The organism is Streptomyces sp. NBC_01571 (assembly GCF_026339875.1).
Classification (GTDB): Bacteria; Actinomycetota; Actinomycetes; order Streptomycetales; family Streptomycetaceae; genus Streptomyces.
The window spans coordinates 228,571-286,241 of record NZ_JAPEPZ010000001.1; the positions used below are offsets into that span (position 1 = coordinate 228,571).

A 57,671-nucleotide genomic window follows, 5' to 3' on the forward strand; every position below is an offset into this window, starting at 1 on the left:
TCGCCGGGACGCCGGCAGCGGCGACCGCGACGGACGCGAACGGACAGAACACCCCGACCCGGCTCGAGCCCGTGTGCGGGACGCCCGGCAAGGACCGGGCGACCTGCTACGCGATGCGCGCCGCCGACGAGACTCCCGTCATGCGGCTCGGTGCCACGGCCACCCCCGCCGGGCTCGGCCCCCAGGACATCCAGAGCGCCTACAGTCTGCCCGCGGACGGCGGCGCAGGCCAGACGATCGCGATCGTCGACGCGTACGACAACCCCCACGCCGAGGCCGATCTGGCCGTCTACCGCGCGCAGTACGGCCTCCCCGCCTGTACGACCGCCAACGGCTGCTTCAGCAAGGTCGACCAGCGCGGCGGCACCTCCTACCCGCAGCCCAGTGAATCGTGGGCGGGCGAGATCGCCCTCGACCTGGACATGGTCTCCGCATCGGCCCCGGGCGCTCACATCCTCCTCGTCGAGACGGACAACGACGGTCTGGAGAACCTCGCCGCCGGTGTCGACCGCGCCGTCGCCCTCGGCGCCAAGTACGTGTCCAACTCCTATGGCCGGCCGGGTGACTTCGCCTCCGACCTGTCCACCTACGGCGCCTCCTACGACCATCCCGGCGTCGCCGTGGTCGCGGCCACCGGCGACAACCGGTACGGAGTCTCGTTCCCCTCGACGCTGCCCTTCGTGACCGCCGTCGGCGGAACCGCGCTCACTCCCGCGCCGGACACCGCCCGCGGCTGGACGGAGACGGTCTGGGCACGTGACCCCTACGGACCCGGCTCCGGGTGCGCGCAGTACCAGGCGAAGCCCGACTACCAGAAGGACTCCGGGTGCACCGGCCGCAGCGTGTCGGATGTCTCCGCGGTCGCTGACAACGTTGCCGTCTATCTGACGTACGGTGCGGGCGGTGTCGGCTGGCAGCGGTACGGGGGCACCAGCGCCGCCACCCCGCTGATCGCCTCGGTGTACGCGCTCGCGGGCGCCCCTCGCCCCGGCACCTCCCCCGCCTCGTACCCGTACGCGGCCGGCGGCGCCGGGTTGAACGACGTCACCACCGGTACCAACGGCACCTGCACCACCGATTACCTGTGCCATGCCGGTCCCGGTTACGACGGCCCGACCGGCCTCGGCACCCCCGCAGGCCTGGCCGCGTTCCGCAGCGGGCCGCACGGCACGCTGTCGGGCACGGTCAAGGACGCGAAGTCCGGCAAGCCCGTCGCCCACGCGACCGTGGGCTCGGGTCTGGACGTCGCGACGACCGACAGCCGGGGCGCCTACCAGCTGGACCTGCCCGCGGGCACTGTCAAGGACCTCACGGTCCGCGCCTTCGGCTACACCGCCTCGGCCCCCGCCACCCTCACCGTCGCCGACGGCCAGTCCCTGACCCGCGACTTCCGCCTCGCCGCGATCCCGCGCGAGAAGGTCCACGGCACCGTCAAGGACGGCTCCGGCCACGGCTGGCCGCTCTACGCCAAGGTCACGGTGGACGGTTCTCCCGAAGCCCCGGTCTGGACCGACCCCGCCACCGGCGCCTACGCGCTCTCCCTGCCCAAGGGCGCGGACTACGGCCTCGAAGTCGCCGCCGCGCTGCCCGGATACGAGACCGCCGAACAGACCGTCTCTGTCGGCGGACACCCGGTCGGCAGGAACTTCACCCTGGCCGCGGACCCCGATTCCGCCACGGCCGTCGGCTACACCCTGCGACGCGAGGGCACCACGGAGACGTTCGACTCCAACACCTCGGCCCCGCAGGGGTGGACGGTGGCCAACGCCTCCGGGACCGACAACGGCTGGGAGTTCGACGACCCGATCCAGCGCGGCAACGCGACCGGCGGCAGCGGCTCCTTCGCGGTCGTCGAGAGTGACAACTGGCCGATCGGCCCGCACCAGGACAGCCAGTTGATCAGTCCGGTGTACGACTTCTCCGGCAGCGAGTCGGCCGAACTCGACTTCAAGACTGCCTATTTGTACAACCCGAACAACCAGCAGATGAGCGTGGACGTCACCACCGACGGCGGCACCACCTGGCAGACGGCCTGGGCCACCTCCTCCACGAGCGGGGACGGCAGGGACCACCGGACCGTGCACGTCCCACTGCGGGCGTACGCGGGTGACAAGGCGGTCCAACTGCGCTTCCACTTCGTGGCGAACTGGGGCTACTACTGGTCCGTCGACGACGTGTACGTCGGCACGCGCGACCTCGTACCGGTGTCCGGCGGCCTGACCGTCGGCACCGTCCGCGACAGCCGCACGGGCGCGGGCCTGGTCGGCGCCACCGTGGCCGACTCCCGGCAGTCGGACGCCACGACGGTCAGCGTGGCGACGCCGGACGACACGGCCGTCGGCGACGGCTTCTACACCCTGTTCGTCGCCGGCCCGGGCAGGCACACGCTGCGCGTGAGCGCTCCCGGCCACGTCACCGCGTACCGAACGACCAAGGTGCGTGCGGACCGGACGGTCCGCGCGAACCTCCGGCTGAAGGCCGCCCCGGCGACCTCCGGCTGATCCACGTCGCACACGGGTGTCCCCGGCACCACGCCGGACCACGGCCGGGGACACCTCGCCACGCCTGCCCGGACCGAAAAAGGGATTGCGGTCACGGACCGCGGTCGGCCAGATGTAGTCACCGATCCTTCGGCCCGAAGCTGAAGACATGTCAAGAAGACGTATCAAGGGGAGAGGAGGGACAAGCAGATGATCTCCGCGACCACCGCGCTCGTCTCCTCCCGGGGTACGGACAGGATCTGACCTCGGAACGGACGAGCGCCCTTCACTGGAGCATGACTCGACCGTGGACCTGAACAGCCTGACCATACGTCCGATCACCGGACGCGACGAACTGAGCCTCTTCTCCCGGGATCAACATGACCTGGGCCTGATCCGTGGCGGCGAGGCGGCCTCCCACGGGGGCGCCTCGCCCACCCGTGCAGCCGGCCCGGCGACTACGCTGGTTCCCAGGAGGCCGGGACGTCGGAGGGGGAACGCGTCCGATACTTTCTGTGGTCGGAGGAAACCCGATGGGCGACCAGGAGATTCGCGCGGCGCTGGACCGCCACTGGGCGGCGTCCGCCGCGGGGGACCAGGACACCGAGCACGAGATCTATCACGACGACGTGATCACTGATTATCCCCAGTCGGGTGAGCGCATCCACGGTCGCCGCAATCTACAGGCGCTGCGCTCGCACCATCCGGCCGAGCTCACGTTCACCATCCGCCGGATTCTCGGCAGTGGAGACCTCTGGATCACTGAATACGTGATCGATTACGACGGGAAGCCGGCGTCCACCATCAGCATCATGGAATTCCGCGACGGCAAGGTCGTCCACGAGACCCAGTACTTCGCGGATCCGTTCGCTCCACCCGACTGGCGTGCCCAGTGGGTGGAGTCGATGCCCGACTTCTGACGTCTCCCTCCGAACCTCTCGCCTGCCGTGTCCGGTCGTGGTCGTCGGTCTACGGCGTCGCGGCTGACCGCAGGGTCCACAGATGGTCCGCGGTGCCGTTGTCGGAGTACTGGACGACGTCGGCGCTGTCGCTGGTGGACATGCCGGCGACGCCGAGCAGCAGACCGCTGTTCTTGTTGACGATCTTGTACTGGCCGCCGTCGGCGTCGATCAGCCGCCACAAGTGATCGCTGGTGCCGTTGTAGTGGTACTGCTGAACCTGGGCGCTCAGGGCGGTCGATGCGCCCTGCACGGCGAGGAGCAGACCGCTGTTGACATTGACGATCTTGTACCAGCCGCTGCCGGCTTTGACGAGTTTCCACAGGTGGTCCGGGGTGCCCGTGTCCGAGTACTGCTGCACGTCGGCGCTGTCGGAGAGCGAGGCGTGCTCGACAGCGAGGAGTTTGCCGCTGTTGACATTGGCGATCTGGAAGACGGGCGCGGCCCACACCTGGAACTCCGACAGACCCCAACCGGTACCGCCGCCGGCGTTGGGTGCCACGACGCGCAGCCGGCTGGTCGTCAGGGCGGGGAAGGTGATCTCGTTCTCGGCGTTCGCGGTGGGTGCCGCCGGAGAGCGGGTCTGGCCGGGCACGGTGGCCCATGCGGTGCCGGTCCAGTACTGCAGGTCGTAGTCGGCCGGGGTACGCACCCCGCCACCGTCGTCGTAGAAGTACAGCCGCACGTCACCGGTCTTCTGGGCGCGGCCGAAGTCGACGCCGTAGTAGTCGCTGGGGTGGCCGGTGGCGTACGAGGTCCATCGGCTGTTCTCGGGAATGCCCTGCCGGTAGACGATGCCGTCGACGGCGTTCCAGACGTTGTCGTAGCTGGAGGTGTAGGAGGCGAAGGGCTGCGGACCGGACGCGAAGCGCTGCCCGTTGGCGGCTGTGTCCACGGTGGCGTCCGCGCTCGGCGGGGTGTTCGGCGCGCCCACGTCGACCGTGACCGCGCCGAGTTCCGTCCTGGCGGCGACCTGGCTGCCGTCGACGTAGACGTGCAGGCCGGCCCCCTGGCCGTAACGGCTTCCGGTGCGGTCCCACAGTACGGTCACGTTGTGTCCGTGGTACGGGGTGTTCTCCAGCGCGAAGTAGTCCCAGCCGGAGGGTGCGAGCGGTTTGACGACCAGGGTGTCGTCGCTCTGGCCCCGCAGGCCGATGAGTCCGGAGATGACGTTGTCGTTGTAGGTGGAGTGGTTGTAGTCCTCGCTGTGGTTGTTCCCGTCGTAGAGCCAGTTGGCGCTGTCCGGGTCATGGGCCTCGGCGACGTAGGGGGCACCGCCCCGGTACTGGGTGGCGGCATAGGTGTGCAGCAGTCGGACGTAGTCGCTGTTGGAGAACGCCGACTGGGCCGGGTAGTCCTCCAGCAGGTTCGCCGCCGCCGTCAGCGTCTGGGACGTCGCGAACGGCCAGGAGGGGCCGTCCCAGCGGCAGCAACTGCCGGCCTGGTACATGAACCAGGGGCTGCGCCGTTCCACCGTCGTCGGCCCGTAGGGGGCGGCGAACCCGTTGGAGTCCTTGAGTTGGGCGAACGCTCCGGCATTCGCAGCCGGTGCCATGTCGAACATCCAGGGCAGATAGCCCATCAGCTCGCGGCTGCCGGTCTTGCCCAGTGACGGGTTGTTGTCGCGGGCCACACCGTAGTAGAACTGCCGCCCCGCGTCCCACAGATGCGCCTGCACCGCGCTCCGCAGCGCGCCGGCGCGGGCTCGGAAGTCGTCCGCCGTGCCGGTGTCGCCCGCCAGCGCGGCGATGGCGGCGATCGCCCGCGCGTCGCCGTACTGGTAGGCGTTGATCGTCGGCCGGTAGCCATACCCCCCGTGATACGGATCGGCGGACTCGTACGACGAGGCGGAGTACTCCGTCGCGTCCCACACCGGTGCCTGCCAGTACAGACCCAGAGCCGGGTTGAAGTGGTTGCCCCAGCCGTCGTACTGCTTGACGAGCGACGCCAACTGGGACTGCGCGAAGCTCCGGTCCCCGGTGGCCAGCATCTGCTGCCACACCGCGTCGGCCGCCCAGAAGCTGTACTCGTGGGCCCAGTCCGAGGTGTCGGCGTTCACCTGGTCGGTCTGCGGTTTGGAGAACTGTCCCGGGCCCCCGAGCCAGTAGTCGACGACGTCCTTGGCGTACGACTGGTCGCGCAGCCACCGCCCCTCGGTGATCTGGTGGCCGGCCGCGGCCGAGATCCCCCCGTACGGAGCGCCGTAGCCGACCGGCTGGAGGAACTCGCTCGACAGCCAGCCGTACTCCGGCCCGGTGTAGACCAGATGTTCCTTGTAGGTCTGCCAGCGGTAGTAGTACACGTCCCGGATCTGCTGGTCGGGCACGTCCAGGAAGGGGATGTTGGCCTTGAACCAGGCCGGGTCCTGCACGCCCTTCAACAACGCGTCGTGGTCGAGGAACGATGTGCCCGCCGGAGCCGGGGAACCGGACGCGGCCGGAACTCCGGCCGCGGCAGGCGCTGCGCCAGTCCCACCCAGGAGACTGCTGAGCAACGCCACGGCGGCCGCCGCGCCCCACCATCTGCCCAACCTCACCATGACGTACCCCTCCGAGCCTGAACGGTGGCCTGACACGGTCTGCTCACTGACGCCGCACGATGAGCGCCCACCACGGCGGGCAGCCCCTCATCTCTCCCGAACTCCCCTTACAACGTTGTAAAGCGATGGCCTCGTGAACATGACAACATAGGGGTCCGGGGGTGTCCAGAGGCCGCGAGCAACGTGCTCGACTCCCGCGCGTGCCGACCGGCGGACGCTCCTCGGGTCGCGCGGCCGGCTGGCTCGGTCATACGGCTGAGGCGAGTTGCTGCTCGGCCCAGATGGTCTTGCCCCGGTCTTCGTAACGGGTCCCCCACCGCTGTGCGAACTCCGAGACCAGCAGCAGACCGCGGCCGCCTTCGTCGGTGGTGCGGGAGTGCCGCAGGTGGGGGGCGGCGCTGCTGCTGTCGGAGACTTCACAGGTCAGTCCCCCTGATCCCTTTCGGGTACGCCTTGCTGGCGTGAAAACATGATCGCGGTGCCTGCCCGCCGACCCCGATGCTTCGTTGGGACTGTGAGCCCGTAGGTCAGTCTGGCGCCGGGACCGCAGAGGGGCCACGCACTGTTGCCTCCGAGCACGCCGGTCAGATTCTCGCTCCCCCAGCGGTCCCACGGGCAGGCACCGTCCTGTACTGGCACGGTGTGAAGGGGAGGGGTTCATGGCTGAGGCCGAAGACATCGAGGAGATCGAGCAGGCGGTCGAGCTTGTGGAGCGGGTCGCGGCGATCGACATCGCCAAGGCGTCCGGGATGGTGTGCGTGCGCCTGCCGCACGAGGACAGGCCGGGCTTTCGGACCCAGCGCGTCTTCAACACCATCGCGACCAGCGGCGCGATCCTGGACCTGGCCGACCACCTCATCTGCCAGGGCGTCACCCGCGTGGTCATGGAAGCCACATCGACCTACTGGAAGCCGTACTTCTTCCTGTTGGAGTCGCGTGGCCTGGAGTGCTGGCTGGTCAACGCCCGTGACGTCAAGAACGTCCCGGGCCGGCCGAAGACCGACCGCCTGGACGCGGTCTGGCTGGCGAAGCTGGCCGAGCGCGGCATGCTCCGGGCCTCGTTCGTGCCCCCGAAGCCGGTCCGTGAACTGCGCGACCTCACCCGGGCGCGTGCGGTGATGACCCACGAGCGCACCCGCCACAAGCAGCGAACCGAGAAGCTCCTCGAAGACGCCCAGATCAAGCTGTCCACCGTGATCGCCGACATCTTCGGGGTCTCGGGGCGCGCGATGCTGCAGGCACTGATCGCGGGCGAGCGCAGCCCCAAGGCCCTCGCGGACCTGGCCCACGGCACGATCAAGGCCAGTCACACCACCCTCGCCGAAGCCCTGACCGGCCGGTTCGAGGAGCACCACGCATTCATGTGCCGGATACTGCTGGACACCGTCGATTACCTCACCGTGCAGATCGACAAGCTCACCGCCCGGATCACCATCCGCCTGGCCGAACTGTCCACCACCGAGGACGACGAAGGCCCGGGTCAGGGCACGCTGATGCCGATCACCGACGTGGAACGACTCGACGAGATCCCCGGCGTCGGCCCCAGCACCGCTCAGGTGATCCTCGCCGAGACAGGCCTGGACATGACCGTCTTCCCCACCGCCGGCCACCTTGTCTCCTGGGCGAAACTCTCCCCACGCACCATCCAGTCCGGCGGGAAGAACACCTCCGGGCCGACGGGCAAGGGCAATCCCTGGCTCCGGGGAGCCCTGGGCGAGGCGGCGATCTCCGCCGCGCGCACCGACACCTTCCTCGGCGCCCGCTACCGGCGCATCGTCAAACGCCGCGGCCACATGAAAGCCCTGGTCGCGGTCGCCCGCTCGATCCTGGTGTCCGTCTGGCACCTGATGGCCAACCCGACCGCCCGCTACCGCGAACTGGGCGCGGACTTCCATGCCCGCAACCTCGACCCCGCACGCAAGGCCCGCGACCTGGTCCGCCAGCTCAAGGCCCTCGGCCACGACGTCACCCTCGCCCCGGCAGCCGCCTGAACTCCTCCCGACACCCCCGAACACCCCGGAAGAGCCCCCGACAGCCACCGCCGAGGGGCTATCTCGCAGTACCCACCTGACCGTCGAGTTTTCCGGTCAGGGTGCGATCGTAGATCAGCCGTAGTCGTACGGGCGGTTCGGCGTACCGGATGGCGTTGGTGACCAGTTCGCTGACGATGAGTTCGGTGGCGAAGACCTCGTCGTCCAGGGCCCACGCGCCCAGTTGGCCCGAGGCGAGGGTGCGGGCCGTGGCCACGGCTGCGGGGACGGCGGGCAGACTCCAGGTGGCGACGTGGGAGGGGTCGAGGGCCCGGGTGCACGCCACCAGGACCGCCGCGTCCTGCGGGGGGTCGACGGGGATGAGGTTCTCGGCGAGGCTCAGACACAGGTCCTGCGGGGGCTGACGGGACGCGGCGAGCAGTCGCGTGACCTCGACGTGTCCACCATCGTCGCCGAAAGCCTGCACCAGTCCGGCCGTGTACAGCACCAGGCGGGTCTGGTCGGGCACCGTCAGCTCGAACTTGGTGAAGGACGGTCCGGGCCGGCCCAGGGGTGCCCCCACCGGAAGATCGGGGAAGGTGACCGTGCCGTCCGGACGGGCCACGGCCAACCCCGGCCGTCCGGCCGTGGCCATGACGCACTGCCGGGTGACCGGGTTGTAGACGAGGTACAGGCAGGTGGCCCCGGCGGCCTCGCTGCCGGTCGCCGGCTCACTGTTCTCCGCGTCCATCTGGTGAACGACGTCGTCGAGGCGCGCCATGACCTCGTCCGGTGCCAGATCCAGGGCCGCAAGGATGTGCACGGCCGTCCGCAGTCGGCCCATGGTGGCCGCCGTACGCATGCCGCGACCGGGGGCGCTGCCCGTCACCAGGCCCACGCGCGCCCCGGGTTGAGCGATCACGTCGGCCCAGTCGCCGCCCGCGCCGGAGTACACCACATGGTGCGCGGTGCGCACCGAGTGCGGAGCGGGAGGAGCCTGGGGCAGCATGCCACGCTGCAGGGAGAGCACGGCGTTTCGCTCGCGGACGAAGCGGCGGGCGTTGTCCAGGGCGACGGCGGTGCGGCCCGCGAGGTCCTGGGCCAGGGTGAGGTCTTCGTCGCCGAAGGCGCCGCGAGCGCTCCAGCGATAGAAGGCGACGAGACCAAGGACGCTCTCACGCGCGACCAGGGGCACCATCATCAACGTGTGGATCCGCTCCTCCAGGAGCCGCCGGCCACGGACCATGTCATCGCGTATCCAGGCGCTGTCCTCGTCGACCGTACGCACCAGGCACGCCTTGCGGTCGGCCAGGACCCGCATGGCGGCCGCGTCACCGGGATAGTTGCTCGGCTCACCGACCGCGTACACCCCTGGCGTGGCATCCGCGCGGGTGGATCGAGAGGCGGCGCGCTGGAGGGTCCATCCGGCCTCCCCCGGCCCGTGCGGCACCTCGTGTCCGGCAAGCACCGGTTCGAGCAGTTCCACGGCCACGCTGTCGGCCAGCCGGGGAACCACCACCTCAGCCAGTTCCTGCGCGGTGCGCAGCACGTCAAGGGTGGTCCCGATACGGGCGCCTGCCTCGGCCACCAGTGCGAGGCGCTGCTGTGCCCGGTGCCGGTCACTGACGTCGACCACGGTGTCGGCGACGCCCATGATGCGTCCGTCGGGGTCCTGCAGGCGGAACACGGACGCCGAATAGACGTGCTCGTGCTCGGGGTCGCCGGGCGGTCGCCCCCGCTTTTCGAAGGCGATCGCCGGCTCGCCGGTCTCCAGCACCTTGGCCATCACCTGCTCGGCCATCTCGGAACTGAAGCCGGGCCACGCCTCGGTGGGGCGTAGCCCGAGGGCCTCGGTCACCCGCGTGCCCTGCATCCCCTGCGCCGCCGCGTTGTACCGCGTCAGACGCAGCTCCGGATCCAGGACGAACAGGCCGATCGGGGAACGGGTGAACAGCGCCTCCAGCAGTGCCTGGTCGACAGCGGCGGCCGGCTCGGCCGGCGCGGGTGACAGATCGACCCGCCAGCACGCACCGAACTGCAGGTCCTGCTCGGCGCACACACGGATCCGGCAGCCGACCGCGTGCCCGTCCCGGTGTCTGAACGCGGTGTCGCTCGCCCCGAAGTGGCCGGGCGAGGCCGCGGCAAGCAGTTCCGTGACCGACCGGCCGACACCCCACCGCGCCGGGTGGCCCAGCAGTTCCTCGGCTGCCGGGCTCCACCGGACCACCACGCCTACGGCATCCACCAGGAGCGATGCCTGACCGGCCGCGTCAGGCGTACTTCCCGCGGTCCGCGTGCTACCGACTTCCGATCCGTCCATGACCTTCCGCCGTTCTGGGCCCCTCGGCTCGGCCGGTGCCTCCAGTCTCGCGCAGCCGGATCTGCTTCGCGCGGTCTGGGCCGCGAGCGCGCCGAGAAGCGCCCGTGCGGATCGGCTCGCACGGGCCCGCGGCCGATCGGACGCCCGGCGCCTCCGTCACCTGCTTGACCGGTGACGAGCAGCGATGCCATGATCTCACCTGTCTAAACGGTGACGCACCGAGGCCCCGGCCCCCGTCCGCGAAAGAGAAGGCAAAAAAATGGATCTGAAACTCGAAGTCGTCGTGCTGCCCGTCTCCGACGTCGACCGGGCCAAGGCTTTCTACGAGAAGGCCGGCTTCCGCCTGGACGTCGACTACGTCGCCGACGACAGCTACCGCGTGGTGCACCTGACGCCGCCCGGCTCACAGTGCTCGATCCTCTTCGGCACCGGGGTCACCACGGCCGCACCGGGTTCGACGCAGGGCCTGCACCTCGTCGTCACGGACGTCGTGGCGGCCCGCGCCGAGCTCGTCGGCCGAGGTGTCGAGATGAGCGAGATCTTCCACGACGCGGGCGGGGTGTTCCACCGTGGCACGGAAGAAGGCCGGGTCAGTGGCCCCGATCCGCAGCGCGCCAGCTACGGCTCGTTCACCGCCTTCAGCGACCCGGACGGCAACGGATGGGTGCTGCAGGAGGTGACGACCCGGCTGCCCGGCCGGTGACGACACCCCCTCCCCGCCGCACACGCGCCAGAACACCCACGTTCCGGCCCGCCGGTTTCCGACCGGGGCCGGAGCATCCCGACACATGACAGGAACAGTGATGGACGAGGCCTCGCGCACCTACGACGTGGTCGTCATAGGCGGCGGACCGGTCGGCGAGAACGTGGCAGACCGCGCCCGCGCCACCGGGCTCAGTACCGTGATCGTGGAACGCGAACTGCTCGGCGGCGAGTGCTCGTTCTGGGCCTGCGAGCCCAGCAAGGCCCTGCTGCGGCCGGTGGTCGCCCGCGCCGACGCGCGCCGCGTACCGGGGCTGGCCAGGCGGTGCAAGGGCCGCTGGACGTGGACGCGGTCCTCGCACACCGCGACAGGATGGCCGCGTACTGGAAGGACGAGGACCAGGCCGACTGGCTCGGATCCGTGTCCGTCGACCTCGTCCGCGGTCACGGGCGGCTCGCCGGCCCCCGACAGGTGGCGGTGCGGACTCCCGACGGGGGCACCGTGCGACTGACCGCGCGGCACGCCGTCGCGCTCTGCACGGGCACCGGCACCGACCTGCCCGACCTGCCCGGACTTCGACACCGCAGGACCGTGGACCAACCGCGAGGCGACCGCCGCCGGCCGGGTACCGGGCCGCCTGGCCGTGGTGGGCGGCGGTGTGGTCGCCGTAGAACTGGCGACCGCCTGGCAGGCGCTCGGGTCACAGGTGACCCTGCTGGTCCGCGGCGACGGACTGCTGACGAAGATGGAGCCGTTCGCGGGTGAACTGGTCGTGGAAGGCCTCCTCGAAGCCGGCGTCGACATACGGCTGGGAGTCGAGGTCACCTCCGTGGAGCGCCGAAGCGGCACGGACGGCCGAGTACGGCTCAGCCTCGCCGGCGGGGAGGAACTGGCCGCGGACGAGGTCCTGTTCGCCACCGGCCGAGCGCCGCGGACCGCGGACGTCGGCCTGGAGACCGTCGGCCTCGCACCGGGCGACTGGCTCATCGTGAACGACACCTGCCGCGTGACGGACGTCGCCGAAGGCTGGCTCTACGCCGTCGGCGACGTCAACGGGCGGTCTCTGATGACCCACCAGGGCAAGTACCAGGCCCGAACGGCCGGAGCGGCCATCGGCGCGCGCGCCGGGCGAACGCCGGTCGACGACGCCCGCTGGGGCGCACACGCCGCGACCGCCGACCACGTCGCCGTACCTCAAGTCGTGTTCACCAGCCCCGAGATAGCCTCCGTCGGCCTCACCACGCACGAAGCGGAGCGGACCGGACGCCGGGTCGAGGTGGTGGACTACGACCTCGCCGGTCTCGCGGGCGCACAGCAGTACGCCAAGGGCTACCGGGGCCGGGCCCGCATGCTGGTCGACACCGACCGCGGCACCGTGGCCGGCGTCACCTTCGCGGGTCCAGGCGTCGGAGAACTCCTGCACTCGGCCACGATCGCCGTCGCAGGTGAGGTGCCGATCGAACGGCTTTGGCACGCCGTTCCCGCCTTCCCCACCATCAGCGAGGTCTGGCTGAGGCTCCTGGAGACCTACCGGGACACCGCCGGGTAAGCCGGCTCACCCGGCAGTTCTCGTCACCTCCCGTGCGCTGTCCGGGTCTCCGGTCCCGCGCGGCGCCGGGGCTGCGGGGGGGGCGGAGCCGCGGGCGGGGACCGTTCGACGGCCTCGGCCGGACACTCGACGCGGCCGTCACCGCAGACACTTAGTTGACACATAAACTACATGCCTTACGATTGAGGCGGCGAGCAGCGGGCCGCTTCACGGCGGCCCGAGGCGCGCCCGCACCGCCGCACAACCTCGCCCCCTTGATTGACGAATCAAGCATGTATCATAGCGATATACTTGACGTGTCAATTACTTACTTCTGAGTGGTCAGCTGCTTACGGGCCGCCTGAGGAGGAGACCATGACGCCGCTGACCTTCGAAATCGGCCTCGACTCGTTCGGGGAGGTCGCCACCGACGACGGCCGGACGCTGAGCGACGCCGAGACCGTCCGCCTGCTCGTCGAGGAGGCGGCACTCGCCGAATCATCGGGGGTGGACGTCTTCAGCATCGGTGAGCACTACCGGCCCGGACACGTCGACAGTGCCACTCCTGTTCTGCTCTCCGCCATCGCCGCTGTCACGGAGCGCATCCGCCTCGGCACATCGGTGACCGTTCTGAGTACCAACGATCCCGTGCGCCTGTACCACGATTTCGCGACTCTGGACGCCGTGTCGAGCGGCCGGGCCCAGATCGTGCTCGGGCGTGCGTCGGCCACCGAGTCCTTCCCTCTCTTCGGCTACGAACTCGCCGACTACGAGGAACTGTTCGAGGAGAAACTCGAGCTCTTCATGCGTCTGCAGCGGGAGGAGACGGTGACCTGGTCGGGCGCGTTCCGCAGATCGCTCGCCGCACAGCGGCTGCGTCCCCGGATGCCCCGAGGAGGCATCCCCACCTGGATCGGAGTGGGCGGCAGCCCGCACTCCGTGCTCCGTGCCGCCCGTTACGGACTGCCCCTGATGATGGCCGTCATCGGCGGGCGTCCGCAGCGGTTCGCCGGCCACGTCGACCTCTTCCACCGGGCGCTGCGGCAATCCGGACACGATCCGCAACCGATCGGCCAGCACTCGCTGGGACTCGTCGCCGACACCGACGAGGAGGCGACCGAGACCTGGTGGCAGTACTGGAAACCGGTCGTGGCCCAGGCGGCAGAGGAGCGAGGGTTCTACAAGCCGACCCGCGAACGGTACATGGCCGAGATCGACCATGGCGCGCTCTTCGTCGGCTCCCCGGAAACCGTCGCCCACAAGATCGCCAGAACGGCCCGCGACCTCCGACTGAGCCGTTTCGACCTCAAATACGACATCATGCGCCTGCCTCGCCAGGCCCGCGCTCGCACGATCGAGTTGCTGGGCCGCGAAGTCGCCCCGCTGGTAAGGGAACTGCTCACCAAGGAGCCCATCCATGTCTGATCTCACCTTCGGCCTCGACACGTTCGGCGACGTACCCACGGACGACTCAGGTGTGCTGGTCTCCCACGCGCGGGCGATCCGGCAGGTCCTCGACGAAGCCGTCCTCGCGGACGACCTCGGCGTCGACGTCATCGCGCTCGGCGAACACCATCGGGCGGAGTACTCGATCTCGTCCCCGGAGACCGTGCTCGCCGGCATCGCCACGCGCACCACGCGCATCCGGCTCGCCTCCGGCGTGACGGTGCTGAGTTCCGACGACCCCGTCCGCGTGTTCCAGCGCTTCTCCACCGTCGACGCCCTCTCCGGCGGCCGGGCCGAGGTGATCCTCGGCCGCGGCTCCTTCACGGAATCGTTCCCCCTGTTCGGATACGACCTCGCCGACTACGACACGCTGTTCGAGGAGAAGATCGAGCTGTTCTCGAGGCTGCTGGAGGAGAAGCCCGTCACGTGGAAGGGCACCGTGCGGGCTCCCCTGGAGGACGCCGAGGTCTTTCCCCCCACCGAGTCCGGGCACCTGGCCACCTGGGTCGGTGTCGGTGGCTCACCCCAGTCGGTCATTCGCACGGCCCACTACGGGCTTCCCCTCATGCTCGCCATCATCGGCGGTTCTCCCGAGCGGTTCGCGGCCTACATCGACCTCTACCGGCGCGCGGCCGACCAGTTCGGCACCACCGCGCATCCGGTGGGAATGCACTCCCCCGGCTTCATCGCCGACACCGACGAAGAAGCCCGGGAGCTGCACTGGCCGAGCTACCGGGTCATTCGCGACCGCATCGGCGCCCTGCGAGGCTGGCCGCCGATACGCCGGGAGGAGTACGAGGCGGAGATCGAGCACGGCTCCCTGTACATCGGCTCACCGGAGACGGTGGCCCGCAAGATCGCCGGCGCCGTTCGCCAACTCGGCGTCGGCAGGTTCGACCTCATCTACACCGCGGGCGCGCAGCCGATCAGTGCCCGTCTGCGGGCGGTCGAGCTGTACGGCACGAAGGTCATTCCCATGGTCCGCGACATCCTCGCCGGCTGACTCGCGGAAAGGGCACGACATGAGTAACGAGGACGTCCGCACCATCGGCATCCTGGGCGCAGGGAAGGTGGGAACCGTACTGGCGCGGCTTGCCCTCGCCGCAGGCTTTCGCGTGCTGATCGCCGGTTCGGGCGCGACCGAGAAGATCGCGCTCACCATCGAGGTCCTCACCCCGGGTGCCGTCGCGGTCACCGCGGCCGAGGCGGCGGCCCAGGCAGACGTCGCGATTCTGGCCCTCCCCCTGGGCAAGCACCGCGGCATTCCGGTCGACGCGCTGCGGGGCAAGCTGGTCATCGACGCGATGAACTACTGGTGGGAGGTCGACGGCGTGCGCCCCGACTTCACCGACCCCCGCACCTCCACCAGCGAGATCGTCCAGGCCTTCCTGCCGGACTCCCGTGTGGTCAAGGCCTTCAACCACATGGGCTACCACGACCTCGAGGACGAGGCCCGGCCTGTGGGCACGCCCGGCCGCAAGGCGATCGCCATCGCCGGTGAGGACCCTGCCGACCGGGCCACGACCGCCCGCCTCGTGAGCGCCCTCGGCTTCGACCCCGTCGCCGTCGGCCCGCTCGCCGAGGGCGTGCGCCTGGAACCGGGGACCGAACCTTTCGGCGCCGATGTCAGCGCCGAAGAGTTGCGCGCCATGATCGACCGCTTCCCCACCTCGAAACGAGGCGAGACCGTCGGCAGGGCCCGCGCAGCTGCCACACTGCCGCCCGCCGACGTGGCATAGCGGTCGATTTCCTCCGACGTCTCGTCGCGGAAGCACCGTTCGATCCCGGCGCCTCGGGTCGCACACCGGGAGTGCGCGGCCTCGCGGGGGTGGGGCGGCCCAGGCGTGGTCCAGGACAGGGTGATTCCCCCCGGCGCCGGCGGTTCCGGCAGGCGCGGGCGGGTCTCCCGGCAGCGCGGTGTCCCCGTCGGGCCGCCGAGCGGCGTACGCTCAGCGCGTCGCGGGCAGGCCCGGGTAGAGGTTCGCGAGGTCGCCGGAGAGTGCGGAGCGGACGGTGCGGCTCTTGTCGTCGGCGACGACTTCGAGCGCGCGGTCCTGGACTCCGTCGAGTGCGAGGCCGGCCACCCACGCGGGGTCGACCTTGTCGGAACCGTCCACGTAGTCCGCCATGTCGGTGTCCATGTAGCCCACGTGCAAGGCGGTGACGTCGATTCCGGACGGTGCCAGCTCCTGCCGTGTCACGTTGGTCATGGCCAACTCGGCGGCCTTGGCGGCGCTGTAGCCGCCGTAGTTCGGGTAGTGCGCCCAGCTGAGCACGGAGAGCACGTTGAGGATGCCCCCGCCCCCGTTCGCGGCGATCACCGGAGCGAAGGCCCGGGTGACGTTGAGGGAGCCGAAGAAGTGCGTCTCCATCTCCAGGCGGATATCGCTCATGTCGCCGCCGGCGAGCCCGACGTGGGTGCTGATTCCGGCGTTGTTGATGAGAAGCGTCGCGTCCGCGGCGGCCTCCGCCGCCCGTGCCACGGAGTCCGGGTCCGTGATGTCCAGGGCGAGCGGGACGACCCCGGGCAGGTCGACCGACGACGGGTTGCGGACGCCCGCGTAGACCTTCGCGGCGCCCCGCTCGAGCAGCTGGGCGGCGAAGTGCCGGCCCAGACCGCGGTTGGCGCCGGTCACGACCGCCACTGCGTTCCTGATGTCCATGGTTCCTCATCCCTGAGATGCTGAATAGGTATTTCCAACATAGGTAGCTGGATGTGAAAACGCAACTCAGGAGTAAGCTGAGTCGCATGACGCCCGCCAAGGCCACGCGGAAAGACCGCGACCGCGAAGAGACCTGCTCGATCGCCCGCTCCCTGGAGATCGTCGGGGACCGCTGGTCCATGCTGGTCCTCCGCGAGGCGGCACTGCAGGACGTGACGCGCTTCGCCGACTTCCGCGACCGCCTCGGCATCGCCCCCGACGTCCTCACGCTGCGCCTGGGCACCCTCGTGGAAGGGGGTGTCATGGAGAAGCGGCCCTACCGCGAGCCCGGTGCGCGCACCCGCTTCAGCTACCACCTGACGCCGGCCGGCGAACAGCTGCGGCTGGTCCTGGCCGCCCTCCAGCAGTGGGGCGACGAAAACCGGCCGCCCTCCACCGGGCCCAGCACCCTGCGGCGCTCCGCGGACGGCGACCGCGCTGTGCGCGTGGCCTTCGTCGATGACACGGACGCCGTCGTCCCCGCGGGCAACGTGCGCTTCCTGACGACGGTTCCTCGCCCGGCGCGCGGGCGGGAGGAAGCGGAGCTGGCGCCCAAGCCCTGACCGTCGAGCGCCGGGCGGCCACTCTCGGGCACCGGCGCCCTGACAGCCCACGAGGGCACACCCTTACATCACCCCGAACCGGCCCAGCGCCGACGGGAGTTCGAAGCGGCCGCCGCCGGCCGAACGACTGCGGCGCGCGGTCGTCCCCAGCACGAGCCGCTCGCGAGCAGCCGCACGCGGCCTGTGCCGGAGCAGCACCCCGAGTCCCGTGCCGCGGTCAGCGCGTTCTCGGGACGCGTACCGGCGGCCGAGCGCATCGGCCAGGCGTCCCAACGACGAGGCCGGTCACGAGGTCGCGGCCTCCGCCCGACCGGGGAGTCCGCGGCGGCGAGTTCGCGGGCCTCGCGGACCAGCGCGTTGCGTACAGATCTCAGCCGGCGACCGGTCAGCGCACACCTCGTTCACGGGCCGGGCGCCCTTCACCTCCGAACCGTTGCCCAGGTCGTCGCCGACGTGCGGCCGACGGACATCGGGTCGTCACGCGCACCACCGGATGGACCGCCTGACGGCCTCCTCCCCCGGCTCCCTGCCCTACCTCGCCTTGCCCCACCCCGCCCGTCACCCATGTCGGCAGGACTTCGCGGTCCCGCCCGCCAGGCATCGCCCACCGACTGTTCGACGGCGGCGGCACCAACCCCTCAGCCGCTGATCACCACGAGACCTCCCGACAACTCGAACTGTCTTGACAATAATTTTTGTCGGTTGCATCCTGGAGCGGTGCTGGACCTTGCCGTGACCGAAGTCCGCACACCGCAGTGGCGCCCCGCAAGGAATCCTCGCCGGAAGGCCGCCACCTCGAACGTGCTCCGCGCGCTTCGAAACGGCGGCAAGCAACCGAGACACGTCCACCGACACCGAAGGAATCCAGCATGCGTACCCTGATCAGTTCCGCCTTCATCTCGCTCGACGGCGTCGTGGAGGGCCCGGGCGGCGAGCCCGGCTACCGCAACTCCGGATGGACTTTCAAGGACATCGAGTTCGTCCCCGAGGCGTTCACCATCAAAGGGCGGGAGCAGGAGGAATCCACCGCGTTCCTGATGGGACGCGCCAGCTACGAGGCGTTCAGCCCGGTGTGGCCGGACATGGCCGAGTTCGCCCACTACAAGACCCTGCCGAAGTACGTCGTGTCCACCACCCTCACCGAGGACAAGCTCGTGTCGAACTGGGGCGAGACCACCGTCCTGCGCTCCCTCGACGAGGTCGCCGCTCTCAAGGAGACCGACGGCGGCCCGATCATCGTCCACGGCAGCGTCGCCCTGAACCACGGCCTCGCGGACGCCGGCCTGATCGACCGGTACCACCTGCTCGTCTTCCCACTGCTGCTCGGCGCGGGCAAGCGGCTGTTCCCGGCGAGCGACAAGGACACGCAGAAGCTGAAGCTGGTCGAGCACGCCGTGTACGCCAACGGCCTGCAGATGAACGTCCTCGACGTCGTGCGCTGACCGGGCTCCGGCAATCCGCTCCGCTGCCCGCTCGCACCGGACGGCGCCCGTCCCTCCCGACCTCGGCCCCACAGGCCGACGGGCCCACAGCCGCGGTAGGCGGGGATGAGTCTCCGAACCTCCTCCGAACCGCCTTCGAGCCGTACACGAACCGGTGACGCGGCGGTCCGGCGATCGCGCGCCGTGGGGCTGTAAGTACCCGAGCCGCGCCCGGATATCATCCACCGATGTCGACGATCTGCATGATCGGTGTGGGTCGCATGGGCGAACCGCTGTGCGCCGGTCTCGTCCGCGCGGGATACCGGGTGAGGGCTTGCGACGTCCTGGCCGAGCGCAGGGAAGCGGCCCTGTCGCACGGGGCTCTGGCCCCGGATTCGGCGGCAGCCGCGGCAGCGGGGGCGGACGTGCTCCTCACCGTCCTTCCCGGGCCGGTCGAGGTGGCGGCAGCGGTCGACGACGCCGTTCTCGGCGCGCTGGCGCCCCAGGCCACCTGGATCGACATGAGCAGTAACACGCCGACCGGCGCCGAACCCTGCTGGAAGCGGGCCGCCGCCCACGGAGTCGGTGTACGGGAGGCGCCCATCGGAGGTTCACCCGCGGACGCCGCAGCGGCGCGGCTGCGGGTCTTCGTCGGTGGGGAGGACACCCTCCTGGAACGCCACCGCCCTTTGCTGTCCGCGGTGTCCGACCGCATCACGCACGTCGGTGGACCCGGCACCGGCTACGTCGCCAAACTGCTGGTCAACCTCCTGTGGTTCGGCCAGGCCGCCGCCACCGCCGAGGCTCTTCTCCTGGGGCGACGTGCAGGCATCGACCTGGGCGTGCTCACCGAGACCCTGGCCGCCGGTCCCGCCTCGACCGCGTTCATCCGCCACGACCTGCCCGCCCTCCTGGCGGGCGACTACCTCACCGACTTCGGCCTCGACCACATCCACGACCAACTGACGGCGGTGACCGCACTGGCTGAGCAACTCGCCACGCCCCACAGCGTCGCGGACACCGTCCGTCGCCTCCACGCGGAGGCACTCGAGCGCTATGGGCCCGCGGACGGCGAACTGCTCGCGGTGGCCCTGCTGGAAGAGAAGGCCGGGATCCTCTTGCGCCACCCGGCTACGGCCGCCGCCGACGGCGACACCGACGCGGCCGAGTGGCGGACAGAGCGCCACAAGTGACCCTGTCTCAGCTCCGTCGAAGGAGCGGGGGGACGGGCGGTACGTCGACGGCGCCGGCGATGTCGTCGACGGTCATCCTGAAACTGTCGGGATAGACGTCACGCTCGGTGCGGCAGACGGGTTCACTGGTACGCCGGCAGTAGAGGCAATGCCGGCACTGCAGCACGACCCATACGCCGGGGACGGGAGAGCTGAAGAGCTGTTCGATGGTCTCGTGGGCGCAACGCGGACAGATGCCGGTGCCTTCCGTGGCAGTGGTTCCTTTTCACGTGTGGAGGAAGGGAGTTCGGCTTCGTCAGCGTTCCGCGGCGAGTTGCCGGAGCCTGGCGAGCCATTCGCCCGTTTCGGGCAGGTCCCGTACCGGGTTGCCGTAGTTGCCGCGGTGATCCGGCGTGACGGGTGTGGTGGCGTCGATGATGAGCTTGTCGACGATGCCGGGTGTGTTCGCCTGCGGGCCCAGCTCCATCACGGACAGGTTCGGAATCGTGATCAGGTCGCCGGCGGGGTTCATCTTGGTCGAGACCGTCCACATCACCTGCGGAAGGTTGAAGGGGTCGACGTCCTCGTCCACCACGATCACGGTGGCGGGGTATCCCAGTCCGTGCGGGGTGGTCAGGACACGCATTCCGACCGCCTTGGCGAAGCCCCCGTACCTCTTCCTGGTGGAGACGATGACGACCAGGCCGTGGGTGTACGTGGCGTTGACCGCCTGGACCTCGGGGAAGTCCTTCGTGAGCTGCTCGTACAGCGGGGCGCAGGTGTTGGCGGCCATCAGGTAGTCGATCTCGGTCCACGGCATGCCCAGGTAGAGGAGTTCGAAGACCGGGTTGCTGCGGTAGGAGATCTTGTCGATCCGGATCACCGGCATGCTGCGACCGCCCGAGTAGTGGCCGGTGAACTCGCCGAAGGGGCCTTCCACTTCGCGCTTGCGACCTTCGATCACACCCTCGATCACGACCTCGCTGCACCACGGCACCGGCAGCCCGGTCAGGGGCGCCGTCGCGATCGGTGCCGGGGCGCCGCGCAGGGCGCCGGCCAGTTCGTACTCGTTCTCGTCGTACCTCATCGGGGTAGAGGACCGGCGCCGCATCCCCGAGGCGTGGCGCCGCGTTGGCGGCAGCGGCGATGTCCGGCTCCGGCTTCACCTCCTTGGTGATCCGGAGCAACTGCCCTTCCCTGTCAAGCACTTCGAGAAGGCTGCGCAGATCGTCATAGGCCATGTGAACCCCTTGGTGACAGTCGTGGTGAGGTATCAGAGCGCTGCCCTGAGCTCTTGGGCGTGGGCGGCTCGCATGCCGTCCCACCGTTTGGCGGCGGGCGCGGGAAGGTGGAACTGGTCGAGGACCCGGGCTGTGATGTGGTCGACGATGTCGTCGACGGAAGCGGGGTGGTTGTAGAAGGCGGGCATGGGAGGCACCATCCGCACGCCCATGCGCGACAGCGCCAGCATGTTCTCCAGATGGACCTCGCTCAGCGGTGTCTCACGCGGAACGAGCACCAGCTTGCGGTGCTCCTTCAGCACCACGTCCGCCGCCCGGCCGATCAGTCCGTCGGCGTGGCCGGCGCGGATCCCGGCTAGCGTCTTCATCGAGCACGGGACGATCACCATCCCGTCGGTCCTGAACGACCCGGAGGAGATCCTGGCGCCCTGGTCCTCGGGGGAGTGCACCTCGTCGGCGAGGGCACCGATGTCGCGGGCCGACAGCCCGGTCTCCAACTCGATGGTGGCACGCGCCCAGCGGCTGAGGACCAGATGGGTCTCCACCTCGCGCAGCCGGCTGAGATTCTCCAGCAGGCGGACGCCGAGCACCGAGCCGGTCGCCCCCGTCATCGCCACGATCAATCGCACAGGGCTCAGCTCCTCGGTAGACGTGAGCGGGTAGAGGTGAGTGGGTGCGGAGGGGACGGACCACCTCGGTCACCACTCCGCTCCCGCGCTTCACACTAGGTTCGATCTCCCTGGTCAAAGCCGTAGGATGAAGAAAAGCCATGGACAAAAACGGACACGCTGACATCACCGAGGTCCCCTACCAGTCATCCGCCGGAGCTCCGCCGGGGGTCGAGGTACTCGACTTCGCCGACCTGAGTGCCCGGGCTCGTGGTCACGGGGTCGACCCCTACTCACCGGTCCGGATCGCGTTCCACGAGTTGATCACTGTCCACACCGGCACGCTGTGCTGCTCGCTGGATTTCACCGATCACGAGCTGACCGAGGGCGACTGGTTGTGGGCGCGCCCCGGTCAGATCCACCAGTTCCGCTCCGATCTGGCCTCGGCCGAAGGAACCGTCGTCCTCTTCCAGCCCGGCTTCCTGGACACCACCACCGCCGAGGTCGCCCGTGTAGACCAGTACTTCCCCTACCGTCCGCTGACCCCCTCGGGCGCCGCGGGAGACGCGCTGAGGAACACCCTCGGCCTGCTGGACAGCGAGTACCACGGGCTCGGCGGCCTGCCGTTGGAGGCACACGTCGAGGTGCTGCGCCACCTGCTGGCGGCACTCGTCCTGCACCTCTCCCACCAGCAGCCCTCCACGGGCGACGAGTCGGACGACGGAGCGGGCACCGAGGCGTTCCGCCGTTTCCAGCAGGCCGTGGAGCGCGGTTACGCCCGCAGCCACCGGGTGGACGACTACGCCAGGGACCTGGGCTACAGCGTCCGCACCCTGACCCGGGCGACCCGTGACGCCGCCGGGTGCGGGGCCAAGCGCTTCATCGACAGCCGGGTCCTGTTGGAGGCCAAACGCCTGCTCGTGCACACCGACCTGTCCGCAGGGGCGATCGCCGAACGGATCGGCTTCCCGGAGGCCACGGTCTTCACCAAGTTCTTCCGCAAGCTGGCCGGCGAGACCCCGACCGCCTTCCGTAGCTCCTCGAGGGCACACGACCGCGGCGGGCAACCGCGAAGCGCCGGCCAGTAGCCGCGTTCAGCGCGGTGGAGCCGCTCGGCGAGCGGCGGCGGCGTCGCGCACGCTCGTCCTACGGCGGTCGCTGCCCGCCCCCGGGGGCCGAGCCCGGCACGGCCGTCGGCACCGTGCGCCTTCGTCAGGGCTACGGAGACCCCGGTCGCGCGGGCTCTCGCCTTGTCCTGTCGGGGCTGGACGTACCCGCCGACGCGCCGCCGGTCCGCGTTCTCAGAGCAGGCGCAGGACGCCGACGACCTTGCCGAGGATCTGCGCGTCGTCGCCGGGGATCGGCTCGTAGGAGGCGTTTCGGGGCATGAGCCACACCCGGCCGTCCTGGCGGTGCAGCACCTTGATGGTGGCCTCGTCCTCCAGGAGCGCGGCGACGATGTCTCCGTGGTCGGCGCTGTCCTGGCGTCGGACGGTCACGATGTCGCCGTCGCAGATCGCCGCGTCGATCATGGAGTCGCCGGAGACCGTCAGGGCGAACAGGTCGCCGTCGCCCACGATCTGGCGGGGCAGGGAGTAGACGTCCTCGACCATTTCCTCCGCGAGCAGGGGTGCTCCCGCGGCGATACGTCCTACGAGGGGTACGTCGACCGGCGCCTGGCTCGCACTGCCCAGGTCGGGCGCCCAGGAGGGCCGCACGCGGTAGGCGCGGGGGCGGTGCGGGTCGCGGTAGAGGACGCCCTTGCGTTCCAGGGCCATCAGCTGGTGGGCGACCGAGGAGGTGCTGGAGAGGTTCACGGCCTGGCCGATCTCCCGCATCGAGGGCGGGTAGCCCTGGCGGTCGACCGTCTCCGTGATGTAGCCGACGATGGCCGACTGGCGGCTCGTCAGCTCGCCCCCGGCGTTCCGGGTGCCCGGCGGGCGGCCTCGGCGGGCGGGCGCGCTGTTCTCCATCCCGGGTACCTCCGTACAAGATCTTCGCAGAACGCGACCTTAACCCGCCATCCGGCGCAATCGGAACACCGGTGTCGTCGTGGTCCTGCGGACAGATGCGGCAGATCACCACATCGACCGTGTCCGGGCGCACGGCCGACGGGATGATCCCGCCGGCGGTGACGGCCGGAGGCGGCGCCTTCGACGGCGGGTCAAGGCCGCCCGTGGCCTTCTCCCCCGTGCCGCTTAGCCGTGTGCGCTCATGCCTGCTGTCCCGGCTGTTCGCGGGTGGCGTCGCCCATGAGCGCCGTACGGGCGCCCGGGGCGCCCGGGGCGCCCCGGGTGCCTCGGGTGCCTCCCGGCCGGGGCAGGCCGTGCGCGCCTGCCGGTCGGAGGGCCGGAGCGGGGGATTCGGCAAGGGCGGCGGCCGAGCCGGGCACGAGGTGTCGGCCCACTATCGCCCGCGCGGTCCTTTCGGCGTCGGCGAACATGCCTCTTCCGGTGTCGGTCAGCATGACCTTCACCGCCCGTCGGTCGCGGTCATACCGATCACGCTCGATCAAGCCGGACGCCTGCATCTCCCTCAGGACGTAGGACATCCGACCCCCCGATTCCCCGAGGAAGTCGGTCAGCTCAGCAACCGGCGCGGCCCCGCCCGCGGTTTCGGCGAGGGCGCCGAGGACGAGGTATCCGTGGAGCGACAGACCATGCCGTGCCCGCAACTCGCCGTGCAGGAGGCCCAGGGTCCAGAGGACCCCCGGAGCCTGCCGCTGGGGGAAGTCGGCCGAAGTACGGTCAGTCATGTTCGTTCCCGGGGGTCGGCGCTTCGGTCACGAACCCGCGACCGAATACTCACAACCAGGTTCCGCACGGCGGCCATGGCCGGTCCGGCGGACTCGAAGCCCTCGGATCAGGACACGGCGCACCCCGTCCGCGCCTCGGCCGTGCGACGGGAGCACTCCCCGCGGAGTCCGGCCGACCGGCCCGACGTCCTGATGTGAGGTAGTCGTGGCACGTCCGGCCCCCTGTCCCGGCTCTCATGAAGCCGTAGCGTCATCACCGAGCGTGACGTGGCCGATCGGGTTGACCACTGCAACGGACGCCGAGGGCTTGGTCACGTACGCGGACGAAAGTCCTGGCGGGTCCGGCGCGGACGGTTCGGAACAGAGGACAGGGGGCGTTCTGCGCTGTGACGGCACGGCACGATCAATCAACGGTCGGCACCCACCCGCTCACGCCGCGACCGGCCGTCATAGATGCCGGGTTCGATGTGGACGTCGTCCGGACTCCACGACGAAGACCGGGAAGTGGGGTTCGTCGTGGACGGCCGGGACGGCAGCGACCTCGCCCGCGCGCAGGCCTCGGGCGGGGCGATGAACTCCGCGCCCACCGCAGGGCCGAGGCCCCTCGGTCCCGTACGCGCGGTCATCAGGATCTCCGCGCCTCGCGCCGCACCCGTTGCCGACGCATCAGGGCCTGACCGCCCTCCACGTCGAGGAACGCGCACGCTCGGCCCTGCGCGCAGGGCCGCCGTCAAAGCTCTGTGGTTCAGCATCAAGGAGGAGCAGTGGCATGACGCTGCTGGCACGCATCAACCAACCCTCGGATCTGCGGAGTTTGAGCCGCGCGCAGCTGATCCGGCTCGCCGAGGAGATCCGCGACTTCCTGATCCGCCATGTGGCGGTCACAGGAGGCCACTTGGGGCCCAACCTGGGCGCGGTGGAGCTCACCCTGGCACTGCACCGGGTCTTCGACTCACCGCGCGACACACTGCTGTGGGACGTCGGGCATCAGGCGTACGTCCACAAGATCGTCACCGGTCGGGCCGATCGGTTCCCGGGATTGCGCCGACGCGGCGGAATGTCCGGATACCCCAGCCGGGAGGAGTCCGCGCACGACCACATCGAGCACTCCCACGCGTCGGTGGCCCTGTCGTACGCCGACGGCATGGCCAAGGCCAGAGAGCTTGCGGGGGAAACGGACCGTCACATCGTCGCCGTCGTCGGCGACGGGGCACTCACCGGGGGGCTGGCCTGGGAGGCACTCAACAACATCGCGGCGGCACCCGGGCGGCCCGTGGTGATCGTCGTCAACGACAACGGACGCTCGTACGCACCGACCGTGGGCGGACTCGCACAGCACTTGGCGGCCCTGCGTACGCACGCCGGCTACGAGCGACTGCTCGGATGGGGCAGACAGACCCTCGGCGGCGCCGGAACGCCGGGACGGGCTGCCTACCGCACTTTGCACGCCGCCAAGGAAGGGCTCAAGGACGCCCTCGCGCCTCAGCCGCTCTTCTCCGACCTGGGCCTGAAGTACGTGGGCCCCGTCGACGGGCACGACATCCCGGCATTGGAAGCGGCACTGGAACGCGCCAAGGATCACGGCGCACCCGTCATCGTCCACTGCGTCACGCGCAAAGGGCTGGGCTACCCGCCTGCCGAGCAGGACGACGAGGATCATCTGCACGGCGTGGGTGCCATCGACCCGCGGACCGGCCGCCCGCTGCGGCCAGGTGGTCGGAGCTGGTCGGCGGCGTTCGGCGAGGAACTGGTGTCGCTGGCGGCACAGCGCCGGGAGATCGTGGCTATCACCGCGGCCATGCCCGGCTCGGTGGGCCTCAGGGATTTCGCCGCCCGGTATCCGGAGCGGTTCTTCGATGTCGGGATCGCCGAGCAGCACGCCGTCGCCTCTGCCGCCGGACTGGCGATGGCGGGGTCGCATCCGGTGGTCGCCGTCTACGGCACCTTCCTCAACCGCGCTCTTGACCAGGTGCTGATGGACCTGGCGCTGCAGCGGCTCGGTGCGACCCTCGTCCTCGACCGGTCCGGTGTCACCGGCGACGACGGACCCAGCCACAACGGACTGTGGGATCTTGCGATGCTCCAGGCCGTCCCGGGCCTGCGCATCGCGGCTCCCCGCGATGTCCTCACCCTCCGGGAGGAGTTGGGAGAGGCCGTCTCGGTCACCGATGCGCCGACGGTCCTGCGATACCCCAGAGGCGCGGTCCCACCCCCGCTCCCCGCGGTCCGCCGGGTCGGCGGGGTGGACGTGCTGCGCGAGGCCCGGGGCGCCGGCGTCCTGCTGATCGCGGTCGGCACGATGGCGAAGACCGCCCTTGAAGCGGCGGAGCTCTGCGCCGAGCAGGGTGTGCAGGTCACCGTGGTGGACCCGCGGTGGGTCAAGCCGCTTCCGGGCGAGCTGCTGGGGCTGGCCGCCGATCACGGGCTGGTCGCCACGGTCGAGGACGGCCTTCGACACGGTGGCGTCGGGGCCACGGTGTCCCAGGCCCTGCACGAGGCCGACCTCCAGGTCCGCGTACGCGCCTTCGGAGTGACCGACGGGTTCCCCGAGCAGGGGACCCGCGCCGAGGTCCTCGCCGACGCGGGCCTGACCGCGCAGGCCATCGCACAGGCCCTGGTCACCGCGGTGCCGGTCGGCTCCGCACAGCCGGGACGTACGTAGTCATGGCACCCGCACCGCGAGCGCCCAGGAGCACTGGGTAGTCGCACACCACGCTTCGTAGCGGCTCGGGGCGGCCGCGGTGCCCTGTGCGTGTACCGCGCCGTCCGGTGCGTGCCCTCCGCTCACTCAGCCTGAGCCGTTCGATCGGAGCCTTACTAGAATGGAGCTGCCGGAAGGCCGGATGTGCGGTTGGTGACGCACGCTGCTGACGCTCGGAACTGTGGCCCACCGGCATCGACGTTCCTGAGAACGGGCCGAACCCAGGGCAAGGACCCCGCCGCGGGGGCAGGTAGCGCCGATCGCCTCAACGGCCCGGGTCACCCACCCGCGAAAGGGGCGTCATGGCCAAGCAGGTGACCTGTCGCAGAGTCTTCGAGCGGCCGTCTTTCGCGGACGGCAAGCGGGTGCTGGTCGATCGTGTCCTGCCGCCGGACATCAGCAGGGACGACGCGCGTCTCGACGAGTGGCTGAGTGACGTCGCGCCATCCACCGAACTGCAGCGCTGGTACGGCCATGACCCCTTTCGCTTCGCGGAGTTCCGGCGCCGCTATCTCGCCGAACTCGACGATCCTGCACACCGATCGGCAGCGAGCCGCCTGCGTGACCTCACCGACGACGGCAAGCTCACCCTGCTGACCGCCGCCGAGGACGCGGACCACAGCCCTGCCGCCGTCCTCGCGCAATGGCTCACAGGTGCCGACCGCTCCGAGCCCGACCCACCCGCGCCTCCACCTCCGTCCGGATACCGGGCAGTGGTCTCCGCCAAGATCACGAACCTCAATCCGGGAGCGTTCGCGTTCGTCATGGGCACAGGCATCGTGTCCACCGCCCTGAACGCGGACGGTGCCCACACCGCCTCGCTCGCCCTGCTGGTGGTGGGCCTGGCGGGTTGCGCGGTGCTGTTGCCCGCCTATGTATGGCGGCTGCTGCGCCGGCGGGAGCGCTTCGTCGCCGATCTCGTCGGGCCGCGCGCATTCGCCTTCCTCACCATCAGCATCGCTGCCAATGTGATCGCCGCCCGCATGGTGGCGGACGGACACACCTCCGTAGCCGGGGGGTTCCTGGCGTTCGGGGCGGTGGGGTGGCTGCTGCTCGGCTACGGAATACCCCTCGGTCTGATCGCCAGCACACGGCGGGACGCGTCGTTCGACCAGGTCAACGGCACCTGGTTCCTCTGGGCGGTCGGATCCCAGTCGGTGGCGGTCGCGGCGGCGGGTCTGGCCCGGCCGACGTCGAGCCACGAGTTGCAGGTCCTGGCCCTGGTCTGCTGGGGCATCGGGCTGATGCAGTACCTGCTGACCGCCGCGATCGTCCTGGCCAGGCTACTGGCGCGGCCGGTGGCACCGGGAAACCTCATGACATCGTCGTGGATCTGCATGGGCGCGGCGGCGATCAGCGTGCTCGCCGGGACGAGGCTGCTCGCACTCCCGGCGGGAAGCATGCTGCTCTCACGTTCGGTCGTCGCCGGATCGTCCGTCGTCCTGTGGTCGTTCGCCAGCTGGCTGATTCCGCTGCTGCTGGCTCTGGGCGTATGGCGGCACGTCCTGCGAAAGGTTCCGTTCCGTTACGAGCTCGGCTGGTGGAACCTGGTCTTCCCCATCGGCATGTACGCGGTCACCACCCATGAACTGGGGCGCGCGACCGGGACGTCGTGGATGACCGCACTGGGCCGCTGGGAAATCTGGGTCGCCGGCGTGGTCTGGGTGCTGGTGATCGCCGCCATGGGGGCCGCGGCGGTCCGGCCCCACCTCATGACCGGGCGTGCGGCCGGCCCGAACCGGCGCGTCGCGTAGCGGCGCACACACTAACTGGTCGAACCGACGCGTCGCGGAGCCGCGCACAGACCAGTTGCTCGGACTCACGCCCAGCTCAACGGGCCTATCACCGCCGCCCCCTCAGGGGCTCCGCGTAGGCTGACGCTCGTGCCCACCTCTCGTCTGCGCCGCGTCGCCGTCCTTGTGCTCAGTGGTGCGAAACCGCTCGACGTCGGCATCCCCGCGCAGGTGTTCACGACGCGCGCGAGCATGCCGTACGAGGTACGGGTGTGCGGCGCGGCGCCCGGCCTCGTCACCGGCGGCGACGGCCTGTCCTACCACGTCGCCCATGGGCTCGACGCGCTCACGTGGGCCGACATCGTCTTCATCCCCGGCTACCGGTTCCCGGACGAGGATGATCCGCCCCGGGCCGTCGTCGAGGCGCTGGTCGCCGCCAGTGACCGGGGGGCACGGCTCGCCGCCATCTCCACCGGTGCCTTCGCGCTCGCGGCCACGGGCCTGCTCGACGGCAAGCGCGCGACCACCCACTGGCACTACACGCGGGCGCTCGCGGCGAAGCATCCACTCGTTCAGGTCGACGAGAACGTGCTCTTCGTCGACGAGGGAAACGTGCTGACGTCGGCAGGGGCCGCTTCGGGCATCGACCTCTGCCTCCACATTCTGCGGGGCGACCTCGGAGTGGCAGCGTCGAACCACGCGGCCCGGCGCCTGGTCGCGGCTCCCTACCGCAGCGGCGGTCAGGCTCAGTACGTGCCGCGCAGCGTGCCCGAGCCCCTCGGCGAACGGTTCGCCGCCACCCGCGAGTGGGCTCTGCACAGACTGGGCGAGCCCCTCACTCTCGAAGTCCTCGCTCGGCATGCGGCCGTCTCACCGCGCACCTTCCTGCGGCGCTTCGGCGAGGACACGGGATACACCCCGATGGAGTGGGTCAGGCGCGCACGTATCGACGTGGCCCGTGCGCTGCTGGAGCGCTCGGAGCGGAGCGTCGAGCAGATCGCCGCCGAGGTCGGTCTCGGCACGGGAGCAAATCTCCGGATGCATTTTCAGCGCATCCTCGGCACCACCCCGAGCGAGTACCGACGCACCTTTGCCCGGGGTGAGTAGCTCGTCGTCGGATGGCGCGATCCTTGCGGACCGTGGCGCTCCCGCCGATGCCACGAGCGGGCCGTGCGCGCCATCGTGGTGGTGAACAGAAAGGACACCCCACTCATGACTCGCATCGCCATCAACGGATTCGGCCGTATCGGGCGCAATGTGCTGCGCGCACTGCTCGAACGCGACAGCGACCTCGAGGTCGTCGCTGTCAACGACCTTACGGAGCCTGCTGGTCTTGCGCGGCTGCTCGCCTTCGACTCGACCGCCGGCCGGCTCGGGCGCCCGGTCACCGTGGACGGGGACGCCCTCGTCGTGGACGGCCGTCGTATCGCGGTTCTTGCCGAGCGCGAACCCGCTCAGCTCCCGTGGGCGAAGCTCGACGTCGATGTCGTGCTCGAGGCGACGGGCCGTTTCACGTCGGCCACGGCCGCCCGCGCACACCTCGACGCGGGCGCGAAGAAGGTGCTCGTCAGCGCGCCGTCGGACGGAGCGGACGTCACGCTCGCGTTCGGGGTGAACACCGACGCCTACGACCCAGCCGCCCACACCATCATCTCCAACGCCTCCTGCACGACCAACGCGCTGGCGCCGCTGGCGGCGGTCCTCGACGAACTCGCCGGCATCGAGCACGGTTTCATGACGACAGTGCACGCCTACACCCAGGAGCAGAACCTGCAGGACGGTCCGCACCGCGACGCCCGGCGCGCCCGTGCCGCCGCCGTCAACATCGTGCCGACAACGACGGGCGCCGCCAAGGCGATCGGCCTCGTCCTGCCGAACCTGGAGGGCAAGCTGTCGGGTGACTCGATCCGGGTCCCGGTGCCGGTGGGCTCGATCGTGGAACTCAACACGACCGTCAGCCGCGATGTGACGCGTGACGAGGTACTGGCCGCGTACCGCGCCGCGGCGGAGGGACATCTCAACGGCGTCCTCGAGTACTCGGACGATCCGCTCGTCTCCTCCGACATCACGGGCAGCCCCGCCTCGTCGATCTTCGACTCGGCCCTCACACGGGTCGACGGCCGCCACATCAAGGTGGTCGCCTGGTACGACAACGAGTGGGGCTTCTCGAACCGCGTGATCGACACGCTCGAACTGCTGGCCGGCAGCTGACCGTTCACCACCTCGCCACCGCGCCCGTGAGCCCTGTCGGCGCGCCGCTCCACCATGTGTGAGGACCACGGGTGGCCGGGACCGACGCGTCCTGGGCAGGGCGGTCCCGCGGAACCAACTGCTGTGCAGCATCGGGCCGTCGGCACGGCCGGCGCGACCAGCGTGCGCGGATCGCGTCGGAGCAGCGCCGGCCGTCACTGGTGCCCGTAGGCATGGTTGCGTGCTGATCCTGCGCGGCGGCCTGTCGGCCGTCAGCACGTCCGTGCCTGTCCGGGACCCAAACCCACGCGTGGGCGCGGCAGTTGCCGAGAGGGGTTGGCTCTGGATCATTGTCCGGGGATGCGGCAGGTGGCAGCATCGGGCTCATGTCGGGAATGAGCGAGCCGGCCCCGCGCCGGCGGGTCGGACACTTCGTACGGGCGCGGCTGCTGCCGCTTCTGCTGTGCGTGCCGGCGGTCGTGGGAGCCGCCTGCTTCGCCGTGGTCGGAGTGTCCTCCGAGGAGCGGCGGGACCGGGACTGGCGGGCTGCCACGCCGTGCCCGGCCGCGGCGCCGGTCGATGTGCGTGCCGACTGCGTGACGACGCTGCCCGCGGTGATCGAGCGCACCACGGCCAAGCTGAACAGATCCGACAGGGACGACTGGCTGTACTTTTCGGGCGGTAGGCCCGTGGAGCGGCTGAACGTCTCGTACGACACCGCCACCGCCTTCGAGGCGGGCGACCACGTCACGCTGACGTGGTGGCGCGGCGCCCTGATGAAGGTCGCGAGCGAGCGGCACACCGCGAACGAGGGCGTGCCGCGTCCCGGGGGCATCGCCGGCGGTGTCGTCTTCTGCATCCTCGTGGCCGGCGCCCTCGTCGTCCTCACGCTGGTACGCCGGCGCCGCGACGGTCGCCCCGTCGCGGCGGACGAACCGACGTCGCCAAGCGTGTTCACTTTCCTGCTGCCGCTCGGTGTCGCCGCCCTGTGGGCGGTCCCCCTCGCCGGAGCCCGACCGGGCCGTGCCGTCGCGGTACCGGTGGCGGCCGCCGGCCTGCTCGCGGTGCTCGTCCTGCTGGCACGGGCCTGGCAGCTGAGCGGCCGGACGCCGCCCCTCGAGCCGCGCCCGCTGGCCGAGGGGGAGGACGTCGTTCTGCCGGCCCGCTTCCTGCAGGGCATGCCATCCGACGCGGGTCTGCAGGGCAGCCATATCGCCGTCGGCGCGGGGCCGATGGCGGTACTGTCCCACGGTGGTCCCGGCCGCTTCGGCGGCAAGGAGATACCCGTGGGACGTTTCGCCGTACAGGGGATACGGCGGCCGAAACGCTTCATGGAGCGGACCGTGCCGGCCCACTGGAACGTCGCCGAGCTCCTCGACTCCGGAACTCCGGTCCGGCTGGCCGCCGCCCCCGCCGACCTGCTCCTGCTCGTGCAGCAGCTGGAGCGGGCGGGGCTCGGCGTCTCGCGGTGAGCGTGACTTCCCCAGCGCTCCGAGCGGCGGGGACGCGACGCGCCCCGCCGGTCAGCGACTGCGGGGAGTCGAGGATCACCGCATCAGGTCATCATCGCCCCCGCTCATGAGGAGCCCGTTCGGGCCACGTGCTCCGCTGCCGATCGCCGGCCGATTCCGGCCGCTCGCGTCACCGGCCCAGGATGCCTGGGCCGCCCGAGCCCCGCCCGCCGCTCTCCGGTACGGGGTGGAGGCGGGGGCCAAATAGCGCATGCCGAGGTGCCTGGACGGATGCGCGATGCGGAAATGGCATATGCATGGAGGAGCGATGGAATAGCGACGGCAGCTGGAACTGGAGAGAACTGCGTCATGCCCCCCAACAGCAAAGCAATCGTATGTCCGTTTGATTTCAGTACGGGCTTGGAATTCGACCCCTCCCTCGCGGCGCTCATGGCCCGCGATTCCATCACCCGGATCCGGCTGCCGTACGGCGACGCCGACGCCTGGCTGGTCACCGGGTTCGATGCGGTGCGGCAGGTGACCACCGATCAGCGGTTCAGCCGGGCGGGGATCATGGGGTTCGACTATCCGCGGCTGACGCCGGAGCCGATCGTCTCCCCGGAGTCGATCAACGTGATGGACCCGCCGCACAGCAGCCGTCTGCGCCGCCTGGCATCACAGGCCTTCACCAAGGGGCACGTGGAGCGGATGCGCCAGAGGATCACTCGCCTCGCGGACACCCTGCTCGACGAGATGGCCGCGCAGGGACCGCCCGCGGATCTCGCGCACCACCTGTCGAACCGGCTCCCGCAGCACACCATCTGCGACGTTCTCGGCATCGTCCAGGACGACTGGCCCCGGATGGACCGGTACGTCCACCAGTTGCTCTCCACCGGCCCCGACAGCCGCGAGAGCGCCGCGACCGCCAAGTCCGAGCTGCGGGCGTACTTCGGCGGCCTGGTCGAAGAACGGCGGCGCTCCCCCGGGGACGACCTGATCAGCGTGCTGGCCACCGCCAAGGACGGCGAGGACGCGCTCGACGACCGGGAACTGGCGGTCATGGCACTGACGCTGATGCTCAGCGGACACGACACGGCCACCTGCCAGATCAGCAACATCTCCTACCTCCTGCTGACCCGTCCCGAGCTGCTGAAGCACCTCAGGAGCCGTCCGGAGAACCTGACCGCCGTCGTGAACGAGCTGCTCCGCTTCATCCCCTTCCGTAAGGGGGTCGGCATTCCACGAGTGGCACTGGAAGATGTGGAGATGGACGGGGTACAGATCCGGGCGGGTGACTTCGTCCACGTCTCCTACCTGACCGCGAACCGTGACCCGGAGCGCTACCCGAACCCGGACACCATCGACCCGGACCGGCCCGCCCTGCCGCACATGACCTTCGGCTGGGGCGGACACCTGTGCGTCGCCGTGCCGCTGGCCATGGCCGAACTGGAAGTCGCCATCGGGCAGCTGCTGGAGCGGTTCCCGGAGCTCCGGCTGGCGGTGCCGCCCGAGGAAGTGCGCTGGGACACGGAGACGATCCGACGCTTCCCCATCGAGCTGCCCGTTACCTGGTAGGACCACAGCGACCAGGACCACAGAGACCAAGCACCCTCCGCAGACGCGGGCGGCCACCGACGACCGTGGCCACCCGGCGGATCCCCGCGCCTCGGCGCACACGGGCGCGGCCACCCCGCGTCACCCGCACTCCCCCGCCGCACCTCGGTGCCGCATCCGCGCGCTGACCGAGCCCGGCGGAGCGATGCCCAGGAGATACAGGTCGCGCTCGGCCGAACGGCCGGACGCGCGTTCCTCGGTCTGCGGAGATCCGCTTGCCGTTCGATCATTCTGACTATGGCCCCGAATTCTTCCGGCGCCCCTTGGTCGCCTCCTTCGATCGCACCGATGCTGGCCGTTCCGGGCCCGCTGCCCGTGCCCGACGCGGACTGGGCGTTCGAGGCCAAGTGGGACGGTGCGCGCTGCATCCTGACCACGACGGGCGACGGAACGGTGCGGCTGGTCTCGCGCGCGGGCAACGACGTCACCGTGACCTATCCCGAGCTGCAGGCCCTGGGCGGCGTCCTGCACGGGCGTGGTGTGGTCCTGGACGGCGAGGTCGTGGTCCTGGACAGGTCCGGACGGTCCGACTTCGGGCTGCTCCAGCGCCGGATGGGCGTGGTCAACGCCCGCCGTGCCGCGCGACTGGCACTGGATTCTCCCGCCCATTTGATGATCTTCGATGTCATGTTCCTCGACGGCCACACCCTGCTCGGCTCCTCCTACGGCGAGCGGCGCGAGGCCCTGTCCCTGCTGGGGCTGGACGGCCCGCACTGGTCGACACCCGCATATGTGCACGGGAACGGGGCGCAGGTGTGGGACGCCGTGGTTCGTGAAGGGCTGGAGGGCGTGGTAGCCAAGAGGCTCTCCTCCCCTTACACGCCGGGGGTCCGATCGGCCGACTGGCGCAAGACCAGACGGACGGAGACCTTGGACGTGATCATCGGCGGCTGGACGCAGCGAAGAGGCGCGGCCGAAGGTGTGCTGGGTGCGGTACTGGTGGGCTTGGACGGGCCCGCCGGACTGCGGTACGCGGGATCGGTGGGATCGGGGATGTCGGAGCATGAGATCGGCGAACTCAGTGCGTATCTCACGGTCATCACGCGCTCGACGCCCCCGTTCGTCGACCGGCCCGACGTGGTCGGCGCGCACTGGGTCGAGCCGCGGCTGGTGGCGGAGGTCACCGCCTCGGAGTGGACGGCGGCCGGCCGTCTGCGTCATCCGGTCTGGCAACGGCTACGGCCGGATCTGACCCGGCTGGAGTGACCTGTACAGCCTGTTCAGCAGGGCGAGAGGTGTACGGCGGCACCGCGACGACGACCCCAACCCCAAAGACTTCTTCGCGAACAAGTCTTTGCGAAGAACTCTTTGCGGTCTAGTGTGCGCGCTATGACTGACACACCTGCGGGGCAGGAGGCTCCGAAGCCCAGGGCCGACTCCGTCGTTCTGGATGCCAAGGGGCTGCGCGCCCTGGCCCACCCGGTCCGCGTGCACCTGCTCGGGCTGCTCCGGAAGTACGGTCCGTCGACGGCTACCCGCCTCGCCGAGCGACTCGGCGTGAACTCCGGCACCGCCAGCTACCACCTGCGCCAACTCGGCGCGGCCGGTTTCGTCGAGGAGGACACGGAACGGGGCAACGCCCGCGAGCGCTGGTGGCGTTCACTGCATCGGATGACGGAGCTGAACGACCCGGAGCTGGCCGAGCGAGAGCCCGAGGCCGCCCTGACCTACCTGCAGTCCGTCGCCGCCGCGTACACCCTTCGCACCCAACGCGCGGTCAACGAGCTTGAGACGATGCCCCGTGCGTGGCGGGACACCTTCGACATGAGCGACTGGGCCCTGCGGCTCACACCCGAGGAGAGCGCTGCCCTGCGCGAGGAGTTGCGGGCAGTCGTCGCCCGCTACCGGAGCGATACCCCGGAGGCAGCGGCGAGCGCCCCGGAGGGAGCCGAGCGGGTCGCCGTCATCACCCACCTCATACCCGAACTCGACGCGCCCGGCGTCCCGGAGCTCCCTTCCGGTCCTCAGGAGGCGGCAGGAACGGAGCGGTCATGACGGAAGTCGTCCCCGGCGCGGGCGGCATACCCGGCAAGCGGTCCTTACGGCCGCTGGGCGGGGTGCTGGCGGCCATGGCCGTGTCGCTGACCGGTACTCGCGTCTCTGCCGTCGCACTCCCCTGGTTCGTCCTCGTCACGACCGGCAGCGCCACCCAGACCGGACTGGTCGCCTTCTGCGAGATGACTCCCTACGTGGCGGTCAAGGCGTTCACCGGGCCGCTGGTGGACCGGATCGGGCCACGGGCCGTTTCCTGGACCACCGATCTGGCCAGCGCGGCCGCGGCCGCCGCGGTTCCCCTGTTCCACGCCTTGGACCTGCTCACCTTTCCGCTCCTGCTGGCGCTGGTCGCACTGATCGGCGCGGTCCGCGGCCCCGGAGACCTGGCCAAGGAGGTCATGGTCCCGGAGGCGGCCGAGCGCGGCCGGGTGCCGCTGGAGCGAGCCGCGGGTCTGTCCGGCGTGACCGAGCGGCTCGCGTCCACCGTCGGTCCGGCGGCCGGCGGCTCCCTGGTGGCGCTGCTCGGCCCCATGACGGGTCTGGTCGTCAACGCGAGCTGTTTCGCTTTCGGATCATTGATCATCGGACTGGCGCTGCCTCGTGGCATGGGGCACGCAGTCGAGGCGGACCCGTCGCACGCCGGCGAGACGGAACCGGGGTACTGGCGACGATTCGGCGAGGGCTTCACCTTCCTGCGTGGCGAGTTGCTGCTGCTGACCGTCATCGTCATGGTCGGGGTCACCAACCTGCTGGACGCGGGATTCGCCACGGTGCTCATGCCGGTCTGGGCCAGAGAGTCCGGCAACGGACCGACCGCGATCGGCCTGATGGGCAGCGTGATGGGAGCGACGGCGGTCGCTGGGAGTCTGATCGCCGCGGTGGCGGCGCACCGCCTGCCGCGCCGGGTGGTGTTCTTCACCGGCTTCCTGGTGGCCGGGGCGCCGAGGTTCCTGATTCTGGCCTCCGACGCGCCGTTGGGGGCGGTCCTTGCCGTGTTCGCCGTCAGTGGATTCGGGTCGGGCTTCCTCAACCCGGTACTGGGAGCAGTCCTGTTCGAGCGGGTGCCGCGCCGGATGCTGGGCCGGGTCAACGCGCTCGGTGACTCGCTGGCCTGGGCCGGTATTCCTCTCGGTGGACTGATCGCCGGAGCGGCGGTGGCCTCCGTCGGACTTGCGCCGGTGCTGCTCGCCGGCGGGACTGCGTACTTCCTCACGACGAACCTGGCCGGACTGCGGCCGGAATGGCGTGACATGGACCGTGGGGGCGGGCGAGGTGCCCCGGAGCCGGACCCCGAGGAAGCGGTTCGGTCGACGCGTGCGAATCTCACGGCACGACAGGGAGAGGCGGACGGCAAGGATTGTCGGGTCGCAGGCCACCGGAAGAGCAACTGCTCGGCCAGGGAGGCGATCTGATTCCCCATCAGGACGATCCTCCGACGTGAATGCGGTCGTCGTTCCGTCTTGCCCAAGAGCCCTCACGCTTCAGGCGGCGGTACGTTCGCTCACGGGGCGACGGCGGAGGCTCCCCTGCTGGAGAGCCGGAGGCACGGTGCGACCTCACCGGTGTGCGAGGCGTAGAGCGTGAGCTGGCGGCGCCCCGGGTCCGGTGGGCGCGCCCCGTAGTCCTTGTCTCCGAGCCGGGTGAGCGAATCCGTTCGAGACGCCATTCGAGACCGTGGCACCATGTACCGCATGACGACGAACCGGAAGGTCCATGCCGCGTAGGCGGCCCGGACGGATCCGTGCCGGCGGCGCCGGCAGCCACCGGGCAACGGGGGCACGGCCGGTCATCGACGGCCTGTCTTCGCGTGCGCTGTCCGAGATCATCGAACTCGAGCGCACCCGAAACTATCTACAGCCGGGCGACGTCAGCACGGCTGTGGGCCTGTGGAAGGACTACGTCCTCCAGCCCGAGCGTGCTTTGTGGCACGACTACGAGTGGGGCAACGTGCACTGGTACTGCTGCGGCGACCCTCTCGAAGCCCGAGCTCTCCTCGACATCGTGATGCAGGCTGTATCGCCACGAAGCGCCCGCGAACTTCGAAAGGTCGTCAGCCGGTCAGACGCCGTCTGGAACCTTCCGTCCCCGCCCGGGCGAGGGGCGACTTGTCGCTCGCAGGCAGATGGCAGGTCAACACGCGGGTGGTGCTGCTGTCGTCCTCTGTGATGTCCCGGACATGCTCGAAACCGATTCCGTCCAGCAGGGTCAGTGAGGCCTTGTTCGGTGCAGCTACGGTGGCGTAGACCTTGGTCAGCCCGAGGGCGTCAAAGCCATAGGCGACGATCGCCTCTGCCACCTCGGCGCCCAGGCCAGACCCCCATGCCGCCGGGGCCAGAGCGTAGACGATCTCGTGGCCTCCGACGGCGTCGGTCGGCTTGATCTCGGCATGCCCGACCAGGAGTCCGTCCCGACGGACAGCCCAGACATCGAACAGTTCCTGGGCGTAGACCTTCGTGAAGATCCGCCCGAACAGGGCCCGGTCTGCTGCTTCGGAAGCAGGGCCGTCACCCATCCACTGCGACACCCTGGTGTCCTGGAACAGAGCGACAAAGTCCTCTTCGTCCTCAGGGATGTACGGCTCCAGCAGCAGCCGCTCGGTGCGCAGAGTTGGGGTCACAGACGACGACGCTACCCACGCGGCATCCAGGTCGGCAAACCACTTTCACCTGCGCGGAAATCGCCCTCCCCGTCACCATGCCGCGCATCGCCCGGCGGCGCAGACCGAGCATGCGGAGCCATTTCCACGACCAACCATCCGAGCCGAGCCACTAGAGATCTGTAACGGTTGGGGTTTCGAAGGCGGCAGGCTGTGTGACCATTGCCGACGACGTCTACGATGCGGCGGCCGCACCGAGTGGCTCCAGACGGTCGTCCACGCGGGCGCCAGCCTGACGAGCAGCCTCGCCGGCGCGGGCTGCCGAGCCGGGATCGGCGCGAAGGTCGGCACGTACGCCGGGCCAGTCGGGACCGTGAGCGCCGTCGTCGTGGGCAGTGTCGTCGGTGAGGGGATCGAGGTCTGTTGCAGATGAGGATTTGGCCTGGATGAGGAGAGGGCTGAAGGGATTGTTCAAAAGGAAACAACCTGACACCGCGAATGCGTCCACACCGGGTGCTCCGGTGTGGGCCGAGCCGGAGATCTCCGATGACGAACGGGCTGTCCTGCTTGTCGGCATCATTGACGACCCCGCGGCGCGCGAGGACGAAAAGGACGACGCGGCGAGCGCTCTGGAGTTCCTCTCCAATCCGTTCGTCGAATCGAGTCTGGCCCGGATCATTCGCGCTGAGGACTTCAGGAGCGTGCTGGCCCAACTGTGTGCGGAGTCCCTCGGCGGGATCTGGGCCAGGGCCGGCCGGGTGGACCCCGCCTTCATAGCGGAGCTGCGGGGCCCGGCGAAGGACGAGGTCTTCGGCATCCTCGGCGACCGCGCCCCGTACCTGTTGCCCCCTAGCGCCCCCCTAGACCAGAAGGTCTTCGATGGCTGAGGTTACGCCGGTCCGAAGTCGAGGCCGGTCTTGGCGATGAGGCCGTCGATGAGGCTGGGGCGGTACTGCATTCGTTTGAGCCGGGTCTTCACGAGCGCGGTGAGCTGGTCGAGGCTGTGTTTGGTGAGGTTGGCAAGCGACCGTTTCAGATGCGATCAGACGCCCTTGACCGGGTTGAACTCGGGTGCGTACGGCGGCAGTTGGTAGACGGTCAGCCATAATCGCGCCTCGATCAGCTGCCGCATTCTGCGGCTGACGTGCGTGTTCAAGGGGATGATCGGTCCGCCGAGCTGCTGGTGTGCGGCATCCAGCAGGCGGGCGTAGTCGGTCTCGGTGAAGCCCTTGCGCCGGCCCTTGGCCGGGCCGCGGTCGAGGTGGATGCGGTAGATCAGCCGGGACCGATGGCCGGACTTGGTGCAGATCAGCGCCGCCATGGAGACGCGTTTGGTGCCCGCGGCGGTGACCCGCACGACAGGCGTGTGGCCTCGGCGGCCCCACGTGCGGCCTTTGGGCGGCCTCAGCCCCTGGTTCTGGCTCAGGTTTTGTGGCGGGTGACGCTCTGTCATTGCTCGATATCGAACAGCGGGATGGATGCTGATGGCGGAGCAAGGACTGTGCGAAGGCGGATGAGGTTGGCTCGCCACTGCTTCCAGTCTTTCGGGTCGACCCAGTTCGAGGCCGGCCCGGCCCCCTCGCTGATGACTCGAGCGAGGGCCTCGTCCGCGAGCGTCCGGAGATCGTCAGGGAAGGCGGGCATGGGTTCTTCAGGGCCCCACTAGCCGCTCGCTCCAGTCGAGAAAGCAGAAAGTCGCCGATCTCCTACACAACGTCGGTCGTCAGCTCATCGGCGTACTTCGGACCTCTCCCCACCGGGTCGACATCGCTCGTCAAACCGCCCCCTCTGGCTTGGCCTTGATGCTCAGAGCCCGTCGCCCCATCCGAAGGTGACGTTGTACGCGCGCGGCGTCCTGGGCTTCTGCCCAGGACGCCCACCGCCTGAACACCCACGTCTCCCACGCCATGCGTGAGCTGATCGCCGAGCGTGCATGGCTGACGGTGTTCCTGCTGCCCGCCTACTCGCCCGACCTCAACCCCGTCGAGTGGGTATGGGCGCACGTCAAGCGCAGCCTGGCCAACCTCGCCGTCATGGCCCTCGACCGGCTCGAGGCCCTCGTACGCAACCGACTCAAGCGCCTGCAGTACCGGCCCGATACCCTCAACGGCTTCATAGCAGGCACCGGCTTGACCCTCGACGACCCAACATCACCCTGACCAGCCGAAGTCAGTAATAGTTAAGTAAGTCCAGTGCCGTACGCGCAGTTTGGCCGGTCCTCGGAGCATTCATGGCGGCGCGTTCTTCCTGCAATTCCCTCGCCCGGCATCTCTGGACCTCTTTACCGGGCAGGGCTCCGACGGTTCGAACCCCATCCCGCGCGTTCCTGCGGCGGCTGAACTCCCCTGATACTGCTCAGAGTGAGGGTGACGTCCGTGTCGCACCTGCAGCGAAAACACCGCCGGTCGCACCAGGTGCGCTCAGTCGAAGTCCGCGCCGCGTCCTCCGGGCTACAGGTCCGGGCGCAGCATTCGTCAAGTTCAGAAACCCACAATCCCGCCAGTGATTATGCAGATCAGAGCCCCGATGGTGCATACGTCAGCGACCCAGGAGATCGTGAACCTCTTTATCACCTTGGCCTGTTGTGCGCTTCGGCGTCCACGCCTCACATGCTGCTCGATGCGCTCCGCAGCACGGTCTGTTGAACGTATGAAACTATCAATGACCGACCCCCCGAATCCGTCGCAATAAATCTCGTCTCCTGCCCGTGTAACCAGGTTGAGTGTCCCTCCGCCCCCGCCTCGGACCTCCGCAACGGTGCCGTACGGCACCGTGTAGGTGATCAGCGGATTGACCACTGTCACGGCGGACGCGCCGAGCCCAATGCGTGAGCCCATGATCCGTCGGCCGAGCGCAATGGTGAACAAGCAGGCAGCCAGGCCGATCATCGGGCCGCCTTCGGGATGGTGGATGAGGCTGATGAGTACGACAACAGCCGCGACCCCGAAACCAGCAGTGAACACCCACGAAAGGATCTTGAAGGATGTCCTCCGCAGGAGCTCATCCTCGCGGTTCTTCGGCACGATGAATTTCCATTCCTTGAATTGCGGGTGGTTCCGCCCTACACGGGTGGGTGAGCGTGAGCTGTCACCCACCCGTGCAGGGTTTTTATATCAGCAGACTTCGTTGTATGAGCCGTGGCCGTATGAGCCGAGGCTGGCACTCCCGGAGCCGCAGAATCCCGTATTGAAAACCGCGTTGACGCCCATGCTGCCGTAGGTGGTTCCCCAGTCGATGGCGCCCTTTGGGTTGTCGGCGGTCACCCAACTCTTGGCTCCACCGCCGACGCCGCGAACTCCCGGGACCTTCGTGCGGAACACCCGCGGGAAACGAGCGATTGCGTTGCCCCGGTAGGCCGCACTCCAGGTTCTCGCACCGCCGGCCACTCGGCCGAAGGCAGCCGAACTGCCTCCTCCGACAGCTGTCCAGGCAAGGTCCTTCGAATACGCCGCGACATCCCAGTTTCCAGTGCCGAAACCGTCTCCCAGGAACTTGGCCGTGGCTATGCCCGCCCTCACCGCGATGCATGTTCCGGCACTTGCGACGACGCACACTCCGAAGCCGACAAGCGTGGAATAGGTCTTGATGTCCTCCCAGTGAGGTCTTCTCAACGAAATGCCGAGCGCAGCACCCCGATTGACGGTTGCTCGGGACAGCTACGCAGCGCGCCGCAGTGCGTCCTTGTGTGCCGCCTCGAGCGCCTGATCTGAGGGGGCGGCGAGGTCCGGCACCACGCCCACGCCCTCCCAGTTGGTCCTAGTGACGGTGCTGATCGTCCGGGCGGTCGGTACGGTGACTGTGATGTGTTCCGTCACCGGGTGCCGGGCGGTCGGGTGAGCACCACCCCGGGTCGTCTCGCCGACGAGAACGGCCCGCCCGTGCGCCTGCAGGGTGTACGCCACGTCCTCCCCTCCCGAGAACGTGATGGCACTGGTGAGTACGTACACGGGGCGGTCGAGGTAGCGCGGCGCGGGCAGGTGCGAGGCGGTCCAGTACTGCCGGGTGGAGCCGGTGGAGCGCTCGTAGATGTCGTTGAGGTGCACCTGGTCGTCAGGGAAGAAATAGCTACACCACATGGCGGCGCCCTCAGGTGAGCCACCGCGGCACTCACGCAGATCGAGGATGAGCGCACTGGTGTGGGCGACCAGTTCCATGGCCGCACCGATCGCGCGGGCGCCGTCGCCGGCGTCGGCGATGCGCCGGATGTCGAGATGGCCGATGTTGCCCTCGAGGTGCTCGAAGCGGTGGATGCCCTGGTTCTCAGCCCTCAGCATTGCGAGGAAGGCCGCTCGGCCTTCGTCCTCGTCCGCCGGATCCGTGGACTGCGGCTCGTCCTGCCAGAGCAGTCTCAGATGCTTGTCTGGGCAGACCTCCTGCAGGTGGGCGGTCACGGCCTCGCAGAGCGCGAGGCCGTTCAGCGTGTCGTACGCCCCAGCAGCGAGCTGACTCCGGATCGCACCCTCGATCTCCACGACTCGCTGGGGGAAGACGTATCCGGACGTGATCCGGTCCAGGGCCAGACCGATTATCTCTGCGTTGGTAGGCATGGCTGAGGAGCATAAGCTCCTGGCCGCGCCGGGCGCCCCGAATTACGCCAGCTCCCAGAGCTCACTGACGTTGTCTCAGCGGTGATCACTTCCAGATTCGGTTGAGTGCGAGGGAGGCGCGGGCGATGTCACCGATCCAGCTGGGGCTGACAGTGACGTACTGCAGAGCGCGCCAGCGTTGCTTGAGTTCGGCGGCTGCGCGTTCGCCGAGGGCTCGTATGCCTCTGATCAGGTTATTTGTGGTGCGCGTGTTCGCGTGCAGTGCCTGCTCGGAGCGGGCCTTCGGGCGCCGGGTCGGGACGATGATGCCGATTCCTGCGCCGATGTAGCCCTTGTCGGCGAGGGTGGGCAGCCCGTCGGCCGCGGCCTTGTACAGCGCGGGCAGGGCGTGGAGTCGGGCGGCCGTGATGTCAGGAGTGGAGCCGGGTTCGACATCGGAGACCCACAACGGGGTGCCGTCCGGGGCGGAGAGGAACTGCACGTTGCCGCCGAACGCCTTGTGTCTCTGGCTGAACCATAGATCGTTGCCGTTGTCGCGAGTGCCCGCGAGGCGGTCGGATTCGATCAGCGTGCCGTCGAGGATGACGTGGGTCATGCCCTCGCGTCGGCAGTGCTCCAGTACCTCGTGCAGCTCCGGGGCTTGTTCGGCCAGGACGTGGATGCCTTCGTGCAGGTAGCGGTAGCCGGTGGCCTGGGAAACGCCAGCGTCGCGGGCCAAGCAGTGCACGCAGCCATGCTCGCGGAACCAGCGCAGGACCAGCACCGCCTGGCGAAACGGTCCAAGCGCCCGACTACCGCGCCGAGTACCGATCCACCGCCGATGTGCGGCCAGTAGTCGAGACAGGTAGTCCACGACATGGCGCGGGACATCGAGCGTGGCAACATACGTGACCAACGTGAAGCCTCTGGTGGTTACGGACATGATCTTGTGGTGAGACCTGTCCTACCAGGGGGCTTTACGCCGTCTGCATCCGGGCCAGCTCCTCTGCCTGCCCATCCACAAGACGATTCACGCCGCTTCGCGCAGACTATCTCGCTGAGAAAACGTCACTGTCTGAATACCAGGCAGAGAACGCGGAGCCGGCGCGATGGCGTCCCGCCGAGTGGTGTAGCCGATCAAGCTGACGGAATCCCCAGGTCGCGGCCCGAATCACCCCCGCCGGAGGCCCTGTTGAGGCTCGCCGGGCCGGGACCAGCGATGATCGCACGACGGCTGGCAGCGGCACGTACCGGACGGCTCCAAAACGGAAGCGACGGACTGTGATCGGCTACACCACGACCGGGGACACGACCCCTGTGTGTCGCGCGGTCGAGGGAAGTTGCTGCACGCGGACGACGCCGCATATTGGCGCCGTGTTTTCTGGCGAGCCGGGTTCGGCGGGGGGCGCTTTCGGCCGCGGTAAGGCCAGGGCTCTCTTCGCTCCTTGAAGGTTCCGGATGTGGGGGTACATACGAACAATTGATGAGCTATCAGTCGATTGTTCGTTGATTCGTCGTATTTGCCTGTTACATGTCGAAGAGGGCTTTCGTGTGCGGCGGGTGGTGGGCGTGCAGGGGTGTACGGCGGCCGGAAAAGGCTTTCCCCGTGATGATCACGGGATGGATGTATCCGTCCGGGAACCGAGTGTGGGGGCCTGAGGAGTTGGGTGAGTGCTACAGGCGACTGTTACGAAAATGTCCGCATACAGCGACACGAAACGTCGCATCTCCCATCGAATCGGGGCGGGCAGGCTGTGGGTTCTCGGCAGCAGCCGGGATCCGCACACCGCCCGCTCCCGGCCACTCCACGCTGGCCGGGGCGGGCCTGCACCTCAAAGGGGAGCACTGTTGATGTCCTCTCGTTCGATCTCCCGCATCGCCGCCTCGACGCTCGCCGCGGGTACCGCGCTCGGTGCGGCCGCGCTGCCGGCCTCCGCGCAGACCAGCCCCCATCACGCGGCCGCGTACCGCTCGGGTGTGGTCATCAGCGGCGTGCAGTACGACTCCCCGGGCTTCGACGACCGCTCCAACTACTCCCTGAACCGGGAGTGGATCGACGTCACCAACACGTCCCGCCGCAGCGTGAACCTGGACGACTGGACGCTGTCCGACGAGGACGGCCACACCTACACCTTCGACCACTACCGCCTCGGCGGCCGCGCAACGGTCCGTGTGCACACGGGTATCGGCCGCGACACCTCCCGGGACGTGTACCAGGACCGCCGCAACTACGTGTGGGACAACCGCTCCGACTCCGCGACGCTGCGCAACGACCGCGGCCGGTTCGTCGACGAGGTCTCGTGGGGCGGCCGTCACTTCCGTGACCGTGACGGCTGGCGCTGGGACGACTTCGGCAGCCGCCACTTCCGTGACGGCCGGCGCCTGGGCGACCTCGGTGGCCGCCACCACCGTGACCACAACGGAGCGCACCACGGCGGCCACAGCGGGGCGCCCCGAACCGGCGGCCACCAGGGCCAGGGCGGCCGCCAAGGCCAGAACGGCCAGGGCGGCGGCCAGCACCAGGACGGTCAGAACGGCCAGGCTGGTCAGGGTCAGAACGGTCAGGGCCAGGCCGGTCAGGGCGGTCAGGGCGGCGGTCAGCACCAGGGCGGCCACCACTGATCCCGTGTTCCGGGTGACCGTGGAACCGGTCACCGGCTGAGTTCTGTTTCGCGGCGCGCAGCGGCTTGTCCAGCCTCTGCGTGCCGCTGCGCGTGACCTGGGCGGGAAGAGCTGACCGTCGGTCGTTCTAGGTCAGGGAGCCGGTGGACAACAGTCCTGCGGCCTGCAGATAGGCGGCCGTGTCCGCGTGGGTGTCGAAGAACAGGCGCGGGAGAGCAGCACATGGCGCTGGATGGTCAGGGCGATTGTGTGTTCGCGGGTGTAGCGGCGGGCATTGTCGATGCACAGCGCGGCGTGCGCCGCGCGTTCCTGGGCGAGGCTGATGGTGGTGTCGTTGAGGCGCGCGAGGAGCTCGTCGGGCTCCAGGTCCAATGCGGCCAGGGAGTGGGTGGCCGTCGGCCACCGCGAGGGCGAGGGTGAGATCGCCCTCCTCGTAGCCGTCCGCCTGGTGGGTGCGGTAGAGGCTCAGCAGGCCCAGGACGGCTCCGCGCAGCGTCAGGGGCGCCGTGATCAGGCTGTGGGCACCGGACGCGCGGATCGCCTCGGCGCGTGGCGGATCGGCTGCCAGCCAGGGTGTGTCCGGACCCAGCGTGACGAGGCGCGGCTTGAGGTCGCCCAGCGTCTGGGTGTAGGGCGTCGAGAACGGCGGAGCGCGCACGTCACTCGCCGGATGGGCCTGCATCTGCTCCTCGCCGCCGCTGTGGCCGCAGGCGGCACGGCGCAGCGGTACCTGCCGCCCCAGCGGGCTCAACGGAGGGTGATAGCCACGCACCACCGCGTCCACCACATCCACCACGGCGACGTCGGCGAGCTTCCCCACCACCGCGTGCACCAGTTCCTCGCAGGTGGTCACCACATCGAGGGTCCGTCCCACGTTCTTGCGCACCGAACCGAAGACGCGCACGCGGGCGCTCACCTTTTCGCGTTCGGTGACATCAAGCAGTTCCGCCAGCACCCCCAGGACTCTCCCCTGCGGGCTCTGCAGACGGGATGCCGAGACGGAGAACAGGTACTCCGGGCCCGGCGCGCCCTTCGGACGTAGCCCCACCAGCCGGCTCTGAGCGGGCGTGCCGCTCTCCAGCACGCCCTTCAGCATCGCCTCCAGCTCACCGGGAGCGGAAAGGGCGTACACGTCGGTGAGGCGTCGGCCGATCGGCTGTTCGGCCGGCTCTTTACGCAGAACTGGCCGGGGGAGACTGGCGCGCAGGACCCGCAGCTCCCTGTCCAAGATGAGCAGGCCGGTAGGGGACTGGCGGAACAGAGCCTCCAACACAGCACTGTCCTCGACGGCCGGAACAGCCTCGTTCTGCGGCACAGCAACCACCTCCACTCCCAGCCTGCCCCCGGCCCCGACGCTCCGCTTCATGATGCGGGCGCGGTCGGCCAGGGCACGAGAGACCGAAACCGCCGACCGGACCGGGACACCACACGTCCGAAGTGGCTCCGTTCAGTTTCAGCCGCTCTGGCCCAAATTGTGCGAATCGGTTGCTCTCCGTCGCAGTATTTGCGTCGGGCAGGCGCTCAGTGGGCCGGACGCGACCGCTGGCACGGCGCCGTTGGCCGCGCGATTCCCGCATCTCCGGACACAGGGCATCGTCGCCGCATCCCCATCCCGAATCGCCGGATTCGCGTTGCCCGCCCGTGCGAGACGTCCACACAATCGCAGCCCGTTGATTCCATTCCAAGCGAAGGGGCTTGCAATGGTCACTCCCACCTCCGAGGACCAGTCGGCGCCGAGCCTGCGCGCGGCTGCGCCGGTCTCGGACGCGTCCCGCGGTCGTTCGTATTTCGCCAGCACGGTCGGCAACCTGCTCGAATGGTTCGACTGGGCGGTCTACGCCGCCATGTCACCGTTCATCGCGACGGCGTTGTTCAACCCGGCCAACAAGGTGTCCGGGCTGCTCGCGACGCTCGCGGTGTTCGCCGTCGGATTCGTCATGCGGCCGGTCGGCGGCGTCGTATTCGGCTTCCTCGCCAACCGCCGCGGCCGCAAGTTCGTCCTGCTGGTGACGATGATCGGCATGGCGGCCGGCACGCTGTCGATCGCCGTCATCCCGACCTACGCCGCCATCGGCGGATGGTCGTCGTTCCTCCTCGTCGTCGCACGGCTCCTGCAGGGACTCGCGCACGGCGGCGAGACGGCGATCTCCTACTCCTACGTCACCGAGGTCGCACCGCGTGAAAGACGCGGACTGTGGTCGAGCGGCGTGCTCGGCTGCGTCATCGCGGGAACAATCCTCGCCAACGCCGTCGCCGGCACCCTCACTGCAGCTACCTCCGAGGGCTTCATGGCGGACGGTGGATGGCGCATCCCGTTCGTCATCGGCGCGGCGCTGGGCATCTACGCGCTGTTCCTGCGCCGTTCGATGATGGAGAGCGACGTCTACGAGCGGGCGACCACATCCGGCGCCGGCGACGCACGCTCCATCACCAGCCTCCCCTCCTGGTCAGCGGGCCGGATCGTGCGCCGCAGCACGCAGCTGGTGCTCTACGTCGCCGGCGGCTCCGTAGTGCAGTACACCTGGACCGCCTACGCGGGCACCTACGCCATCACGCAGAAGCACATGAGCCCGAGCGCCGCCTACTGGTCGCTGCTGGTCGCGCAGGTTGTCGGACTCGCGTTCATGCCGTTCTGGGGATGGGTCTCCGACCGCGTCGGGCGCCGTCCGCTGGTCATCGCCTACGGCATCGTGTTCGCTGCGCTCGTCTACCCGGCGTTCACGTTCATCGGGTCCACGTGGTGGACGCTCGCCGTTCCCGCGACCGTCATCTTCGCCCTGTGGGGCATGTCCGGCTCCCAGTCGCCCGCCGTGCAGGCCGAGAACGTCACGACCCGGCACCGCGCCCCCGTCGTCGGCGCCGTCAGCTCGATCGCCGCGGCGCTTTTCGGCGGCACCGCGCCCTACCTCAGCGCGTACACCGGCTCCATCGGCGCGCCCTGGGCTTTCCAGGTCTTCGTCATCGTGCTGTGCCTGATCAGCGCGATCGTCGGCTTCACCCTCAAGGAGACCAAGGGCGTCGACCTGGAGAAGGTCTGACCCTCCCGCTGCCTCCGATTCCGTTCCTTTAACCCCATCACAAGGAGACACCCATGTCACAGACGCTCACTGCCCCCGACCAGTTCGTCACCGTCGGGGACGAGACCTACGCCTACCGGACCTTCGGCGCCTCGGAAGGGACGCCGCTGGTGTTCCTGAGCCGGCTGCGCGGCACGATGGACGACTGGGACCACGCCCTGATCGACCCGATCGCCGCCGAACGCCCCGTCATCCTCTTCGACAACCTCGGCGTCGGCCGCACCAGCGGCCACAACCCCGGGACCGTCACCGAGATGACCGCCTCCGCCATCGCGTTCGTCGAAGCGACCGCCGACGGTCCGGTCGACCTGCTCGGCTTCTCCCTGGGCGGCTACATCGCGCAGCGCTTCGTGCTGGCCCGCCCGGACCTGGTGCGCCGCGTCGTGCTGGCCGGAACCGGTCCGGGCCACGGCGAGGGTATCCAGCCGTCCGAGCCGGTGGTCGCCCCGCTGCGCACTGCCCCCGAGCTCGCGCTCGACGCGTTCCGAGTGCTGTTCTTCACCGACTCCCAAGCAGGCATCCGCGCCGGTGACGACATGTGGCGCCGCATCCACCTGCGCGCCGACCGCGAGCCCGAGGTACCGATGGACGCCGTCCTGCAGCAGGTCGCCGCGATCCGGAACTGGTCCGGCGGCGTCGAGGGCGGCGACCAGGCATTCCCGGAGCTGGAGAAGATCTGGCACCCCGTGCTCGTCGCCAACGGTGAGCACGACGTGATGATCCCGACCGTCAACTCATTCATCATGTCGCAGAAGCTGCCCAATGCCGAACTGCACGTGTACCCGGACTCCGGCCACGGTTTCCTCTTCCAGTACCCCGAGGCCTTCTCGCAGCTGGTCAACGACTTCCTTGCGCGCACCGGAAGCCGGGCGACGGCATGACCCACCCCTTCGACATGCGCGGGAGGACCGCGCTCGTCACCGGCTCCACAGCGGGTATCGGACTCGCTGTTGCCAAGGGGCTGCACGGCCTCGGGGCACGCGTCGTCCTGTCGAGCAACGACGAGGCCGACATCAAGGAAGCCATCAACGCGCTTGCTACGGACGGGATCGAGGTCGAAGGGATCGTCTGCGACCTCAACGATCCCGACAGCGTGCGCACCCTCGCCGAGCGAGCGCACGCCCGGTTCGGCCGGATCGACGCACTGATCGCGCACGCCGGCGGCCACACACACGTCGGCCCGCTCATCGACACCCCCGACGAGGACGTCGAGCGGACCTTCCGGACCTCGGTCTTCCACAACCTCATCCTGATCGAGGGGTTCCTCCCGCTGATGGCCGCGCAGGGCGGCGGCAGCGTGGTCGTCACGTCGAGCATCGCGTCGCTGCGAGCCAGCACCAGGCTCGCGGTGTACGGCGCGGCCAAGGCGGCGCTCAACTCGCTCGTGCGCAACATCGCCGCCGAGTGGGGCGACCGCGGGGTGCGGGCCAACGCCGTCGCCCCGGGCACGGTGCGGACCCGGTTCTCCCAGGCCCTGTGGTCGGACCCGGAGCGCGAGCGGGCCGCCGGCGCCAACACCGCGCTCGGGCGGATTGCCGAACCGGAGGACATCGTCGGGGCCGTGCTGCTGTTCGCCTCCGACGCCGGCTCCTACATCTCCGGCCAGACCCTGCTTGTCGACGCCGGCCGCTCCATCCTCTGAACGGTCCCCTGAATCGATCCTGTGAATGGAAGGGAGAACGACGCACATGACAGACATCGCAGGTCAGGCAGTGGTCGTGACCGGGGCCAACGGCGGCCTCGGGCGTCAGTGGGTCGCGCAGGCGCTGGAACGCGGCGCGGCGAAGGTGTACGCCACGGACGTCACGCTCGGCACGTGGGACGACGCCCGCGTCACGCCGCTGGTTCTCGACGTCACCCGTGAGGAGACGATCGACGTCGTCGTGGCGGCGGCGAGGGACGCGACGATCCTGATCAACAACGCGGGCTTGGCGCTGCGTGATCCGATCATGACCGTCGAGGACGCCAAGCTGCGGCACGTCTTCGACGTGAACTTCTTCGGCACCGTCACCGTCACGCGGCGGCTCGCACCCGTCATCGTTGCGAACGGCGGCGGGGCGATCCTCAACGTCATCTCGCTGCTCAGCTGGCTGTCGCTCCCGGCCGCCTACAGCGCGGCGAAGGCGGCTCTGTGGTCGGTGACCAACGCCTTCCGGCTCGAGCTCGCCCCGCACGGGGTCGACCTCGTCGCCCTCCACATGGGCTACACGGCGACACCGATGACAGAGGCGCTGAACGTGGTGAAGAACGACCCCGCGGACATCGTCCGCGCCGGACTCGACGGCATCCAGGACGGCAGCCTGGAGGTGCTCGCCGACCAGTGGAGCGTGGAGGTGAAGGCGGCCCTCGCCGGGCCGGTGCAGGATCTCTATCCGCAGCTGAGCGGTGCGGCATACCCTTTCACCATGGTGCCGATCACCGAGGCACCCGTGCAGTAGGACGGGCTGCGAACTCTCTGTACATCGAAGGGAGCTGCGTATGAGCACGATCGCCAAGGCGGGCCGTGTCCTCGACCTCTACACGCCGGGAAGCCCGGTGTGGGGGGTCAGCGAGGTCGCGACGGCCTTGCAGATGCCGCGTTCGACCGCTCATTCGCTGCTCGCCGGGCTGACCGAGGCCGGGCTGCTCCACCAGTCCCGGCGCGGCCGCTACGAACTCGGATGGCGTGCGTTCGAACTCGGTCAGATCCACCGGGTGACCTCCGGTGGACTGATCGAGACCGCCCACCCCGTGATGCAGGAGATCTCGCGGCGGCACTCGGAGTCGGTGTGCATGGCGGTCTACGACCGGCAGGCCCTCATCTTCATCGACAAGGTCGTCGGCGACGACCCGCTCTCCGTCGTCGGCCCGCGCATCGGGATGCGATACGAGCCGCACACCTTCGCATCGGGCCGGCTACTGATGGCCCATCTCCCCACGACTGAGATCGAGGACTACATCGGCACGAGCCCGCAGCGCACCCGCAGCAACAACGCGGCCATCCGGCCACAGGTCATCCGCGACCAGCTCGTCAGAATCCGAAACGACGAGCTCAGCTACGACGACGGCGGCGCCATCCTCGACGTGGGCTGCGTCGCCGCCCGGCTCATCGGCCGGCACGACCAGACAATCGCCTCGCTGAGCATCAGTGCCCCGTCCCGCCGCTTCCAGGAAAACCGGATCCGGCTGTCGGAGAGCGTGAAGGCAGCGGCCGCCACCATCTCGCGGCGACTGCGGGAGAACGGGCAGATGTAGCAGCCGGCGTTCGACACCGCCGCCGCGGAGATCCGGATCCGGATCACCCGCAAGACGCTGCTGGAGCTGCCCGATCCACCATCATCCGAGCCCCCGGCCGCGAAACTGCCGGACCATCCTGCCTACCAGCAGATCATGGCCGTATTCGCCACGACCGATGCCCCGTTGCGGGCGCGGGCAGTATGCGAGGCGATGGACGTGGAGATCACGCCCGGCAACATCAACAACGTCCGCCTGAATCTCAAGCGGCTCGCCGAGCGGGGAATCCTGGCCGAGACCGAGCCGGGCTGTTCGCCCTGCCGCGGCCGTAACCCCCGTCGCGGACACCGGGCATCAACTCGCGCGTAGCCCTGCGAGCAGATCCTGGTACGACTTGAACTGGGGCTGCAGGGGTGGAGCCAGGTCGCCGAAGGACTTGCTGAACGCTTGCGGCGACCGCTCCAGTTCCACGAGCACGTGCTCTGCTGTGTCGTCGCCGGCAAGGTCGGGCGCCAGGGCCGCGCAGGACCGAACGCCTGCATGCGGGTCAGTTAGCCAGGGGCGCGTGTCGCCGCCGAGGTGGCCGATGGCAAGCACAATCGTCGCCAGGTCGTACGAGGAATCGGCGGCCCGGGCCATCGACGTCAACTGTTCCAGCAGCTCCGAACGTTGCGCGGAGGCCGCGGGATGCCGCGCCAGTGACCCAACTGCTGCGGCGGTGCAGGTCCTGCGTTCCGACACGAGGTACGGCAGTGTTCGCCGCAGGAGCACGGGACTCCGGTGACCAGCGCGGTCTGCCCCGTCATGCCGAAGGGGCCCTTCACGCCGGCGCTCCCTGATCGGCCCGGTCGAGGAACTCGTTGACACGTACGGCGAACATCTCCGCGTACTGGAAGAGAAAGCCGTGCCCGGAGTCCGGGTAGATGACCAGTTCGGCGTCGGGCAGACGCTGCGCCATGCTGAACGAGTTGATCGTGGGGACCATCACGTCGTCGTGGCCATTAGCGACCAGGACAGGGTGGTGCAGCCGGCCCAGCTCCGGGTAGGCAGTATCGCCGCCCGTGGAGAAGTGCTTGATCGCCTCGATCTGCTGCCCGTACGAATCCGGGCTGACCTCTGGCTCGCGGTTCGCGCGGCGGTGCGTCCGCTCCCACAGACCGTCGCCGGCGCGTATTCCCGCGCCGGACTCGGTGAAGAACAGGACGCGCAGCGCCGCCAGATCCATCTGCGGCGCTGATCGCAGCGGCCCGACCTGGGGCTTCGAAGGCAGAATGCCCTCTCCCGCGCCCGGCCCCGTTCCCGCGAGAACCACGCGGCGCACCACCTCGGGGAAGCCCAGGGCCAGACGCTGAGCGACATAGCCGCCCAGCGAGAACCCGATCACGTCCACCGGCCCCCGAGCAACGGCCGTGATGAAGGCTGCGGCAGCCTGTGCCATCTCGGTGACGGTGCCCTGAGTCCTGCCACCGGACCGCCCGATGCCCGCGTTGTCGAACAGGATCACCGGCCGCTCTTCGGCGAGGGCATCGACGAGCAGCGGGTCCCAGTCGTCCATCGTGCCGCGGAACCGGTTCAGGAAGACGAGCGGAGTTCCGGTGGCCGCGCCGAACCTGCGGTAGGCGAAGCGGATGCCGTCCACCTCCACGAACGAATCGGGGGCGTCGAGGGAGAAAGATGTCATGGCGACTTCCTGTCTGAGCAATTGATATGGACGCGACGCCCGGGAGCGTCGCACATGGGCGCAAGGCACGCAGGCGCCCCGGATCGGTCACACGCCGCGGAGGTTCACGCCCCTGGCGTCGCCGAGCAGGCAACCAACGATCAGCGTGCCGAAACGCAGGGCCCACCGGGAACATCAGAGCGCTCACGCCCCAGAAGGCAAGCGCGCGGAAAGCTCATCACTTCCTTCTCGGACATGGGCCAAAGTCCTTCGCTTGGTGTGCTAGCTGCACTGTCCTGCATCCCGGACGCGTCGGAACCCGGGCGGTTCAGACGTCTACCTGAGCTCGGTCGCTGACGGATAGCGTCGCAGTCAGTGAGTCATTCCCGGTAAGCGGTGGTTGCTCGCTGTGATCGCGAGGCTGGTGATGTGGCCCGCGGCATCCCCAAGTCCGGGCAGGAGTAAGGCCAGAAAGGCGTGAGTGCCACCGCGGAACCGGTACGGAACAGCGTCCGCCTTCCGGCGTCCGCGCCAATACGACTCCTCCGTCGGGACGGAATGCCCAGGGAGACGGTGGTGCTTCCGGTTCGTCGACGGCTGGCTACCATCTTTCAGAAGCTGGGGGTTAGAACTTGAACGTGACGTCCCGAACGAAGCGGGGGATCGCGGCCGCGGCCGGCATCCTGTTGCTGGGCATCGCGGTGTTCTCCAGTGTTGAGTCGATCCGTGCACTTTCCTTGGAGAAGGACTTCGCGCGCGCCCATGTGTGCCCGACGTTGGCGCCCAACTCGCCGGACTGCGCACGAGTGACCGTCGCGACCGTCGCGCAGACCTATGACGTCGGCGGCCGGGTCCCGGCCCACGCCATGACCTTCGCGCCAGGTGCCGGCACCGCACGGGTGGAACTCGGCAAGGACAGCACGCTTCTGGAGGACGCCTTTCCAGGGGAGACGGTCGACCTGGTGTGGTGGCGCGGATCGGTGGTCGAGGTCGAGGCCGCCGGTCTCAGCGTGCCGACGGAGGACACCCCGTCCATGGACTCCACCCAGAATCTCGGCTTCACGCTCGGCGCCCTCGCCGGTGCGATGTGGTGCCTCATGGGTGCCTTCCTCCGCGCTAATCGGCCCTGGTCACCGCGCGGCACCGTGGCACGACTCGGTGGCGCCCTGGGCGGGGGCGTGCTGCTGGTCTCCGGTTACGTCCTGCTCAACGCCCCGGTGTCATCGGCCTCCGTTATGGAAGTGGTAGGAGCTCTCCTCGCCGTGGTGGGCCTGCTGTGCGTCCGGGCGGCGAAGTCGATGGAGCAGCGCGTTCGGGCGGCCGAGTCCGCGAATAACGGGGGGAAGCGGCGGAGGCGGTGACCCGCGATGAGACAGTGCAGGGGGAAGCGTCGCAGGCTATGACGGCCTCCCTTCCGTTTCCCGCCGGGCGGCGCCGTCCACAATGAACTGCTGCTGGCGCTTGTCGAAAGGGGCGACCGCGAGCCGGAACACCGCACGCGGATCCACCTGCTGGCGACGGCGTCTCTTGAGTACGCAGCGTTGGTAGACCCAGAGGTCAGCAAGGAAGTGCTGCGCCGGACTGCGGCACTCGTCCCGCCCCGTGACGATGCGGCCGCCGATGTACTGGCAAATGCGGGAGCGGCGGTGCTGGACCTGCTACCGGGCCCGGACGGCCTCACCGTAGAGGAGACGCGGGCCGTGGTCTTGACAGCCTGCATGATCGGCGGGCCCACCGCGGCGGCTTTTCTGGAACACTTCCAAGGACATGCCGATCCCGCGGTGCGGGAGCGCCTGCGCTGGGGACGCAACCGTGTTGCGCGGGCGCCGGGCTGACGGGCATGAGGCCCCTGGTCGTCCACACCCCGATTCCATGCTGGCATGGTTGCACTGCTCCATGACTCCGCACGCACTGTCCAAGTCTGGCTACTGATTCCCAATGTGGTTGTCAACGCCTGGCGCGTGACTGATGGTAGCTACTTCAGCCAAGGTTGGCAGCGCGCAACGGCGGGCTGCCCTCGAAGAGACGACCGTCGCGTAGGAGTGCCCACAGGACGTTCAGGCGGCGGCGTGCGAGAGCGATGACGGCCTGCTTATGGGTCTTCTTCTCGGCCCTCTTGCGTTCGTAGAACGCCTTTGAGACTGGGCAGCATCGGGCCGCGACCTGGGCGGACATGTAGAAGACCCGCATCAGGCGACGGCAGTAGCGACGAGGTCGGCGCATATTGCCGCTGATCCGTCCCGAGTCCTTCGGGACGGGCGCCAGGCCGGCGACACCGGCGAGACGGTCGGCGGTGCCGAATACGCGCATGTCGCCGCCGGTGTGGGCGATGAACTCGGCGCCCAGGACGGAGCCGATGCCGGGCATGCTCAGGATGACCTCGGCGTGCGGGTGGTCGCGGAACCGGCCCTCGACCAGGGCGTCGGTCTCGGCGATCTCCTCGTCCAGGGCCATCACCTCCCTCGCCAGCCTGGCCACGACGGCTGCGGCCAGCTTCTCTCCGGGAACGGCAGTGTGCTGGGCCTCGGCGACCTCGACAGCGGTGGCCGCGACGAGCCTGTAGTTGCGGACCTTGCGGTTCTTCAACCAGACGGCCAGGCGGTTCCTGCCAGCCCGACGCAGAGCGGCCGGCGTCTGGTAGCCGGTCAGCAGGACCAAAGACGCCTTCGAAGTGCTGTAGTCGAAGGCCCGCTCCAAGGCCGGGAAGTATCCCAGCAGCTGGGCCCGCATCCGGTTGATCGCCCTCGTGCGGTCCGCGGCCAGGTCCAGGCGGCGAGAGGTGAGGATGCGCAAGTCCACGGCGATGGCGTCGCCGTGGTGCAGCGGCTGGAGATCGCGCCGCATGCGGGCCTGGTCCGCGATGATGAAAGCGTCCTTCGCATCGCTCTTCCCGTCGCCCCGGTAGGAGCCGGAAGCGTGGTGGACGGTGCGGCCGGGAATGTAGAGGACGGGGCCTCCCCCTGAGTGGTGGACACGCTGATACTGGATCTGCTTGATCCGGAGGAAGCGAGAAGACCGCCGATGGCGATGAAGGACTATTCGGACGAGTTCAAGGCCGATGCCGTGGCCCTGTACGAGTCCACCCCCAGGGCGACCTACAAGAGCATCGCCGCCGACCTGGGCATCAACCGGGCCACCCTGCGCGAGTGGGTGCTGCGGGACCGCGAACGCCGCGGTGTCACCGCCACGGCTGCAAAGCCGGCCGTCCAACCGGGGGCGGCGGTGCCGTCCGACGCTCCGGACGAGCGGATCCGGCAGTTGGAGGCCCGGGTGGCCGAGCTCGAGGCAAGTGAGCGCAAGCTCGCCACCGAGCGGGACATCCTCCGCAAGGCGGCCAAGTATTTCGCCGGAGAGACGAACTGGTGATCAGCCGCTTCCAGTTCGTCGACGACCACCGGGACACCTACGAGGTGAAGCGGCTCTGCCACGTCCTGGACGTGAACCGGTCCAGCTACTACAAGTGGCTCGCCGGCGCCGAGGCCCGGGCCGCCCGGCAGCACAAGGACCGGATCCTGGCCGAGGAGATCCGCGAGATCCACGGCGAGTCCGGCGGCGCCTACGGCTCCCCGCGAGTGACCGCCGAGCTCCGCGAGATAAGGACGGCGGGTCAACGAAAAGCGGGTCGCCCGGATCATGCGGACGTTCTCGATCACCGGCATCCGCCTGCGCAGACGCGTGCGCACCACCGTCCCGGACCCGGCAGCCTCACCGGTTGCGGACCTCTTCCAGCGGGACTTCACCGCCGCCGATCCGGGACGGAAGTACATGGGCGACATCACGTATCTCCCGCTCGCCGGCAGGGAGTTCCTCTATCTCGCGACCGTGCTGGACTGCTTCAGCCGCAAGGTCGTCGGCTGGTCCATGGCCGACCACATGCGCACCGGCC

The 57,671-nt window shown here is 69.3% G+C and carries 46 protein-coding genes and 6 pseudogenes (1 of these 52 running past the window's edge); 32 read left to right on the forward strand and 20 right to left on the reverse strand.

Going from position 1 to position 57,671, the window contains the following annotated elements; translation table 11 throughout:
• Nucleotides 1-71: 71 nt before the first annotated feature.
• Nucleotides 72-2,501, forward strand: a complete 2,430-nt coding sequence (locus OHB41_RS01080; protein ID WP_266696061.1) for a carboxypeptidase regulatory-like domain-containing protein — start codon at nt 72-74, stop codon at nt 2,499-2,501.
• 512 nt (nt 2,502-3,013) lie between these two features.
• Nucleotides 3,014-3,400, forward strand: a complete 387-nt coding sequence (locus tag OHB41_RS01085) for a nuclear transport factor 2 family protein (RefSeq protein ID WP_266696062.1) — start codon at nt 3,014-3,016, stop codon at nt 3,398-3,400.
• Nucleotides 3,401-3,449: 49 nt separating this feature from the next.
• Here OHB41_RS01085 and OHB41_RS01090 read toward each other — a convergent pair whose 3' ends face one another.
• Both OHB41_RS01090 and OHB41_RS01095 read right to left on the reverse strand, forming a co-directional pair.
• On the reverse strand, nt 3,450-5,978 hold the full coding sequence (locus OHB41_RS01090) for an MGH1-like glycoside hydrolase domain-containing protein (RefSeq protein ID WP_266696063.1): 2,529 nt from the start codon (nt 5,976-5,978) through the stop codon (nt 3,450-3,452).
• Between the two features lie 247 nt (nt 5,979-6,225).
• Nucleotides 6,226-6,405 (reverse strand): annotated as a pseudogene (locus tag OHB41_RS01095) (ATP-binding protein); the annotation flags it as partial.
• 232 nt (nt 6,406-6,637) lie between these two features.
• On the opposite strand from OHB41_RS01095, the gene OHB41_RS01100 reads away from it, so the two are divergent.
• Nucleotides 6,638-7,969, forward strand: a complete 1,332-nt coding sequence (locus OHB41_RS01100; protein ID WP_266696064.1) for an IS110 family RNA-guided transposase — start codon at nt 6,638-6,640, stop codon at nt 7,967-7,969.
• A 58-nt stretch (nt 7,970-8,027) separates the two neighbouring features.
• On the opposite strand, the gene OHB41_RS01105 is transcribed toward OHB41_RS01100, so the two are convergent.
• Entirely contained in the window at nt 8,028-10,193 is a 2,166-nt protein-coding gene (locus OHB41_RS01105; protein WP_266696065.1) for a SpoIIE family protein phosphatase, read from the reverse strand.
• A gap of 334 nt (nt 10,194-10,527) precedes the next feature.
• Between OHB41_RS01105 and OHB41_RS01110 the strand changes: the two genes are divergently transcribed.
• From OHB41_RS01110 to OHB41_RS01130, 5 genes and pseudogenes are all read left to right on the forward strand, one after another.
• Nucleotides 10,528-10,971 carry a VOC family protein gene (locus tag OHB41_RS01110; protein WP_266696066.1) on the forward strand — a complete coding sequence of 148 codons (444 nt, stop codon included), beginning with the start codon at nt 10,528-10,530 and terminating at the stop codon, nt 10,969-10,971.
• A 100-nt stretch (nt 10,972-11,071) separates the two neighbouring features.
• Nucleotides 11,072-12,520 (forward strand): annotated as a pseudogene (locus tag OHB41_RS01115) (dihydrolipoyl dehydrogenase family protein).
• A 354-nt stretch (nt 12,521-12,874) separates the two neighbouring features.
• Nucleotides 12,875-13,924 (forward strand): LLM class flavin-dependent oxidoreductase, encoded by a 1,050-nt coding sequence (locus tag OHB41_RS01120; RefSeq protein ID WP_266696067.1) that lies wholly within the window; start codon nt 12,875-12,877, stop codon nt 13,922-13,924.
• Nucleotides 13,917-14,948: an LLM class flavin-dependent oxidoreductase gene (locus tag OHB41_RS01125; RefSeq protein ID WP_266696068.1), complete on the forward strand. Its 1,032-nt coding sequence runs from the start codon at nt 13,917-13,919 to the stop codon at nt 14,946-14,948. Before OHB41_RS01120 ends, OHB41_RS01125 begins: the two co-directional genes overlap by 8 nt.
• A gap of 19 nt (nt 14,949-14,967) precedes the next feature.
• Nucleotides 14,968-15,684, forward strand: coding sequence for an NADPH-dependent F420 reductase (locus OHB41_RS01130; RefSeq protein WP_266696069.1), 717 nt, complete (start codon nt 14,968-14,970; stop codon nt 15,682-15,684).
• A gap of 210 nt (nt 15,685-15,894) precedes the next feature.
• Here the strand turns inward: OHB41_RS01130 and OHB41_RS01135 are convergent, their stop codons facing one another.
• Entirely contained in the window at nt 15,895-16,608 is a 714-nt protein-coding gene (locus tag OHB41_RS01135; RefSeq protein ID WP_266696070.1) for an SDR family oxidoreductase, read from the reverse strand.
• A gap of 86 nt (nt 16,609-16,694) precedes the next feature.
• Here OHB41_RS01135 and OHB41_RS01140 point away from each other — a divergent pair, with 86 nt between their 5' ends.
• From OHB41_RS01140 to OHB41_RS01150, 3 genes are all read left to right on the forward strand, one after another.
• A complete protein-coding gene (locus tag OHB41_RS01140) occupies nt 16,695-17,210 on the forward strand; it encodes a winged helix-turn-helix transcriptional regulator (RefSeq protein ID WP_266696071.1) in 516 nt (171 codons plus the stop codon).
• Nucleotides 17,211-18,079: 869 nt separating this feature from the next.
• Nucleotides 18,080-18,652, forward strand: coding sequence for a dihydrofolate reductase family protein (locus OHB41_RS01145; protein WP_266696072.1), 573 nt, complete (start codon nt 18,080-18,082; stop codon nt 18,650-18,652).
• A 227-nt stretch (nt 18,653-18,879) separates the two neighbouring features.
• The gene (locus OHB41_RS01150; protein WP_266696073.1) at nt 18,880-19,824 is read left to right on the forward strand and encodes an NAD(P)-dependent oxidoreductase; all 945 of its coding nucleotides are present in this window, start codon (nt 18,880-18,882) and stop codon (nt 19,822-19,824) included.
• A gap of 7 nt (nt 19,825-19,831) precedes the next feature.
• Here OHB41_RS01150 and OHB41_RS01155 read toward each other — a convergent pair whose 3' ends face one another.
• From OHB41_RS01155 to OHB41_RS01165, 3 genes are all read right to left on the reverse strand, one after another.
• Entirely contained in the window at nt 19,832-20,059 is a 228-nt protein-coding gene (locus OHB41_RS01155) for a non-oxidative hydroxyarylic acid decarboxylases subunit D (RefSeq protein ID WP_266705568.1), read from the reverse strand.
• A gap of 60 nt (nt 20,060-20,119) precedes the next feature.
• Nucleotides 20,120-20,890: a UbiD family decarboxylase domain-containing protein gene (locus tag OHB41_RS01160; RefSeq protein WP_323138340.1), complete on the reverse strand. Its 771-nt coding sequence runs from the start codon at nt 20,888-20,890 to the stop codon at nt 20,120-20,122.
• 186 nt (nt 20,891-21,076) lie between these two features.
• Complete coding sequence (locus OHB41_RS01165) at nt 21,077-21,682, reverse strand: non-oxidative hydroxyarylic acid decarboxylases subunit B (protein ID WP_526025025.1); 606 nt, start codon at nt 21,680-21,682, stop codon at nt 21,077-21,079.
• A gap of 131 nt (nt 21,683-21,813) precedes the next feature.
• On the opposite strand from OHB41_RS01165, the gene OHB41_RS01170 reads away from it, so the two are divergent.
• On the forward strand, nt 21,814-22,740 hold the full coding sequence (locus OHB41_RS01170; RefSeq protein ID WP_266696075.1) for a helix-turn-helix transcriptional regulator: 927 nt from the start codon (nt 21,814-21,816) through the stop codon (nt 22,738-22,740).
• A 213-nt stretch (nt 22,741-22,953) separates the two neighbouring features.
• Here the strand turns inward: OHB41_RS01170 and lexA are convergent, their stop codons facing one another.
• Complete coding sequence (gene lexA, locus OHB41_RS01175; RefSeq protein WP_266696076.1) at nt 22,954-23,625, reverse strand: transcriptional repressor LexA; 672 nt, start codon at nt 23,623-23,625, stop codon at nt 22,954-22,956.
• Between the two features lie 239 nt (nt 23,626-23,864).
• The gene (locus OHB41_RS01180) at nt 23,865-24,407 is read right to left on the reverse strand and encodes a MarR family transcriptional regulator (RefSeq protein WP_266696077.1); all 543 of its coding nucleotides are present in this window, start codon (nt 24,405-24,407) and stop codon (nt 23,865-23,867) included.
• Between the two features lie 769 nt (nt 24,408-25,176).
• Between OHB41_RS01180 and dxs the strand changes: the two genes are divergently transcribed.
• From dxs to OHB41_RS01230, 9 genes are all read left to right on the forward strand, one after another.
• On the forward strand, nt 25,177-27,069 hold the full coding sequence (gene dxs, locus OHB41_RS01185) for a 1-deoxy-D-xylulose-5-phosphate synthase (protein WP_266696078.1): 1,893 nt from the start codon (nt 25,177-25,179) through the stop codon (nt 27,067-27,069).
• Between the two features lie 341 nt (nt 27,070-27,410).
• Nucleotides 27,411-28,862, forward strand: coding sequence for an SLAC1 family transporter (locus OHB41_RS01195; protein WP_526024872.1), 1,452 nt, complete (start codon nt 27,411-27,413; stop codon nt 28,860-28,862).
• 129 nt (nt 28,863-28,991) lie between these two features.
• A complete protein-coding gene (locus tag OHB41_RS01200) occupies nt 28,992-29,948 on the forward strand; it encodes a GlxA family transcriptional regulator (RefSeq protein ID WP_266696079.1) in 957 nt (318 codons plus the stop codon).
• 105 nt (nt 29,949-30,053) lie between these two features.
• Nucleotides 30,054-31,052 (forward strand): type I glyceraldehyde-3-phosphate dehydrogenase, encoded by a 999-nt coding sequence (gene gap, locus OHB41_RS01205; RefSeq protein WP_266696080.1) that lies wholly within the window; start codon nt 30,054-30,056, stop codon nt 31,050-31,052.
• Nucleotides 31,053-31,426: 374 nt separating this feature from the next.
• Nucleotides 31,427-32,503 carry a hypothetical protein gene (locus OHB41_RS01210; RefSeq protein WP_266696081.1) on the forward strand — a complete coding sequence of 359 codons (1,077 nt, stop codon included), beginning with the start codon at nt 31,427-31,429 and terminating at the stop codon, nt 32,501-32,503.
• 348 nt (nt 32,504-32,851) lie between these two features.
• On the forward strand, nt 32,852-34,057 hold the full coding sequence (locus OHB41_RS01215; protein ID WP_266696082.1) for a cytochrome P450: 1,206 nt from the start codon (nt 32,852-32,854) through the stop codon (nt 34,055-34,057).
• Nucleotides 34,058-34,333: 276 nt separating this feature from the next.
• Nucleotides 34,334-35,302 carry a non-homologous end-joining DNA ligase gene (gene ligD / locus OHB41_RS01220; protein WP_266696083.1) on the forward strand — a complete coding sequence of 323 codons (969 nt, stop codon included), beginning with the start codon at nt 34,334-34,336 and terminating at the stop codon, nt 35,300-35,302.
• Nucleotides 35,303-35,425: 123 nt separating this feature from the next.
• Entirely contained in the window at nt 35,426-36,091 is a 666-nt protein-coding gene (locus OHB41_RS01225) for a helix-turn-helix domain-containing protein (RefSeq protein WP_266696084.1), read from the forward strand.
• Nucleotides 36,088-37,503: an MFS transporter gene (locus tag OHB41_RS01230; protein ID WP_266696085.1), complete on the forward strand. Its 1,416-nt coding sequence runs from the start codon at nt 36,088-36,090 to the stop codon at nt 37,501-37,503. The genes OHB41_RS01225 and OHB41_RS01230 overlap by 4 nt, the downstream gene beginning before the upstream one ends.
• 89 nt (nt 37,504-37,592) lie before the next feature.
• Here OHB41_RS01230 and OHB41_RS01235 read toward each other — a convergent pair whose 3' ends face one another.
• Complete coding sequence (locus OHB41_RS01235; protein ID WP_266696086.1) at nt 37,593-37,757, reverse strand: hypothetical protein; 165 nt, start codon at nt 37,755-37,757, stop codon at nt 37,593-37,595.
• Nucleotides 37,758-38,141: 384 nt separating this feature from the next.
• The gene (locus tag OHB41_RS01240; protein ID WP_266696087.1) at nt 38,142-38,708 is read right to left on the reverse strand and encodes a GNAT family N-acetyltransferase; all 567 of its coding nucleotides are present in this window, start codon (nt 38,706-38,708) and stop codon (nt 38,142-38,144) included.
• A gap of 425 nt (nt 38,709-39,133) precedes the next feature.
• Here OHB41_RS01240 and OHB41_RS01245 point away from each other — a divergent pair, with 425 nt between their 5' ends.
• On the forward strand, nt 39,134-39,574 hold the full coding sequence (locus OHB41_RS01245; RefSeq protein ID WP_266696088.1) for a hypothetical protein: 441 nt from the start codon (nt 39,134-39,136) through the stop codon (nt 39,572-39,574).
• A gap of 2 nt (nt 39,575-39,576) precedes the next feature.
• Here OHB41_RS01245 and OHB41_RS01250 read toward each other — a convergent pair.
• Nucleotides 39,577-40,101 (reverse strand): annotated as a pseudogene (locus OHB41_RS01250) (transposase); the annotation flags it as partial.
• Nucleotides 40,102-40,567: 466 nt separating this feature from the next.
• Between OHB41_RS01250 and OHB41_RS01255 the strand changes: the two are divergent.
• A pseudogene (locus OHB41_RS01255) lies at nt 40,568-40,846 on the forward strand (transposase); the annotation flags it as partial.
• A 321-nt stretch (nt 40,847-41,167) separates the two neighbouring features.
• Here OHB41_RS01255 and OHB41_RS01260 read toward each other — a convergent pair.
• The 4 genes from OHB41_RS01260 to OHB41_RS01275 form a co-directional block, all read right to left on the reverse strand.
• Nucleotides 41,168-41,710: a hypothetical protein gene (locus OHB41_RS01260; protein ID WP_266696089.1), complete on the reverse strand. Its 543-nt coding sequence runs from the start codon at nt 41,708-41,710 to the stop codon at nt 41,168-41,170.
• Between the two features lie 90 nt (nt 41,711-41,800).
• Complete coding sequence (locus OHB41_RS01265) at nt 41,801-41,950, reverse strand: hypothetical protein (protein WP_266696090.1); 150 nt, start codon at nt 41,948-41,950, stop codon at nt 41,801-41,803.
• Between the two features lie 393 nt (nt 41,951-42,343).
• Complete coding sequence (locus OHB41_RS01270) at nt 42,344-43,234, reverse strand: S41 family peptidase (protein ID WP_266696091.1); 891 nt, start codon at nt 43,232-43,234, stop codon at nt 42,344-42,346.
• Nucleotides 43,235-43,319: 85 nt separating this feature from the next.
• Nucleotides 43,320-44,129: a transposase family protein gene (locus tag OHB41_RS01275; protein WP_266705572.1), complete on the reverse strand. Its 810-nt coding sequence runs from the start codon at nt 44,127-44,129 to the stop codon at nt 43,320-43,322.
• A 935-nt stretch (nt 44,130-45,064) separates the two neighbouring features.
• Here OHB41_RS01275 and OHB41_RS52525 point away from each other — a divergent pair.
• On the forward strand, nt 45,065-45,835 hold the full coding sequence (locus OHB41_RS52525) for a lamin tail domain-containing protein (protein WP_526024873.1): 771 nt from the start codon (nt 45,065-45,067) through the stop codon (nt 45,833-45,835).
• A gap of 127 nt (nt 45,836-45,962) precedes the next feature.
• Here the strand turns inward: OHB41_RS52525 and OHB41_RS01285 are convergent, their stop codons facing one another.
• A complete protein-coding gene (locus OHB41_RS01285; RefSeq protein WP_266696092.1) occupies nt 45,963-47,150 on the reverse strand; it encodes a PAS domain-containing protein in 1,188 nt (395 codons plus the stop codon).
• A 385-nt stretch (nt 47,151-47,535) separates the two neighbouring features.
• Between OHB41_RS01285 and OHB41_RS01290 the strand changes: the two genes are divergently transcribed.
• From OHB41_RS01290 to OHB41_RS01315, 6 genes are all read left to right on the forward strand, one after another.
• The gene (locus OHB41_RS01290; RefSeq protein ID WP_266696093.1) at nt 47,536-48,873 is read left to right on the forward strand and encodes an MFS transporter; all 1,338 of its coding nucleotides are present in this window, start codon (nt 47,536-47,538) and stop codon (nt 48,871-48,873) included.
• A 53-nt stretch (nt 48,874-48,926) separates the two neighbouring features.
• Nucleotides 48,927-49,793, forward strand: a complete 867-nt coding sequence (locus OHB41_RS01295; protein WP_266696094.1) for an alpha/beta fold hydrolase — start codon at nt 48,927-48,929, stop codon at nt 49,791-49,793.
• Complete coding sequence (locus OHB41_RS01300; protein ID WP_266696095.1) at nt 49,790-50,554, forward strand: SDR family NAD(P)-dependent oxidoreductase; 765 nt, start codon at nt 49,790-49,792, stop codon at nt 50,552-50,554. The genes OHB41_RS01295 and OHB41_RS01300 overlap by 4 nt, the downstream gene beginning before the upstream one ends.
• A 46-nt stretch (nt 50,555-50,600) precedes the next feature.
• Complete coding sequence (locus OHB41_RS01305; RefSeq protein ID WP_266696096.1) at nt 50,601-51,350, forward strand: SDR family oxidoreductase; 750 nt, start codon at nt 50,601-50,603, stop codon at nt 51,348-51,350.
• 40 nt (nt 51,351-51,390) lie between these two features.
• Complete coding sequence (locus tag OHB41_RS01310; protein WP_266696097.1) at nt 51,391-52,146, forward strand: IclR family transcriptional regulator; 756 nt, start codon at nt 51,391-51,393, stop codon at nt 52,144-52,146.
• A gap of 135 nt (nt 52,147-52,281) precedes the next feature.
• Nucleotides 52,282-52,494 (forward strand): hypothetical protein, encoded by a 213-nt coding sequence (locus OHB41_RS01315; RefSeq protein ID WP_266696098.1) that lies wholly within the window; start codon nt 52,282-52,284, stop codon nt 52,492-52,494.
• On the opposite strand, the gene OHB41_RS01320 is transcribed toward OHB41_RS01315, so the two are convergent.
• Together OHB41_RS01320 and OHB41_RS01325 are read right to left on the reverse strand one after the other, a co-directional pair.
• Nucleotides 52,480-52,866, reverse strand: a complete 387-nt coding sequence (locus OHB41_RS01320; RefSeq protein ID WP_266696099.1) for a hypothetical protein — start codon at nt 52,864-52,866, stop codon at nt 52,480-52,482. The genes OHB41_RS01315 and OHB41_RS01320 overlap by 15 nt on opposite strands.
• A gap of 79 nt (nt 52,867-52,945) precedes the next feature.
• Complete coding sequence (locus tag OHB41_RS01325) at nt 52,946-53,806, reverse strand: alpha/beta fold hydrolase (RefSeq protein ID WP_266696100.1); 861 nt, start codon at nt 53,804-53,806, stop codon at nt 52,946-52,948.
• A gap of 617 nt (nt 53,807-54,423) precedes the next feature.
• On the opposite strand from OHB41_RS01325, the gene OHB41_RS01330 reads away from it, so the two are divergent.
• Nucleotides 54,424-55,146, forward strand: coding sequence for a hypothetical protein (locus OHB41_RS01330; protein WP_266637508.1), 723 nt, complete (start codon nt 54,424-54,426; stop codon nt 55,144-55,146).
• A 619-nt stretch (nt 55,147-55,765) separates the two neighbouring features.
• On the opposite strand, the pseudogene OHB41_RS01335 reads toward OHB41_RS01330, so the two are convergent.
• Nucleotides 55,766-56,749: pseudogene (locus OHB41_RS01335) on the reverse strand (IS110 family RNA-guided transposase); the annotation flags it as partial.
• A gap of 57 nt (nt 56,750-56,806) precedes the next feature.
• Between OHB41_RS01335 and OHB41_RS01340 the strand changes: the two are divergent.
• A pseudogene (locus OHB41_RS01340) lies at nt 56,807-57,671 on the forward strand (IS3 family transposase); it runs 374 nt beyond the window's last position.

Bases quoted from the DNA above. Each gene is read 5' to 3' on its own strand.
- ligD (WP_266696083.1), top strand. From the start codon at position 34,334: ATGGCCCCGAATTCTTCCGGCGCCCCTTGGTCGCCTCCTTCGATCGCA.
- OHB41_RS01140 (WP_266696071.1), top strand. From the start codon at position 16,695: ATGACGCCCGCCAAGGCCACGCGGAAAGACCGCGACCGCGAAGAGACC.
- OHB41_RS01300 (WP_266696095.1), top strand. From the start codon at position 49,790: ATGACCCACCCCTTCGACATGCGCGGGAGGACCGCGCTCGTCACCGGC.
- dxs (WP_266696078.1), top strand. From the start codon at position 25,177: ATGACGCTGCTGGCACGCATCAACCAACCCTCGGATCTGCGGAGTTTG.
- OHB41_RS01270 (WP_266696091.1), bottom strand. From the start codon at position 43,234: ATGCCTACCAACGCAGAGATAATCGGTCTGGCCCTGGACCGGATCACG.
- OHB41_RS01245 (WP_266696088.1), top strand. From the start codon at position 39,134: ATGAGGAGAGGGCTGAAGGGATTGTTCAAAAGGAAACAACCTGACACC.
- OHB41_RS52525 (WP_526024873.1), top strand. From the start codon at position 45,065: ATGTCCTCTCGTTCGATCTCCCGCATCGCCGCCTCGACGCTCGCCGCG.
- OHB41_RS01325 (WP_266696100.1), bottom strand. From the start codon at position 53,806: ATGACATCTTTCTCCCTCGACGCCCCCGATTCGTTCGTGGAGGTGGAC.
- OHB41_RS01145 (WP_266696072.1), top strand. From the start codon at position 18,080: ATGCGTACCCTGATCAGTTCCGCCTTCATCTCGCTCGACGGCGTCGTG.
- OHB41_RS01290 (WP_266696093.1), top strand. From the start codon at position 47,536: ATGGTCACTCCCACCTCCGAGGACCAGTCGGCGCCGAGCCTGCGCGCG.
- gap (WP_266696080.1), top strand. From the start codon at position 30,054: ATGACTCGCATCGCCATCAACGGATTCGGCCGTATCGGGCGCAATGTG.
- OHB41_RS01100 (WP_266696064.1), top strand. From the start codon at position 6,638: ATGGCTGAGGCCGAAGACATCGAGGAGATCGAGCAGGCGGTCGAGCTT.
- OHB41_RS01135 (WP_266696070.1), bottom strand. From the start codon at position 16,608: ATGGACATCAGGAACGCAGTGGCGGTCGTGACCGGCGCCAACCGCGGT.
- OHB41_RS01090 (WP_266696063.1), bottom strand. From the start codon at position 5,978: ATGGTGAGGTTGGGCAGATGGTGGGGCGCGGCGGCCGCCGTGGCGTTG.
- OHB41_RS01130 (WP_266696069.1), top strand. From the start codon at position 14,968: ATGAGTAACGAGGACGTCCGCACCATCGGCATCCTGGGCGCAGGGAAG.
- OHB41_RS01210 (WP_266696081.1), top strand. From the start codon at position 31,427: ATGAGCGAGCCGGCCCCGCGCCGGCGGGTCGGACACTTCGTACGGGCG.
- OHB41_RS01295 (WP_266696094.1), top strand. From the start codon at position 48,927: ATGTCACAGACGCTCACTGCCCCCGACCAGTTCGTCACCGTCGGGGAC.
- OHB41_RS01160 (WP_323138340.1), bottom strand. From the start codon at position 20,890: ATGAGGTACGACGAGAACGAGTACGAACTGGCCGGCGCCCTGCGCGGC.
- OHB41_RS01235 (WP_266696086.1), bottom strand. From the start codon at position 37,757: ATGGCGTCTCGAACGGATTCGCTCACCCGGCTCGGAGACAAGGACTAC.
- lexA (WP_266696076.1), bottom strand. From the start codon at position 23,625: ATGGAGAACAGCGCGCCCGCCCGCCGAGGCCGCCCGCCGGGCACCCGG.
- OHB41_RS01230 (WP_266696085.1), top strand. From the start codon at position 36,088: ATGACGGAAGTCGTCCCCGGCGCGGGCGGCATACCCGGCAAGCGGTCC.
- OHB41_RS01195 (WP_526024872.1), top strand. From the start codon at position 27,411: ATGGCCAAGCAGGTGACCTGTCGCAGAGTCTTCGAGCGGCCGTCTTTC.
- OHB41_RS01305 (WP_266696096.1), top strand. From the start codon at position 50,601: ATGACAGACATCGCAGGTCAGGCAGTGGTCGTGACCGGGGCCAACGGC.
- OHB41_RS01110 (WP_266696066.1), top strand. From the start codon at position 10,528: ATGGATCTGAAACTCGAAGTCGTCGTGCTGCCCGTCTCCGACGTCGAC.
- OHB41_RS01215 (WP_266696082.1), top strand. From the start codon at position 32,852: ATGCCCCCCAACAGCAAAGCAATCGTATGTCCGTTTGATTTCAGTACG.
- OHB41_RS01310 (WP_266696097.1), top strand. From the start codon at position 51,391: ATGAGCACGATCGCCAAGGCGGGCCGTGTCCTCGACCTCTACACGCCG.
- OHB41_RS01170 (WP_266696075.1), top strand. From the start codon at position 21,814: ATGGACAAAAACGGACACGCTGACATCACCGAGGTCCCCTACCAGTCA.
- OHB41_RS01180 (WP_266696077.1), bottom strand. From the start codon at position 24,407: ATGACTGACCGTACTTCGGCCGACTTCCCCCAGCGGCAGGCTCCGGGG.
- OHB41_RS01085 (WP_266696062.1), top strand. From the start codon at position 3,014: ATGGGCGACCAGGAGATTCGCGCGGCGCTGGACCGCCACTGGGCGGCG.
- OHB41_RS01225 (WP_266696084.1), top strand. From the start codon at position 35,426: ATGACTGACACACCTGCGGGGCAGGAGGCTCCGAAGCCCAGGGCCGAC.
- OHB41_RS01150 (WP_266696073.1), top strand. From the start codon at position 18,880: ATGTCGACGATCTGCATGATCGGTGTGGGTCGCATGGGCGAACCGCTG.
- OHB41_RS01315 (WP_266696098.1), top strand. From the start codon at position 52,282: ATGGCCGTATTCGCCACGACCGATGCCCCGTTGCGGGCGCGGGCAGTA.
- OHB41_RS01125 (WP_266696068.1), top strand. From the start codon at position 13,917: ATGTCTGATCTCACCTTCGGCCTCGACACGTTCGGCGACGTACCCACG.
- OHB41_RS01120 (WP_266696067.1), top strand. From the start codon at position 12,875: ATGACGCCGCTGACCTTCGAAATCGGCCTCGACTCGTTCGGGGAGGTC.